General features: G+C 47.1%; 50 protein-coding genes (1 of these 50 only partly in view). 30 read left to right on the top strand and 20 right to left on the bottom strand.

Annotation, left to right across the window (positions count from 1 at the left end; translation table 11 throughout):
* From ACO08K_RS15705 to ACO08K_RS15635, 15 genes are all read left to right on the top strand, one after another.
* Positions 1-403 carry the final stretch of an acetylxylan esterase gene (locus ACO08K_RS15705; RefSeq protein ID WP_421797353.1) on the top strand. The gene continues 875 nt to the left of window position 1, outside the view, so 403 of the gene's 1,278 nt are visible here — the last part of the coding sequence; its start codon lies off the left edge, out of view; its stop codon occupies positions 401-403.
* A gap of 60 nt (positions 404-463) precedes the next feature.
* Positions 464-1,000 (top strand): ArsR family transcriptional regulator, encoded by a 537-nt coding sequence (locus tag ACO08K_RS15700; RefSeq protein WP_421797352.1) that lies wholly within the window; start codon positions 464-466, stop codon positions 998-1,000.
* 13 nt (positions 1,001-1,013) lie between these two features.
* Positions 1,014-2,213 carry an L-2-hydroxyglutarate oxidase gene (lhgO, locus tag ACO08K_RS15695; RefSeq protein ID WP_421797351.1) on the top strand — a complete coding sequence of 400 codons (1,200 nt, stop codon included), beginning with the start codon at positions 1,014-1,016 and terminating at the stop codon, positions 2,211-2,213.
* A gap of 3 nt (positions 2,214-2,216) precedes the next feature.
* Positions 2,217-3,341: a DegT/DnrJ/EryC1/StrS family aminotransferase gene (locus ACO08K_RS15690; RefSeq protein ID WP_421797350.1), complete on the top strand. Its 1,125-nt coding sequence runs from the start codon at positions 2,217-2,219 to the stop codon at positions 3,339-3,341.
* 61 nt (positions 3,342-3,402) lie between these two features.
* Entirely contained in the window at positions 3,403-4,704 is a 1,302-nt protein-coding gene (locus tag ACO08K_RS15685) for a nucleotide sugar dehydrogenase (RefSeq protein ID WP_421797349.1), read from the top strand.
* 53 nt (positions 4,705-4,757) lie between these two features.
* Positions 4,758-5,285, top strand: coding sequence for a UpxY family transcription antiterminator (locus ACO08K_RS15680; protein WP_421797348.1), 528 nt, complete (start codon positions 4,758-4,760; stop codon positions 5,283-5,285).
* Positions 5,286-5,429: 144 nt separating this feature from the next.
* Positions 5,430-6,482: an NAD-dependent epimerase gene (locus ACO08K_RS15675; RefSeq protein WP_421797347.1), complete on the top strand. Its 1,053-nt coding sequence runs from the start codon at positions 5,430-5,432 to the stop codon at positions 6,480-6,482.
* 126 nt (positions 6,483-6,608) lie between these two features.
* Positions 6,609-7,367, top strand: coding sequence for a tyrosine-protein phosphatase (locus ACO08K_RS15670; protein ID WP_421797346.1), 759 nt, complete (start codon positions 6,609-6,611; stop codon positions 7,365-7,367).
* A gap of 5 nt (positions 7,368-7,372) precedes the next feature.
* Positions 7,373-8,491: a non-hydrolyzing UDP-N-acetylglucosamine 2-epimerase gene (gene wecB, locus ACO08K_RS15665; RefSeq protein WP_421797345.1), complete on the top strand. Its 1,119-nt coding sequence runs from the start codon at positions 7,373-7,375 to the stop codon at positions 8,489-8,491.
* A gap of 153 nt (positions 8,492-8,644) precedes the next feature.
* Positions 8,645-9,451, top strand: a complete 807-nt coding sequence (locus ACO08K_RS15660) for a polysaccharide biosynthesis/export family protein (protein WP_421797344.1) — start codon at positions 8,645-8,647, stop codon at positions 9,449-9,451.
* Positions 9,448-10,599 (top strand): UDP-galactopyranose mutase, encoded by a 1,152-nt coding sequence (locus ACO08K_RS15655; protein WP_421797343.1) that lies wholly within the window; start codon positions 9,448-9,450, stop codon positions 10,597-10,599. The genes ACO08K_RS15660 and ACO08K_RS15655 overlap by 4 nt, the downstream gene beginning before the upstream one ends.
* A 3-nt stretch (positions 10,600-10,602) precedes the next feature.
* Positions 10,603-13,029 carry a GumC family protein gene (locus ACO08K_RS15650; protein WP_421797342.1) on the top strand — a complete coding sequence of 809 codons (2,427 nt, stop codon included), beginning with the start codon at positions 10,603-10,605 and terminating at the stop codon, positions 13,027-13,029.
* Positions 13,030-13,149: 120 nt separating this feature from the next.
* On the top strand, positions 13,150-14,601 hold the full coding sequence (locus ACO08K_RS15645; protein ID WP_421797341.1) for a RapZ C-terminal domain-containing protein: 1,452 nt from the start codon (positions 13,150-13,152) through the stop codon (positions 14,599-14,601).
* A gap of 94 nt (positions 14,602-14,695) precedes the next feature.
* On the top strand, positions 14,696-16,198 hold the full coding sequence (locus ACO08K_RS15640; RefSeq protein WP_421797340.1) for an oligosaccharide flippase family protein: 1,503 nt from the start codon (positions 14,696-14,698) through the stop codon (positions 16,196-16,198).
* Positions 16,199-16,216: 18 nt separating this feature from the next.
* Positions 16,217-17,017, top strand: coding sequence for an SDR family NAD(P)-dependent oxidoreductase (locus ACO08K_RS15635; RefSeq protein WP_421797339.1), 801 nt, complete (start codon positions 16,217-16,219; stop codon positions 17,015-17,017).
* Positions 17,018-17,062: 45 nt separating this feature from the next.
* On the opposite strand, the gene ACO08K_RS15630 is transcribed toward ACO08K_RS15635, so the two are convergent.
* The 5 genes from ACO08K_RS15630 to ACO08K_RS15610 form a co-directional block, all read right to left on the bottom strand.
* The gene (locus tag ACO08K_RS15630; protein ID WP_421797338.1) at positions 17,063-18,889 is read right to left on the bottom strand and encodes a M56 family metallopeptidase; all 1,827 of its coding nucleotides are present in this window, start codon (positions 18,887-18,889) and stop codon (positions 17,063-17,065) included.
* A gap of 21 nt (positions 18,890-18,910) precedes the next feature.
* Positions 18,911-20,749, bottom strand: coding sequence for a M56 family metallopeptidase (locus ACO08K_RS15625; protein WP_421797337.1), 1,839 nt, complete (start codon positions 20,747-20,749; stop codon positions 18,911-18,913).
* 44 nt (positions 20,750-20,793) lie between these two features.
* Positions 20,794-21,159, bottom strand: a complete 366-nt coding sequence (locus ACO08K_RS15620; protein ID WP_421797336.1) for a BlaI/MecI/CopY family transcriptional regulator — start codon at positions 21,157-21,159, stop codon at positions 20,794-20,796.
* 127 nt (positions 21,160-21,286) lie between these two features.
* Positions 21,287-22,435: a metallophosphoesterase gene (locus ACO08K_RS15615; RefSeq protein WP_421797335.1), complete on the bottom strand. Its 1,149-nt coding sequence runs from the start codon at positions 22,433-22,435 to the stop codon at positions 21,287-21,289.
* 191 nt (positions 22,436-22,626) lie between these two features.
* Positions 22,627-23,433, bottom strand: coding sequence for a TrmH family RNA methyltransferase (locus ACO08K_RS15610; RefSeq protein WP_421797334.1), 807 nt, complete (start codon positions 23,431-23,433; stop codon positions 22,627-22,629).
* A 98-nt stretch (positions 23,434-23,531) separates the two neighbouring features.
* Between ACO08K_RS15610 and ACO08K_RS15605 the strand changes: the two genes are divergently transcribed.
* From ACO08K_RS15605 to ACO08K_RS15595, 3 genes are all read left to right on the top strand, one after another.
* Positions 23,532-24,422 (top strand): class I SAM-dependent methyltransferase, encoded by an 891-nt coding sequence (locus ACO08K_RS15605; protein WP_421797333.1) that lies wholly within the window; start codon positions 23,532-23,534, stop codon positions 24,420-24,422.
* Between the two features lie 86 nt (positions 24,423-24,508).
* Positions 24,509-25,603 carry a hypothetical protein gene (locus ACO08K_RS15600; RefSeq protein WP_421797332.1) on the top strand — a complete coding sequence of 365 codons (1,095 nt, stop codon included), beginning with the start codon at positions 24,509-24,511 and terminating at the stop codon, positions 25,601-25,603.
* A 12-nt stretch (positions 25,604-25,615) separates the two neighbouring features.
* Entirely contained in the window at positions 25,616-26,074 is a 459-nt protein-coding gene (locus ACO08K_RS15595) for a hypothetical protein (protein ID WP_421797331.1), read from the top strand.
* Between the two features lie 54 nt (positions 26,075-26,128).
* Here the strand turns inward: ACO08K_RS15595 and ACO08K_RS15590 are convergent, their stop codons facing one another.
* The 3 genes from ACO08K_RS15590 to ACO08K_RS15580 are packed head-to-tail and all read right to left on the bottom strand — an operon-like array spanning position 26,129 to position 30,576.
* Entirely contained in the window at positions 26,129-27,433 is a 1,305-nt protein-coding gene (locus ACO08K_RS15590; RefSeq protein WP_421797330.1) for an amidohydrolase family protein, read from the bottom strand.
* Positions 27,434-27,437: 4 nt separating this feature from the next.
* Complete coding sequence (locus ACO08K_RS15585; protein ID WP_421797329.1) at positions 27,438-28,808, bottom strand: amidohydrolase family protein; 1,371 nt, start codon at positions 28,806-28,808, stop codon at positions 27,438-27,440.
* Between the two features lie 22 nt (positions 28,809-28,830).
* Positions 28,831-30,576: an amidohydrolase family protein gene (locus ACO08K_RS15580; protein ID WP_421797328.1), complete on the bottom strand. Its 1,746-nt coding sequence runs from the start codon at positions 30,574-30,576 to the stop codon at positions 28,831-28,833.
* A 498-nt stretch (positions 30,577-31,074) separates the two neighbouring features.
* Here ACO08K_RS15580 and ACO08K_RS15575 point away from each other — a divergent pair, with 498 nt between their 5' ends.
* Positions 31,075-34,050, top strand: a complete 2,976-nt coding sequence (locus ACO08K_RS15575) for a glycoside hydrolase family 3 N-terminal domain-containing protein (protein ID WP_421797327.1) — start codon at positions 31,075-31,077, stop codon at positions 34,048-34,050.
* 153 nt (positions 34,051-34,203) lie between these two features.
* Here the strand turns inward: ACO08K_RS15575 and ACO08K_RS15570 are convergent, their stop codons facing one another.
* From ACO08K_RS15570 to ACO08K_RS15545, 6 genes are all read right to left on the bottom strand, one after another.
* Positions 34,204-34,782, bottom strand: a complete 579-nt coding sequence (locus ACO08K_RS15570; protein WP_421797326.1) for a Crp/Fnr family transcriptional regulator — start codon at positions 34,780-34,782, stop codon at positions 34,204-34,206.
* A gap of 187 nt (positions 34,783-34,969) precedes the next feature.
* A complete protein-coding gene (locus ACO08K_RS15565) occupies positions 34,970-35,488 on the bottom strand; it encodes a YeeE/YedE family protein (protein WP_421797325.1) in 519 nt (172 codons plus the stop codon).
* Between the two features lie 12 nt (positions 35,489-35,500).
* Positions 35,501-36,073 carry a YeeE/YedE family protein gene (locus ACO08K_RS15560; protein ID WP_421797324.1) on the bottom strand — a complete coding sequence of 191 codons (573 nt, stop codon included), beginning with the start codon at positions 36,071-36,073 and terminating at the stop codon, positions 35,501-35,503.
* A gap of 232 nt (positions 36,074-36,305) precedes the next feature.
* Positions 36,306-37,712 carry an MBL fold metallo-hydrolase gene (locus ACO08K_RS15555; RefSeq protein WP_421797323.1) on the bottom strand — a complete coding sequence of 469 codons (1,407 nt, stop codon included), beginning with the start codon at positions 37,710-37,712 and terminating at the stop codon, positions 36,306-36,308.
* A gap of 248 nt (positions 37,713-37,960) precedes the next feature.
* Positions 37,961-38,329 carry a GerW family sporulation protein gene (locus ACO08K_RS15550; RefSeq protein ID WP_421797322.1) on the bottom strand — a complete coding sequence of 123 codons (369 nt, stop codon included), beginning with the start codon at positions 38,327-38,329 and terminating at the stop codon, positions 37,961-37,963.
* 18 nt (positions 38,330-38,347) lie between these two features.
* Complete coding sequence (locus ACO08K_RS15545; RefSeq protein WP_421797321.1) at positions 38,348-38,857, bottom strand: hypothetical protein; 510 nt, start codon at positions 38,855-38,857, stop codon at positions 38,348-38,350.
* Between the two features lie 241 nt (positions 38,858-39,098).
* On the opposite strand from ACO08K_RS15545, the gene ACO08K_RS15540 reads away from it, so the two are divergent.
* From ACO08K_RS15540 to ACO08K_RS15510, 7 genes are all read left to right on the top strand, one after another.
* Positions 39,099-40,829, top strand: coding sequence for a SulP family inorganic anion transporter (locus ACO08K_RS15540; RefSeq protein ID WP_421797320.1), 1,731 nt, complete (start codon positions 39,099-39,101; stop codon positions 40,827-40,829).
* 171 nt (positions 40,830-41,000) lie between these two features.
* Positions 41,001-42,392, top strand: a complete 1,392-nt coding sequence (locus ACO08K_RS15535; protein ID WP_421797319.1) for a cytochrome ubiquinol oxidase subunit I — start codon at positions 41,001-41,003, stop codon at positions 42,390-42,392.
* Positions 42,393-42,396: 4 nt separating this feature from the next.
* On the top strand, positions 42,397-43,431 hold the full coding sequence (gene cydB, locus ACO08K_RS15530; RefSeq protein WP_421797318.1) for a cytochrome d ubiquinol oxidase subunit II: 1,035 nt from the start codon (positions 42,397-42,399) through the stop codon (positions 43,429-43,431).
* A 167-nt stretch (positions 43,432-43,598) separates the two neighbouring features.
* Positions 43,599-44,363 carry a ParA family protein gene (locus ACO08K_RS15525; protein ID WP_421797317.1) on the top strand — a complete coding sequence of 255 codons (765 nt, stop codon included), beginning with the start codon at positions 43,599-43,601 and terminating at the stop codon, positions 44,361-44,363.
* 180 nt (positions 44,364-44,543) lie between these two features.
* Positions 44,544-45,038 (top strand): hypothetical protein, encoded by a 495-nt coding sequence (locus tag ACO08K_RS15520; protein WP_421797316.1) that lies wholly within the window; start codon positions 44,544-44,546, stop codon positions 45,036-45,038.
* Between the two features lie 153 nt (positions 45,039-45,191).
* Entirely contained in the window at positions 45,192-45,626 is a 435-nt protein-coding gene (locus tag ACO08K_RS15515) for a hypothetical protein (protein ID WP_421797315.1), read from the top strand.
* A gap of 8 nt (positions 45,627-45,634) precedes the next feature.
* On the top strand, positions 45,635-46,252 hold the full coding sequence (locus tag ACO08K_RS15510; protein WP_421797314.1) for an SCO family protein: 618 nt from the start codon (positions 45,635-45,637) through the stop codon (positions 46,250-46,252).
* 78 nt (positions 46,253-46,330) lie between these two features.
* On the opposite strand, the gene ACO08K_RS15505 is transcribed toward ACO08K_RS15510, so the two are convergent.
* Both ACO08K_RS15505 and ACO08K_RS15500 read right to left on the bottom strand, forming a co-directional pair.
* Complete coding sequence (locus tag ACO08K_RS15505) at positions 46,331-47,023, bottom strand: porin family protein (RefSeq protein WP_421797313.1); 693 nt, start codon at positions 47,021-47,023, stop codon at positions 46,331-46,333.
* A 153-nt stretch (positions 47,024-47,176) separates the two neighbouring features.
* Entirely contained in the window at positions 47,177-48,160 is a 984-nt protein-coding gene (locus ACO08K_RS15500; protein WP_421797312.1) for a ligase-associated DNA damage response exonuclease, read from the bottom strand.
* A 139-nt stretch (positions 48,161-48,299) separates the two neighbouring features.
* On the opposite strand from ACO08K_RS15500, the gene polA reads away from it, so the two are divergent.
* The 3 genes from polA (at position 48,300) to ACO08K_RS15485 (ending at position 52,089) form a co-directional block, all read left to right on the top strand.
* Complete coding sequence (polA, locus tag ACO08K_RS15495) at positions 48,300-51,107, top strand: DNA polymerase I (RefSeq protein ID WP_421797311.1); 2,808 nt, start codon at positions 48,300-48,302, stop codon at positions 51,105-51,107.
* A 70-nt stretch (positions 51,108-51,177) separates the two neighbouring features.
* Entirely contained in the window at positions 51,178-51,570 is a 393-nt protein-coding gene (locus tag ACO08K_RS15490; RefSeq protein WP_421797310.1) for a DUF3127 domain-containing protein, read from the top strand.
* A gap of 75 nt (positions 51,571-51,645) precedes the next feature.
* Positions 51,646-52,089, top strand: coding sequence for a GNAT family N-acetyltransferase (locus tag ACO08K_RS15485; RefSeq protein ID WP_421797309.1), 444 nt, complete (start codon positions 51,646-51,648; stop codon positions 52,087-52,089).
* 70 nt (positions 52,090-52,159) lie between these two features.
* On the opposite strand, the gene mutY is transcribed toward ACO08K_RS15485, so the two are convergent.
* The 3 genes from mutY to ACO08K_RS15470 all read right to left on the bottom strand — a co-directional run bounded on the left by mutY (position 52,160) and on the right by ACO08K_RS15470 (position 55,403).
* Entirely contained in the window at positions 52,160-53,236 is a 1,077-nt protein-coding gene (mutY, locus tag ACO08K_RS15480; protein WP_421797308.1) for an A/G-specific adenine glycosylase, read from the bottom strand.
* A gap of 195 nt (positions 53,237-53,431) precedes the next feature.
* Positions 53,432-53,965 (bottom strand): RNA polymerase sigma factor, encoded by a 534-nt coding sequence (locus ACO08K_RS15475; RefSeq protein ID WP_421797307.1) that lies wholly within the window; start codon positions 53,963-53,965, stop codon positions 53,432-53,434.
* A 340-nt stretch (positions 53,966-54,305) separates the two neighbouring features.
* Entirely contained in the window at positions 54,306-55,403 is a 1,098-nt protein-coding gene (locus ACO08K_RS15470; protein ID WP_421797306.1) for an LptF/LptG family permease, read from the bottom strand.
* A gap of 234 nt (positions 55,404-55,637) precedes the next feature.
* Between ACO08K_RS15470 and ACO08K_RS15465 the strand changes: the two genes are divergently transcribed.
* A complete protein-coding gene (locus tag ACO08K_RS15465) occupies positions 55,638-56,897 on the top strand; it encodes a DUF58 domain-containing protein (protein WP_421797305.1) in 1,260 nt (419 codons plus the stop codon).
* Positions 56,898-56,966: 69 nt separating this feature from the next.
* On the opposite strand, the gene ACO08K_RS15460 is transcribed toward ACO08K_RS15465, so the two are convergent.
* The gene (locus ACO08K_RS15460; RefSeq protein ID WP_421797304.1) at positions 56,967-57,665 is read right to left on the bottom strand and encodes a hypothetical protein; all 699 of its coding nucleotides are present in this window, start codon (positions 57,663-57,665) and stop codon (positions 56,967-56,969) included.
* Positions 57,666-57,671: the final 6 nt, after the last annotated feature.

The raw sequence follows: 57,671 nt of genomic DNA, 5'->3' as shown, positions 1-57,671 counted from the left end.
TTATGGGGAAAACCTATGGCGCATCACCAGCAGTTTCCCTCACTGGTTTCTAAACACTTATAAGGATTATGCTTACAAGGAAAATGACTTACCTTTTGACCAACACATTTTAATGAGTCTGTTGGCTCCGCGCCCCTTGTATGTGGCTAGCGCGATGGGTGATCAGTGGTCGGACCCACGCGGGGAGTTTTTGGGCGCACAAAATACCGAGGCGGTGTATCAGTTGTATGGGAAAACGGGGCTGGGCACAGTGGCTTTTCCGGGGCTGAACAATCCGGTGGGGCAACAAGTGAGGTACCATATTCGGGAAGGGAAGCATGATATGACGGATTATGATTGGGGGGAGTATTTGAGGTTTGTGGGGGAAGTGGTGAAGCCTGACAAAAATCACCCCCAATATTGAGTAATTTTTCTACTCATTTTTCCTTATCTTTGCGTATCCAAACATTCGAAGTCCACTTCAATGATCGAAGCCCTTATTTCCTCCAAGACCAGAATCAAGCTGCTGTTGAAATTTTTCCTCAACAGCAACACTACCGCCTATTTGCGGGGTTTGGAAAGCGAGTTTGGTGAGTCCACCAATGCCATTCGGCTGGAATTGAACAACCTGGAGCAAGCTGGCATGCTCGTATCGGAACTCAGTGGCAATAAAAAAATCTTCCGCGCCAACACCCAGCATCCCCTTTTTCGGGAAGTCAATACCATTTTGATGAAGTACCTGGGTTTGGATCAAATCATCGAAAATGTAGTTAAACGCCTCGGCGAGGTGGAAAAGGTGTTCCTCACCGGAGATTTTGCCCGGGGTTTGGACAGTGCCATCATTGATTTGATATTCGTGGGCAATATTGATCAGCATTATTTGTTGCAACTGATTGAAAAAGTAGAAACCCTAGTCAAACGCCGCATTCGTTACATCATTTATACCCCCTGCGAATATGCAGGGCTGGTCAAGAGTCAGATAGGGGTAGAACCCCTGCTGCTCTGGTCCGATCTGGATTAAATATAGTAGGCGCATGAATAAAGAAGTACTCATCATCGGAGGCGGAATTGTCGGCCTCGCCACTGCCTGGCGGCTGCTGGAAGCGCGACCAGACCTAAAGGTGACCGTGCTTGAAAAAGAGCAGGAGCTGGCCACACACCAAACCGGGCACAACAGCGGCGTCATCCATTCTGGCATTTATTACCGCCCCGGCACCTTACGTGCGCGCAACTGCATGGAGGGATACGGCGAGTTGTTGCGCTTTGCTGACGAACACAAGATTCCCTACGATATCTGCGGCAAGGTGATTGTCGCCACCCGCCGAGAAGAATTGCCCCAACTGGATCGGATTCTAGGGCATGGCATACAAAACGGCCTTACTGGCATCCGCCGCATCAGTGCTGAAGAAACCCGCGAGCACGAACCCCACGTCAATGTGATTGAATCCCTTTGGGTGCCTCAGGCGGGCATCATCAACTACCGCAAGGTGGCCCATAAATACGCCGAATTGATCCAGGCCAAAGGAGCTACCATCCGCAAAGGATTTAAGGTGGAATCGATCCAACGCAATGATAAGGAGATCATCGTGCGCAGCCAAAATGACGAAGTACGCGGAGAATTATTGATCAGTTGCGCCGGATTGTACGCCGATAAGGTGGCCAAAATGACCGGGCAACAAATCAAAGGAGTACAAATCATTCCCTTCCGTGGTGAATATTACGAGTTGAAGCCAGAAAGGCAATATTTGGTCAACAACTTGATTTATCCGGTACCCAACCCTGAGTTTCCTTTCCTGGGCGTACACTATACCCGCATGATCGAGGGGGGAATTGAAGCTGGGCCTAATGCAGTTCTGGCCTTCCGTAGAGAAGGTTATAGCCGTTGGGACATCAACGTAGGCGAGTTGGCCGAAACCTTGGTTTACCCCGGTTTTTTGCGGCTGGCCGCCAAACACTGGCGTTATGGCCTGGGCGAAATGCAACGCTCCTACTCCAAAGCTGCCTTTGTCAAAGCCTTGCAACACCTGATTCCCGAAGTGGGTTTTGACGACCTGCAACGTGGAGGTTCCGGTGTACGCGCCATGGCCTGCGACCTTGAAGGCAAATTGATTGACGAATTCCTCATTTTTGAGGACCACAATATCATTAATGTATGCAGCGCTCCCTCTCCAGCTGCCACCGCCAGTTTGGCGATTGGTAAGACGATTGCGGGCAAAGCGCTGGCAAAGGTTTAAATTATGCACGCCATCCAAATGGTTGACCTGAAGCGGCAGTACCTGAAGATCAAAGACGAAATTGACCAGGGTATTTTGGAAGTACTCGATACGACCGCTTACATCAATGGCCCAAAGGTGAAAGCTTTCCAGGAAGGATTGCAGCAATACCTGAGCACCGCACACGTGATTCCCTGCGCCAACGGCACCGATGCCTTACAAATCGCGATGATGGCACTCGACTTACAGCCCGGCGACGAGGTGATTGTACCAGCATTCACGTATGTGGCCACCGCCGAAGTCATTGCCTTGCTGCGCCTGAAGCCCGTAATGGTGGATGTGGATTACGACACTTTTAACCTGACGGCGGAAATCGTTGCCAAAGCCATTACCCCTCGCACCAAAGCCATTGTACCAGTCAACCTTTTTGGCCAAAGCTGCGACCTGGAACCAATTATGGCCCTGGCGCAGGAACATGGGCTTTGGGTCATTGAAGACAATGCACAAGCCATCGGAGCGGACTATACCTTTAGTGATGGCAACCGGGCCAAAACGGGTACCATTGGCCACATTGGCTGTACTTCGTTTTACCCATCCAAAAATCTGGGCGCTTACGGCGACGGCGGTGCCATTAGCACCAACCGGGCCGATTTGGCCCAAAAGATGCAGATGGTGGCCAATCACGGTCAGGTGCGGCGTTATTACCACGATGTGGTTGGCGTCAACTCGCGCCTGGATGCCATTCAAGCAGTGGTGCTGGGTGTCAAGCTCAAACGTTTGGATGAATACGCCGCTGCACGTCAGGCCGCAGCCGATTTTTACGATCAGGCTTTGGCTGGTTTGGACTGGATTCAAACCCCAGTACGCCATCCCAAATCCACCCACGTTTTTCACCAATATACGTTGTTGGTTAAAAACGGGCAACGCGATGCCCTGCAAACGTATCTCCAGCAAAAAGGGGTGCCCACGATGATTTATTATCCGGTACCGCTTTACGCACAGGATGCCTTCCGACCTTTTACCGATCTGACACATTTACCCGTCACGGAGCAATTGTGCCAGGAAGTATTGTCCTTACCCATTCACACCGAATTGGATTCAGAACAATTGAACTACATTGTTGAGTCAGTGAAAAGCTTTGGGCGATAAAAAAATAAATGTTCATTTTTTTTTGCCCACTAATTAGGCCACTAACTGGAAAGCAAACGAGATGGGGATTGAAGATTTTGTACAGAAGAAAAAGTTGGTTTCAGTCATAGGATTGGGGTACGTGGGTTTGCCACTGGCCCTGGTTTTGGCCAAAAAATTCCGGGTCATTGGTTTTGACATCAATGCAGCCCGGGTGGCTCAAATGCAGGCGGGCATAGATCCTTCACAGGAACTTACTGCCGTTGCATTCAAAGGAGCAGACATCCAGTTTACCCATGATGTCGAAGATTTGCAGCGGGCACATTTTCACATTGTGGCGGTGCCGACCCCCATTGATGAGCACAACAACCCTGATTTAACCCCCCTGCTCAAAGCCTCCCAAACGGTGGGCAAGCAGTTGAAAAAAGGGGATTATGTAGTGTTTGAATCCACGGTTTATCCGGGTTGTACTGAGGAAGATTGTGTGCCCATTCTGGAAAGGGAATCGGGTTTAAGTTTTGGCCAGGACTTTAAAGTAGGTTATTCGCCAGAACGGATCAATCCCGGCGACAAGGAACATACCGTTGAGAAAATCCTCAAGGTGGTATCGGGTAGCGACGCCGAAGCATGTGCGTTGATTGCTCAGGTGTATGGCAGCGTTATCGAAGCTGGGATATACCAGGCCAGTTCGATCAAAGTGGCCGAAGCTGCCAAAGTGATCGAAAATACCCAGCGCGATCTCAACATCGCGTTTATGAATGAACTATCGGTGATTTTTGACCGCATCGGCATTGATACCCGGGAGGTATTGGAAGCTGCCGGGACCAAGTGGAATTTTTTAAAATTTTATCCTGGTCTCGTAGGTGGACATTGTATTGGCGTGGACCCCTATTACCTTTTGCACAAGTCAAAAGAATTGGGCTATACGCCTCATGTGATCACAAGCGGCCGCAAAATCAACGACGAGATGCCCGCTTACGTGGCTAAGCGACTTGTACAAATGCTCATTCAAAAAGGCAAAAACCCTGGACAATGCCGAGTATTGGTATTAGGGATTACCTTTAAGGAAAATGTGGCCGATATCCGCAACTCTAAAGTGGCGGATTTGGTCCGAGAACTACAGCAATATTCGATTACCACCCATTTGGTAGACCCTTTTGCGGCTGCTGCTGAGGTGGCCCACGAGTACCAACTAAGCATGATTACTGAACCCGAAGACAATTACGATGCTGTCATCATTGCGGTAGCCCATCAACCTTTTGTAGAAATGCCGCTTGAAGAGCTGCGCAAACTGATGAATGGCAAGCCTCTATTGTTAGATCTTAAGGGCATCCACTCGCGTAAAGCTGCGGATGACTTGAATATTGCCTATTGGCGTTTGTGATCTGGTACTAATATTCATTTAGATTAAACACCCACACTGTAAACAACAAAATTATGCTTGACGCTTTAGAACCTCGCTGGTTTGCGGTATGCACCAAATACAAGCGGGAAAAATTGGTGAGCAAGTACTTGTGCGACAAGGGCATCAAGAGTTACCTCCCCTTGCAGAAGGTGACCCGTGTGTATACGCGCAAGATCAAAAAGGTTGAACTCCCACTGATTAATTGCTACGTCTTTGTACAAATCGTCAAGGACCAGTACGTCCCTGTGCTCGAAACCCCCGATGTGACGCATTTTGTCAAAATAGCCAAAGATTTAATTGCCATTCCCGAAGTTGAAATTGACATCATGCGGCGGGTAACTGGTGAGGTCGCCAATGTTGAAGTAGATCGAGGGGTGTTTAAAATTGGCGAAGAAGTAGAGATCATTAGTGGCAGTTTGTTTGGCCTGCGCGGAAGGTTGTTGCAGGGTTTGGGCTCCAAAAACTTTGTGGTGGAATTGGAAAGTCTGGGCTATTCGCTGCGCATGCAAGTGGCTCCGGAAATATTGCGGCCTTTGTCCAACAAACGGGGAGCGGCTTAGGGGCGATAATAAATAAGTATTTTACTTTACCAAAGGATTAGACAAGTAAACGGCTCACTTTAAGTGCCTTACCTAATTCTTTGACTCAGAAAAAATGAACACTTATTTTTGCCCCACTACTTAATGTATTAATTATTGACTGTAATGAAACGTATCTTAGTGACCGGCGCAGCTGGCTTTATTGGATTTCACTTATCTAAAAAACTACTGGAGCGTGGCGACGAAGTGGTAGGTTTGGACTGTTTGAACGACTACTACGATGTTGAGTTGAAATATGCCCGCCTGACCCAATTGGGCATTGAACGCAGCCGGATTCAAGCTGGTCTTTTGTGCAAAAGCGAAAAAAGCTCTTTTTCCTTTATTCAGCTGCAATTGGAAGACCTGGCCGGATTGGAAAAATTGTTTCAAGCTGAAAAATTCGATGTAGTAGTCAATCTCGCAGCTCAGGCTGGGGTACGTTATAGTTTGATCAACCCACATGCTTACATCAACAGCAATATTGTGGGTTTTGTCAATATTCTGGAATGCTGCCGGCACCAACAAGTGCAGCACCTGGTATACGCCAGCAGTTCAAGTGTGTATGGATTGAATAGTGAAATGCCTTTTTCAACGGCCCACAATGTGGACCATCCGGTTTCCTTGTACGCAGCCAGTAAAAAAAGCAATGAACTCATGGCCCATACTTATAGCCATTTGTTTGGGCTGCCCACTACGGGTTTGCGTTTTTTTACGGTTTATGGTCCCTGGGGTAGGCCAGATATGGCGCTATTTTTGTTTACCAAAGCCATTTTAGCTGGAGAGCCCATCAAGGTATTCAATCATGGGCAAATGATTCGGGATTTTACCTATATTGACGATATCGTTGAAGGAATCATTCGGGTGGCTGATCGCCCTCCGGTGGCCAATCCGAACTGGAACCCGGCCATTGTGGATCCGGCCCATTCCAGCGCTCCTTACCACGTGTACAACATTGGCAACAACCAGCCCGTTCAATTGGCGGAATTCATTGAAGCGATTGAAAAATCTCTGGGAAAACAAGCCATCAAAGAATTGCTACCCATGCAACCCGGTGATGTAGCAGCTACCTTTGCCGATGTGCATGATTTGGAAGTGGATACGGGGTACAAACCAGCCACTTCGGTACAAACCGGGATTCAACGTTTCATTGACTGGTACCGCTGGTATTATCAAGCCTAGGGCAATAAAAAATAAGTATTTCATTTTACCAAAGGATTAGATAAGTAAACGCTTCATTTTAAGTTTTTTATCTAACCCTTTTGCCCAGAGAAAATGAAAACTTATGTTTGCCCCATTACTAAACTTATGTTTGGAAAATTATTCTCACGCAGTTCAGGTCAGCATTCTACCCAGCCCAGCGACTTTTCGGTGTTGGGAATGGACATGCATTCGCACCTCATCCCCGGGATTGATGATGGTGTTGAAACCATAGAGGAAAGCCTTGAACTGATCCGAGGGCTCATTCAGTTGGGCTACAGCGGCGCCATTACTACGCCCCATGTGATGGGAGATTATTATCCGAACACAGGGGCTATCATTCAAAATGGTTGGGAAGAATTACGCCGTGCCATTCACCAAGCAGGTTTAACTTTTCGCTTGGAAGCCTCCGCCGAATACAACCTCGACAACTATACCGCTGAATTGTTTGCAAAAGGGGATATTTTGCCCATGCCCGGTAAACGTATTTTGGTAGAATTGTCTTTTTTTGGTGCACCGCCCGATTTGGAAAACCGTATTTTCCAATTGCGGCTCCAGGGGTATTCCCCCATTCTGGCCCACCCGGAACGCTACAGCTATTACATTGGTAACCTTGGAACTTTGGAACGCATTTGTGACCTGGGTTGCGACTTACAAGTCAACATCCTTTCTCTTACCGGGCACTATGGGCCTCAGGTAGCAAAATGGGCCAAGACCCTGCTGGACAAAGACATGGTGAGCTACCTAGGCACCGATATGCACAATATCCGGCATTTGCACGAGCTACAGGCTGCCCTCCGGCAAAAGGAAATTTTGCGGATTTTGCAACGCCATACATTCAAAAACCAGGACCTACTCAATTTATAATCCACATGAAAATCCTCAACATTGTTGGCGCTAGGCCCAATTTTATGAAAGTTGCTCCATTGCACCGTGCTTTTCAAGCCCGGCCAGAACTGGAGTCCAAAATTGTCCACACGGGACAACATTACGACGCCAAAATGAGCGACGTATTTTTCACCCAGCTTGAATTGCCGAATCCCGATTATTTTTTGGGCGTAGGAGGTGGCTCGCATACCCAACAAACGGCCAAAATCATGTTGGCGTTTGAAGAGGTTTTGCAAAAAGAACAACCCGATCTTGTGTTGGTCGTTGGCGACGTCAATTCTACCATTGCTTGTGCCCTGGTAGCCGTAAAAATGAATATCCCGGTAGCGCATGTAGAAGCGGGATTGCGCAGTGGTGATCGGGGTATGCCTGAAGAAATCAACCGGATTTTGACCGATAGTATTTCTGATTACTTGTTTGTTACAGAAATGAGTGGCATGATCAATCTGGCCAAAGAAAATGTACCCGATGAGCGGATCTTTTTTGTTGGCAATTGTATGATTGATTCCCTGGTGCATTACCAGGCGCGGGCACGGCAGTTGAGTTACAGTGCGGTTCTGCCCAATAAACCAGCTATTCAAGACCAGAGTTATGTCCTGATGACCATGCACCGCCCTTCCAATGTTGACTTTGTAGAAGGTTTGACATCTATACTGAGTATCATTGAAGATGCCGTGCAATACCGGCAGGTGGTGTTCCCGGTGCATCCACGCACACTCAAAAATCTGGAGAACTTTGGCTTGCTGGAACGTTTTGAGCGCATTCCGAATCTAATTACTACGGAGCCATTGGGTTACCTGGAATTTTTGCGTTTAATGGAAGGTGCTGCGTTGGTGATCACGGATTCGGGGGGCATTCAGGAGGAAACGACCTTTTTGCAAACACCCTGCCTGACTTTCCGCAGCAGCACTGAACGTCCGGTTACTGTAGACTTAGGAACCAACACCTTACTAGCTGACCTCAACCCGGAAACCGTGCATCAACACATGCTGGAAGCGCTGGAAGGCCGGGGAAAAAAGGGTAGCATTCCGCCCCTTTGGGATGGTAAGGCTGCCGAGCGGATAGCTGATGTATTCATTGATATTTTTGAACGTAAACGATAATTTGGTTGAGAGGAGTTGAGAAGTTGAGATGTTGAGATGTTGAGGCTACCGCCAGCGATTTTGACAATGTCCTTGTCTAAGTCCTTCGCGGTAGCCTCAACTTCTCAACTTCTCAACTCCTCAACCTCTCTTTACCCCTCAAACCATTGATCCATGCGGATTCTGTACTTCTTCTCCCTACTCCTGTTGACCTGCTCCTGTGTGCAACACAAACAACTGGTCAATTTCAACCAAGGGCCACTGCCTTTTAATAAGGTGGAGGCTATTGCTAATTCCATCGACCTGAGCATTCAGCCCGAGGATTTGTTACAAATCAATGTGAGTAGTTTTGAACCGGACGCGATTAGAGCATTTGTCCCTCAGGCGGGTGCAGCAGGCAGTCAACAAAACAACAATTTAATGCAGCAGAGTGCTGGTGGAACGGGGGTCAATTCCTTAGAGCTTTTCACTGGTTATTTTGTTGATCGTGCCGGGTACATCGATTTCCCTGTAGTTGGCAGGATAAAAGTAGGGGGCTTAACCCTGGGGGTAGCACACGACACCATTCTCAACCGCATTTTGCCCCACGTAACAGATGCAGTAGTCAGTCTACGGTTTTTAAACCTCAAAATCACCATGTTGGGTGAGGTTTCACAACCCGGCTTGATTCGCATCTCGAATAAAAGAGTGACATTGCTGGAAGCGTTTGGGATGGCTGGTGATTTGACCCCTTACGCCGATCGCACCGATATTCTGTTGATCCGTGAAAAAGATGGCCAACGCCAGTACGTCCAATTGAATCTCCAGGATCCGGGCATTTTTGCCTCACCCTATTTTTACCTCGAACAAAATGATTTTATCTATGTCAAACCGACCAAAGCCAAGGTGGGAGGGATTACCGACCAAACCAGTCGCTTCTTGACCTTTGGCTCAGCCGGATTGTCATTGATTACCTTGATCATCGCCCTTTTTAGCCGATGAGGGCCAATGTCCATATTATTGGATCTGGTTTAACCGGAGCTACCATTGCACGCTTGTTGCAGGATCAGGGCTTTGCAGTTACGGTATTTGAGCGCCGCAAACACGTCGGAGGCAATGTTCACGACTTTTTGCATCCTTCAGGAATTCGGGTACACAGCTATGGGCCACACTATTTCCGCACCAACTCGGAGATGATTTGGGACTATGTGCAACGCTTTGGAACGTTTTTGCCTTATCGCGCTGTAGTAAAATCGCAAATTGAAGGGCAATATGAAAATTGGCCGATCGCGGCTGCTTACCTGCGACGGATTGGTGCTGAGCAATACCTGAATTCCAGAATTCATACACCGTCTAAACTTCCAGCCACCAATTTTGAAGAGGCAGCTCTGCGCTTGATGCCACAGGAAGTCTATGAAAAGTTTGTCAAGAACTATACATTCAAGCAATGGGGCGTAAACCCCAGGGAACTTAGCCCAGATTTGGTCAAACGTTTTGAGATTCATTACGATGATGATCCGCATTTGACTCCCGGCTACCAATGGCAAGGTATTCCTGCAAATGGATATGCCCAATGGATGGACAAAATGTTGGAGGGAATAGAGCTACATCTTGGGGTAGATTACCTGCAACACCAGAAATCCTTTGAACCTGCTGCTTTTACGGTTTTCACCGGGCCTATTGATGCTTTTTTTGGTTTTGACCTGGGTCGTCTGCACTACCGCGGGCAACAGCGAGAACACCAGTATCTTCCTGACAGGAATTGGTACCAGCCCTGTGCACAGGTCAACAATCCAGCACTGGAAACTGGACCCCATATCCGTACCCTGGAATGGAAACACCTGATGCCCGTGGAGCAACAACAGTTCATTCGGGGCACAATGCTCACTCGTGAAACTCCGTTTAGCCCGCGGGATATTGACCACTATGAATACCCTTTTCCTGACGATACCAATCAGCGACTTTATCAACAATACCGCCAACGGGCCGAACATATTCCCAACCTGCTCATCTGTGGTCGATTGGGCGAATACCGTTACTACGACATGGATCAGGCCATTGGTCGAGCAATGATGTTGGTAAAGAAGCGAATAATCCCAGCTTTATCTGGAATTAGCGATCGAAAATTTTCAAACCTTTCGTACTTTTGAGCAATGGACACTTCACAATCTACACCCTATAGCTACTCAAATCCAACCCCCACGCCCAGCGGAAACAAGGAGTTGGATATCAAATACTTTTTTTTCCTCTTCTTGCGCAATTGGTATTGGTTGGCGCTGGGGCTCATGGTGGGGTACGGCATTGCCTGGCTCAAACTGAGGTATGCGACCAATATTTACCAGGTAGGTGGTAGCATCTTATTGGAGGACAACGCCAGAAGTAGCCTTTCGGAAGAACTAATCACTGAAAAACTGGGCTTGGAACAAGAATCCAATGTAGATGACCAGATTCAGGTGCTCAAGTCGACAACCTTGATGCGCAGAGTGGTAGATTCTTTGGATCTCAACATCACCTATTACACCGTGGGGCGGGTAAAAACCAGTGAAATGTACAGCCCCCATTGCCCAATAGTACTGGTAGGTGCCTTGCCGCAATTGTTGGCCTACGGCACCTCGTTGCGGGTGCGTACCCTGAACGATTATGATTTTATCCTGGTTAAAGGGGAAAACGATACTTTAACTTGTCATTACGATACGCCATTTGTACACAACCAAATTGAATATACCATAAAACGTCGAGCCAGCTCCTTGCCAGGAACCGAGTTTCTGATTCGGCTCAATTACCCGGAGGGTACCGCTGCAGAATACGCCAACAAACTGGGAATCCAGCCCGTACCTGGTTCTAACGTGCTCAATCTGAGCATGCGCGACCCTGTTGCTGAAAAATGTATCGATGTATTTAAAACCCTTGTCAATGAGTTTGATCGCAGCCAAATTGAAATCAAAAATGAGTCTGGCCGAAAAACCCTTGCATTTATTGACGAGCGACTGGGGTATATCACCGAAGAGCTTTACCTTGTAGAAAAAGATGTAGAAGGTTACAAACGCAGCAGAGACCTCCCGGTAGCCATTGAAAGTAAAGCCAGTGAATACCTCAGCAAAGTATCCAGTGCGGATGAACAATTGATGGAACTGGATCTGCGTATGGCCATGCTTGATGCCATCGAAAAAAAGCTCAATGATCCAAATGCCCAAAATGAAGCCCTACCGCTGAGTTCGGAGATTTTGGCGAGTAGTGCAGCTGCAGAAATCATTAAATCCTATAATGAACTCGTTCAAGAGCGCAAAAAATTGGTAGTGACTGCTGGGCCCAACAATCCGGCATTAAAAGCCCTGGATCGAAAAATAGAAGAATTACGTGCACCTCTATCGGACAATTTCACGGTTATTCGCCGGGAGCTCAACGAGCGCCGCGCCCAGGTTAGCAAACGGTTGAAACCCATTGAAAATAAAATTGACGCCATTCCTACTTACGAAAGGGAATTGCTCCAGATTTTGCGTCAGCAGCAAATTAAGGAACAACTCTTTTTGTTTCTCTTGCAAAAAAGGGAAGAAACAGCCTTAAGTGTTGCAGCCCAGGTGTCCAATACCCGCATCCTCAATCCTCCGGTTGGGCAGGGTTTGGTGGCACCTGATCGGCGTAGAACATTTACTTTGTATTTGTTTATGGGCTTTTTATTGCCTGGACTAGTGGTCTTCCTTTTTGATTATTTCAACAACCGGATTTACGACGAAAGCGACATTCGTCGCAATACCAACACTCCATTTTTGGGCGGCATCATGCAATCCAGCGGAGGGAAATCCATTGTCGTCAACCGCAGCAGTCGCTCTGCCATTGCGGAGATGTTCCGTATGTTGCGCACCAATTTGCAATACATGGCAAAGGGGGAACCTAAAAAAGTCATTCTGGTCAGCTCCAGTGTGAGTGGTGAGGGCAAAAGTTTTATCACCATCAACCTGGGTATCAGTATTTCTCTTTCGGGCCAAAAAACCCTGTTGTTGGGTCTGGATATCCGTAAACCCAAATTGAGTCGCTACCTCACCGGACAGCAAGAGGAACGAGGGGTAACCAATTACCTGGTGGGTCAGGCTTCGCTGGATGAGCTCATCAAACCTTTGCCCGACCATCCACTGGTAGATTACCTGGATTGTGGCCCTATTCCACCCAACCCCGCCGAATTATTGATGAGTGATGCAACGCTTCAATTGTTTAAGGAATTGCGGGAGCGTTACCAATACATCATCGTGGATACCGCACCTATCGGGTTGGTTACCGATGCCCTTTTGCTCAATAAACACATCGATCAAGCCATCATTGTTACTCGTTTTGGGATGAGTCGCACCCCATTTTTACGCATGGTGGAGGACATTTACAGCAACAACAAACTGCCTCAAATGGGAGTTGTGCTCAACGGTCTGAAGGCCAGAGTAGGCTATGGCTATGGCTATGGATACGGCGGTTACAGTTCATCTTATGGGTATGGGTATGGTCATGGGTATGGCAGCGAGTACTTCGACCACGAGCCACGCCGCCGCTCTTGGTCCTGGCGAAATTTCCTTAAACGTTTCCGCTTGAAATAATTTCATAGTTTTGCGCCTAAATAGTGGGGCAAACATGAGTTGTCCCGAATTTTTGGGGTAACAAACCGCCGATGCGGTTGAATTTTGAATAGCCCTTAAGTTGAGAAACATCACACTGGAATGACTCCACAAAAAATTGAAGCTGCGCTAGCTGATTTATTTGAGCAGTGGGCGGGTGAAAGTCCTAAATTGATTTTACCACTGGCACCTTCTGGCTCTGAGCGGATTTATTACCGCTTGCAGGGTTCTGAAAAGGCTGCAATAGGTACTTATAGCCCCAATGATCGGGAAAGCAGGGCTTTTTTGGAATACAGCCGTCATTTCCACAGCAAATCTCTTCCGGTACCAGAAATTTATGCAGAAGATTTAAGCACCAAAGTTTATTTGCAGGAGGACTTGGGCTCTACTACTTTGTACAGCTTTTTGCTGCAAAACGACGATTATTTTCCCGACTACCTTGCTCAAATCTACAAACGGGTAGTGGAGCAATTGGCCCGTTTGCAAATTATCGGGGGGAAGGACTTGAGCTACGAGCACAGCTACCCCAAGCAAGCCTTCGACAAGGAGGCCATGTTTTGGGATTTGAACTATTTCAAATACCACTTCCTGATGCTTACCCGGGTGCGTTTTGATGAACAAGCCTTGGAAAAAGACTTTCACGACCTGGCTGATTACCTGCTTACTGCGGACAACCAATACTTCCTGTTTCGCGATTTTCAGTCGCGCAACATCATGATCAAAAGTGGCGAACCCTATTTCATCGATTATCAGGGCGGGCGCCGAGGTGCTCTTCAATACGATTTGGCCTCTTTGTTGTTTCAGGCCAAAGCCAATATTCCGCCGGATATCCGCCAGGAAATTCTACAGCATTACATCAAAGTCGCGGGCGAATTAACGCCGATCAATCCTGACCGTTTCGTCGAACATTACAATGGCTACGTGTTGATCCGCAACATCCAGGTGTTGGGGGCATATGGATTCCGGGGACTGTTTGAGCGCAAAGAGCATTTCCTCAAAAGTATCCCCCATGGCCTGCGCAACATCAAGGGGCTTTTGGAAAACTGGCAATTGCCCATCGAACTACCCCATTTGCGGGAGGCGATGCAGCGCATTTTGGACTCCAAAAAATTTGAACCCTTCAATAAAATCAAAAGCAGCACCAGTTTGCTCACGGTAGGGATCAATAGCTTCTCGTACCATGCTGGTGGCATTCCCGAAGACAGCAGTGGCAACGGTGGCGGATTTGTTTTTGATTGTCGCTTCATCCACAACCCTGGGCGCTACGAGCCTTATAAAAAACTGACTGGCCGCGATGAGTCGGTCATCAATTTTCTCAAGCAACACAGCACCATGGACGAATACCTGCACAATGTATTCCGCATCGTGGATGCTGCGGTGGAAGACTACATTGAGCGCAGTTTCACCAACCTTACCGTCAACTTCGGTTGCACCGGGGGCCAGCACCGCTCCGTATACGCAGCCGATGCCTTGGGCAAACACCTTAAGGAAAAATATGGCGTAAGGGTGGTCTTGCACCATGTGGAGCAGGAGAAGAAAAATTGGGAAAACTAATAATCAGCAATCAGCAATCAGCTATGAGCAATCAGCTTTTCTCTGCCGAGCGCAATCATAGCTGATCGCTGATTGCTCATAGCTGATCGCTTTTATGTCTCTACTCAAAAAACTCGCCGGAGAAACCGCCATTTACGGCATGAGCAGCATTTTGCCACGCTTGCTCAATTTCGTGTTGTTGACTCCTTTTTTGACCCGGGTGTTGAGTAAGGCGGATTATGGCATTTTTAGTGACCTCTATACTTACGTAGCGTTTTTCAATATCCTTTTGACTTTTCGGATGGAGACGGCTTATTTCCGCTACGCTCAAAAACAGGAAGACGTAGAACGTACTTTTTCTACTTCTACTTTGTTTTTGTTGTTGTCTACGCTCGTTTTTACGGGGATCGCGCTTTTTTTGGCGCAGCCCATTGCTGATCTTCAGCAATATCCGAAGCATCCAGAGTTTATTGTAGCCCTGATTTTGATTTTGGGGTTGGATACCCTGACGGCCATACCTTTTGCACGTCTGCGTTTTGAGAATCGCCCCTTGCGCTTCATGGGGATCAAATTGATCAACGTCGTTGTCAATATTCTGCTGGTGTTTTTTTACCTCTATTTTTGTCCAAAACTGGAGCAAAAAGCCGCCTGGCAATGGTTGCAATACCTACATTTTAAGGACAATATGGTGGGGGATGTATTTCTGGCCAATGTGGTGGGCAGTGCCGTGAATTTGTTGCAGGTACTACCTACTTACCTGCGCATGAAATTGCAGATTGATTGGGTATTATTGCGCCAAATGTTGCGCTATTCCTTCCCCCTGGTCCTGGCCGGGGTAGCTGGGGTGATCAATCAGTTGATAGGTACCCCTTTGTTGAAATTCTTAGGTGTTGGGGATTTGAACAACAACCTGGAAGAAGTGGGAGTTTATTCCGCAGCGGTGAAAATTCCCGTGATGATGAACCTTTTCACCCAGGCTTTCAACTACGCTGCAGAACCTTTCTTTTTCCGCAATGCGAATGAAAAAGGCTCGGAAAAAGTGTATGGACAAGTTGCGCAGGCCTTCACTTTGGTGAGCTGTGTGGCCTTTTTGGGGATAATGTTGAATATAGATTGGGTGGGTTTGTTTTTGGGTGAAAATTTCCGCGAAGGTTTGGATACAGTGCCGGTGCTCCTGTTGGCCAATTTGTTTTTGGGCTTGTTTACTACTTTTTCCATTTGGTACAAGTTAATCGATCGCACGGCGGTTGGTGGTTGGGTGGCCCTGGGTGGCGCCCTGATTACCATTGTGTTGAATGTGGTGCTCATCAAGCAAGGGTACGGTTACTATGCCCCGGCTTGGACTGCATTGATTTGTTATGTTTTTATGACCATCGTCAGTTATTGGGCGGGCCAAAAATACCATCCTATTCATTACCCACTCGGGCGGATGGCCTTGTATTTCCTGCTGGCTTTATTCGCTTACGGCCTGAGTGAGGGGCTGCGTTACCTGGCACATGGAGCACTTCCGGTGATTTTGAGCATCAACTTTTTAATTCTTTTGGCTTATTTTGCGGCCATTGCCTGGATCGAAAAACCGCTAATTAAACGTTTACTAGTGCGGAATAAACGGCAATAAAACGCTAAGTTGTTTGTTATGGAAAAGCATTACACTCTCATTACCGGCGCCAGCATGGGCATTGGTCGTGCGTTGGCGGAGGAATGCGCCCAAAGGGGCAGAAATGTATTGATGGTAGCATTGGATGGCCCGGAATTGCATACTGCGGCCAGCGAAATTGCACAAAAATATGGGGTTGCAGCTCAGCCCTTTGGCATCGACCTCACTGCAACTGATGCACCCTTGAAAGTGTATACCTGGTGCCAGGAAAATGGCTACATCGTGGATATCCTGATTAACAATGCCGGGTTTGGTCGCGGTGACATCCTGAATAAAATTCCACTCGGTGTATACCAAACGATGCTGCGGCTCAACAATCAGGTGATGTTTGAAATGACCTATCATTTTTTGCCACAGTTGAAGCAACTAGACAAAGCCTACATCCTCAATACCAGCAGTATGGAAGGGCTGATGCCCATGCCTTTTAAGGCGGCGTACACCTCAACCAAACACTTCGTGACGGCTTTTTCTCTGTCGATGCGCGAAGAGTTGGCCGAAACCGGCGTCAGTGTAAGTGCCTTGTGCCCCGGCCCGGTGGTGACCAACGAGGATGGCCTCAAACGCATTCAACGCAGCGGACGCAAGGCCAAACTGGTCGTGATGTACCCCAATCAGGTGGCACCCATTGCGCTAAATGGTTTGTTCAGGGGCAAACGCATCATTATACCCGGGGTGGTGAACCAGATCATGATCCTGTTGAACAATGTATTGCCATTGGCCTTGCGGATGAGGATGTTGCGGAAAATTGGCGCGGGGGTTATTCCGAAGGAGGAGGGCTGAGGTGCTTTCTTCTGAAGTCCTGAAAACACCTCAAGCAGATTGTCTTTACTCCAAAGTGATTTCTACACGAAGTCCTGATTTTTCGTACTTTTTAACGTTTAATGTTCCTTCGATGTATTCCGTCTTCATTTCATCATAAACGATCATTTTAGCGATTTTGGAAAGCTCAATGCTGGGCAATTCCGATTGATAAGTGTATCCATTGACAATTACCGCATAGGGTTTGCCTTCTGCAACCATAGCCTGAATTTGTTTTTTTACCCGACTCCAGCTATCTTCTTTGACTGGCATACGGTAGGTCGTACTACTATTAGAATTATAGACAATCCAGTTTTTCGATGCTAAGAATTTTAAATGTTCCTCGTCATATAACCTTTTAGCTGCCAGTATTTTGATGCGATAGGCTTCCAACAGAAGCGGATCACTGGGAATGCCATAGGTCATTACTTTCATGGTTTTGGGCCATTGATTTGCGATTAATTTATCCAACACATCAGTGTCAAAAGTGCCTGTTCCACAACTGTTTCTACCGCCGTACAGAACGATGGGTAAATCATCATTCGCCTCATGACTCGTATAGCAATTTCCACCACTTTCGTTCACCATTCTTGCTCCGGTTATTCGGCCTGCACTATTTTTGGTTAGTTCCAGTTTTTTTCCCAAAGGAAATTTTTCGTTGCGTATTTTTTCTTGTTGATCAGCATCCAGGTTCGGGTTTACAATCAGCATGAAGGAAATTTCTTCCTCTTTGGCGGTGTCTTGAGCAATAGGGATGCGCTGCTCAGCCTTATTTTTGACCAGTGCTGTTTCCGAGAACTTGGGAGCTGGAAGATTCACCATTGTAGGCTGTTCGAAAACAGGTTTATTGTCTAGTGCCTGCCAAGCAGATTGGTTGTATGCTTTTACTGTTACCCTTGCCTGGGATGGTTTGTTAAACAGTATAAAAGTAGGCAGCAGCATGCCCATTGCTGCATACCGCAGCAGGTACAGATTGGAGGAAGGTTTCCGATTCATCATCATAATTCTTTCTTTTAGGCGTGAAAAATTATAGGAAGTAGAGAGGTGATTACCAGGATTGATATTGGCCCAAGTGAGTAAGCTCAGTTGGTAATGTTTTTTATTCCATTGCTGTTGCAGCACACTGCGATCAGCTAGGTATTCAAGATTGGTTTCCACCAGCCAGCGATACAGCCATGCCCCAGGGTTGAACCATTGCCAAACGAGCAGCAACTCTGCCGCCAAAATATCCAGGGTATGCCGCTGTCGAATATGTGCCAACTCGTGGGTAAGCACCAATTCTAATTCGGGGCTTCGATACAAAGACGCTGCAATAAAAATGCAGCGGCCAAAAGCAAAAGGAGACAGCTCTCCAGGGTAAATGACCAAGCGATAACCGTCCCTTTGCTCAATGCGTGCTTGGTGATACAATTTCCACAACGATAGTATTTGAAGGACAAAGCGTAAGCCAAAAGCCAAACAGCCCAAGCCATATAGCCAGAGGGTTAGTCTGAACCAGTTGAGCTGAAATTCAGGTGCTGGTTCTGAACCTACCCTTGTATCCGATTGATCTGCTATACTTATCTGAACACGTTCACTAAATTCTTGCTCAAGAAGTGATTGGACACCCTTATCCACTTTCCCTGCTCTACTCGTTAGTGTTTCACTTTGCTTAACCGGCATTTTGTGCCAAATCGTCCAGGTTTCCGGTACTTGGATCAGCGGAACGACTAAGCTAGCTAACAAAAGTCCCCAAAGCAAGCGGCGGTTCCAGTTCAAAAAAGTGCTCTTCAAAAAACACAAATAATACAGCAGCGCTCCGGTGACGAGGATTGCAGCGGTGGTCAAACAGTAGGTTAGGGCAGGGTTAATCATGGCTGATCTTTGTTGGGGTGATCAATTTTCTTCGGTGAAAATATCCACCCTTAGTCCAGAAATTTCTTCTTTGATCAGCTTCGTCGTATTCTCCTGGTAATAATCAGTTTTCCGGTCGCAGGCTTTGATTTGGGTTAGTTTCAAGTTTTCCAGGGCAGGTAAGGTATTTTGTGGTGCTCCTCCATTGATCGTTACGATCAACTCCAGTTTTGCATCTATACATTTCTGTACTTTATTCTTAAGCAGGGTTAGCGCCCTCTCCGAAGAACCATAGGATTGATGTCCATAATCATAAGTATATACCCAATTTACGGCTCTTAGCCGGGCTAATTTTTGAGCCTCTTCCGCTTCAAAAAACGCCAAAGCCCGGGGGCGAAGCGCAGCGATTGCTTGTTTTGTGGTTGGCAAGCCGATACAGTAAATTTTGATTTTACTCCAATCAGCTGCCAGAATTTCATCCAGAATATTTAATCGCAAGTAATTTGAAGAACCACAAGACATTTTTTTGCTATACACAATACTAGGAAGGTCATCTTTCCCCGTGGGTATTGAATTTCCACATGCACCTATTGCCCCTTTTATGGTGTAGCCCACAAGTTTATTGTCTGCACTTCTATTCAGGATTAGTTGTTTACCAAAGGATAAACGAATCTTGCTCAATTTTTCCATTTCTATTTCTGTCGCGTTTGGCCCAACCACGATGAAAAAATCCGAGGAATCGGGCTTTAGCTCGTCTGGTTCGATGTTGGATACGCTTGGAACTTGTTCTGGTATTTTTGCAGTGACATTGATTTGACTAATTTCAATCCTGGGACCTTGAACGGATTCATCCTCTGCCAAACTCAAATCGGGGTTTACTTTTTGCTGATCCAGTGGGCGTTTTAGCTTTGGGTCTGAGTTGATTTCTTGTACCTGCAAAAATACTGGCTGGTTAAAAACCGACAGCATCGGCAGGATCACCAAAACCACTGCATAACCCAACAAATACAATTTTGACACTGGTTTCCGATTCATCATCATAATTCTCTCTTTGAGCAGTGAAAAATTATAAGAAGTAGAGAGGCGATTATTGGTAGTGGCATTTGACCAATTCAGCAAACTCAGCTGGTATTGTTTTTTATTCCACTGTTTTTGCAATACACTGCGATCAGCCAGGTATTCGAGGTTCGTTTCTACCAATCGACGGTACAGCCAGGCACCTGGATTGAACCACTGCCAGATGAGCAGCAACTCTGCCGCCAAAATATCCAGGGTATGTCGCTGTCGAACATGCGCCAACTCGTGGGTTAGGATCAATTCCAGCTCTGCACTTTGTAGCAAGGATACGGGTAAAAAAATGGTACGCCCAAAAGCAAAAGGGGACAATTCCTCCTGGCAAAAAGCCAATCGATAGCCATCCCTTTGCTCAAGGTGGGCTTTTCGGAATAGTTTAAACAAGGAAAACAAGTGTATCAAAAAGCGTATGCCAAAAACAAAACAACCTAGAAAATAGAGAAAAAACAGCAGTGGGGTGATTGATATCTGGGGTTGTTTTGCCGAAAGGTTCTCCGTCACCTGGGCTGGATTTACTTGCTTGGCTGGATTTATTTCATAAAAAAATTGGGGTTCAGGCAAGCTTCCACCTGTTTCCAAATTAGGTTTAGGTGTAGCGATTGCCTCCTTTTTTTGCCAAAATTGAACTGTCCATGCTGCTGGCAAATGCACGAATGGCAGGATCAGCGAAGCGAGCAAGATGCTCCACAACAAAACCCTGTTCCAGCGCAAGAAGGTACTGCGCCAAAACAATAAACAGTACAACAGCGTACCAGTAAGCAGCAATACAGCTGCCTGTAGCAAATGGTAAAGAACCAAACTTTGCATGGGGTATTACACTATTACGAGAGGCTTTCGACGGGCGAGGTCACTTACTCTCCTTTTTCAATGGCTTTTAAGATGTCTTTCAGTTCTTCAGGCGTAATTTTTTTCTCACGGGCAAAAAATGCCACCATGTTCTTGTAGGAGTTGTCGAAATACGCAGTCATGGAATCCCCCAGGAACTGGCGTTGATAGGCTTCCTTGCTGATCTTGGGTAAGTAGCGGTGAGTACCCCCAAAGTCTTCATGCGTTACGAAGCCGTAGGGTTCACTTTCCAATCTACGAATCACCGTTGATACCGTGTTGTAGTGCGGCTTTGGCTCGGGCAGTAGCTCGATGAGGTCCTTGACAAAGGCTCGTTCCAGTTTCCACAGGGCTTGCATCAGCTCTTCTTCTTTGCGCGTAAGTCGCTTCATTGTATTGCTTAATTGTGTAGGACAAACATACAACTAGTTTTATAGTTTATCAACTATTTTTGTAGTTATTTTTAACAAAAAAATGCCAGTAACTTTTTGATGCTACTGGCATTTTCCCTTTCACTGCTTAAAATTTTAATTCCCCTCGCTTGCCCAGTTGATCAATGCGGAAAAATTTCCCCCCTTCATACAGGAATGCAGTTGAATTGGGATCGACATGGCGGGTATCGATAGCGATGACCTTACCCCCATAAAAAGTTTTAACGGCATTGACCAGCGTATGGCCTACTATGATGTGTTTGGCCCCGAATTTCCGCAAGGATTCTGCAATCTCAACATCCTGTGCCTGACCCATCACATAGTTTCGATACCAAAGTGGGCCATTGGCATCAAACATAAACCTCAGGACCTCGTCGTCGATACGGAACACATCTTCGGATATGAAGTAAAATGGGCGCATCATATTGTTGATTTCGGAAAGGGTTTTGTCTATGTAGTTCAAGTCAGGTGCCAATCCACCATGGACAAAGATGAAGTCTCCAATTCTTTCCACCACGTTTTTGGTCTCCAGCCAGCGGCCCAGTTCGGTGGACTTCTTGAACCAGTTGACATAGGGCTCCTGGTACAAATCGGCATTGCGCATGTATTTGGGATGCACATAGCGATGATCATTGGACATGTTCAGAATCTCGTGATTGCCCAAAATGTAATGCACATACCCCCCGGCAGCTTTAGCCTTGTCTTCCAAGTCATAAATGAGCCAAAGTGTTTCAGTGACATTGGTTCCCCGATCAAAAAAATCACCTACACAAACGAGATGCCCTTTGCCGAAGATCCAGTTGTATTGCTCATCGATTACTTTATGTGAAATCAAAAAATTGCGAAAAGATCCAAAGTTGCCCTCAATGTCAGATACCGCCAAGAGTTTTTCAACTTTAGGGTATTCTGTATTTTCAATCTTCAGCTTTGATTTCAGTTTGGTGCTGAAATTCCACTCTGGGTTTTTAGTGAAACGGCATTCAATTTTTATAGCATCCTTCTGTTTGGCCTCAATGGAATCTAGGGTCGCTATGGCGGTGGTGTCCTGCATCTGGATTTTCCGAATGTACACCTTGTTTTTACGGTAAAAAAGATGGGGTCCATCTGTGTCTGCCTTACCTGCTTGAGGAGGTAAAGGAGTGCTGTGGTCTTCCTGTGCCACCAGTACATTGCTGATTAAAGCAAAGAAAAATACCAAAACTATAGAGTTGAAAATCGCTGATTTGTCCGTGTTCATAATCTGTCGCTTGTGATCAATAGAAATAGGGTTAAGTGTTTTGTTTTTTGATTTGTCGTCAAAATAAAAAACTTGTGAAGCCTTTTATAACAAATTTACCCTAAGTCATTTACTTTATGACGAAATAAAAGCAAATAGCCACAGTTTTCCGCAAAAATCTAATGATCACTCAACCTTATTGGCCTTATTGCCTATTTTCTTTGCCGCAAAGCCTCGAACAACAAAATAGCCGTTGAAACGGAAACATTCATTGAATCGACCAGGCCATGCATTGGAATAATCACCCGCTGGTAGGCGTTTTGAATCCAAAATGTAGAAATCCCATCTGCTTCCGTTCCCATCACCAAGGCGGTGGGGCCTTGTAAATCACAATCGTAATAGGGGTAGCTCGCTTCCAGGTGGGTTGCAAAAATCCGAATCTGGTGTTTTTGCAACCATTCCAATGCGTCTGCAGCGGTTATGCTAAACGTGGGTACGGTGAACACTGCGCCCAAACTGGCTCGAATTACGTTGGGGTTATACCAATCCGTCTGGGGGTCGCACAACAACACCGCATCTACTCCAGCGGCATCAGCAGTGCGCAGAATGGCCCCCAGGTTGCCAGGTTTTTCCACCGTTTCGAGGAGCAAGATTAAGGGATTTTCTTTAACCTTAAATTCGTTTAAAGCCGGGGATTTGCTGCGCAATACGGCGACTACATTCGGCACGTTTGCCCGATAAGCAATTTTCTCCATCACCGGCCCATTTACCTGAATCAATTGCTGAGCTCCGGCGGGCTGGTACTTCAAAACTTGTTGAATATTTTCTTCAGAAGTAATGTCGGGATTGTACAAAAGATGTTCTACCTCATAACCTGCGCGCAAGGCCATCCCTACTTCGATCAATCCCTCCGCCACCAACAAACCCTGTTTGCGCCGTTCTCTGGCCTTCTCCAGTAAACTGCCAATGTTTTTAATCAATGGATTTTGCAGACTGCTGATTATCTTTGCGCTTGACATATCTTTACTACTTCACCTTAATAAAATAGAGTGCTAAAACTGCACAAATTCGTGCACTTTACCTACTCTGAAGCTTTTATTTTGGTGTATTCGCAACTATGCAGGCATTACCCTTACCTCCTTTTGAAGATTACGAGCTCATCGATAGCGGCAATTTTAAAAAATTGGAACGCTTTGGGCCATACGTCCTTTCCCGCCCGGAGCCACAAGCCATCTGGTCGCCAGCACTGAGCGAAGCAGAGTGGAATAAAAAAGCCCAGGCTACTTTTAACCGCAAATCTGGAGCTGCCGCCAGCGCCGAGGACGGCAACTGGGAACTCAAACCCGGCATGCCCGAACAATGGCACGTCCGCTACCACCATGAGGGCATGCACCTGACTTTCCGTCTGGGGCTTACTGCCTTTAAACACGTTGGTATCTTCCCGGAGCAGGCCGAAAACTGGAACTACATCTACCGAGGTCTACAGCAAATGGACGTCAATCAACCCGTGGTGCTCAATCTTTTTGCCTATACGGGCGGCGCCTCCTTAGCGGCCAAAGCTGCGGGTGCCGATGTGGTGCACGTCGATTCGGTTAAACCCGTAGTGAGCTGGGCCCGCCAAAACATGGAAGCCAGCCAACTGAGCAATATTCGCTGGACGGTGGAGGATGCCCTGAAATTTGTGCGCAAAGAAGCCAAAAGAGGCCGCAAGTACCAGTCGATCATCCTCGATCCACCTGCGTACGGCCGTGGCCCCGAGGGTGAAAAATGGTTGTTGGAAAAACATTTGCCTGAACTCCTGGAACATTGTGGGCAAATTCTGGACCCAGAACATCATTTGTTGATCCTTAATTTGTACTCGATGGGCTTCTCGGCCCTGATTGCCGAAAACCTGGTTAAACAATATTTTCCATTTGCACAAGAGGTAGAAAATGGGGAGTTGTACATTCAGGATCAGGCGAGGCGGAATTTGCCGTTGGGGGTTTTTGCACGGTTTAATAAAAAATAAGTGTTTATAAAAAATAAATAAAACTTTTTTTGGTAAAAAATCAAAACATGCTATTTTTGGGTTTAATGGTCACCTAAACCCAAAATATGGCGAAACCTATTGACTACGACGCGCTGCTCAAAGATTTCATTACTGATTTCTTCCCTGATCTCATTGCTTTTGCTAACCCGCTTTTGTACGCGGCTATCGACTGGGATCGAGGCTATACTTTTCTAGAGCAAGAATTGATTAATGCGTTACGTGGAAAATTTAAAGTACGAGGCAAACGAAGACAAACCGATAAACTGGTCAAAGTGTACCTGAAAAATGGATTGGAGCACTTTGTTTTTGTGCATGTAGAATTTCAGCATAAAAAAGAGAAAGGCTTTGGGCGACGTATGTTTGTCTATCGGGCATTAATTGGATTGCGCTATGGATTGGATAATATCACCGCGATGGCCATTTTTACTGGCGCGCCTCCTCCTGCGGAAGAACGCAGTTACTATAGCGATACTTTTGGTACAAGTATCGAGTATAAATTTGGCACAGTCATCGCCGCAGAATTAGAGGAAGAACATTTGCTTAAAGTTTCAAACAATCCTTTTGCATTGGCTATGCTTGCCGCTTTATACGCTTACCAAAGTCGAAACAAACCTAAAGTCCGATTGGGGCTAAAAAACCAGTTATTTGCCTTGGTTAAGTCTCAAGATATCGGCATTGACAAGATTGTAAAGATGCTTATCTTTGTAAGGGATTATGTAAATTTGCCTCAAAAACTGGAGAACGAATTTCAAGAAACTCAATTTTCCTTAGTTTTTCCAAATGCAGAAGCCATGACTATTTCTAAAGGAACAAAAGAATTTGCGGTAGGGCTATACGAACATGTATTTGGCTACGATCCCGAGACGCTCCTCAAAGAGGAAAAGAAAAAAGCTCAGGAGTTATTGGACAAAGAGCGGCAGGCCGTAATTGAAGCAATAGGTCGCGAGGAGGAAGAGCGTCAAAAAGCAGAGGAAGAGCGCCAAAAAGCAGAGGAAGAGCGCCAAAAAGCAGAAGAGGAACGTCTTCGCCTGGACAATACTATTCGCTATTTGCATGAAATTGTAAAAATGAGTGCCGCCGAAATTGCCATAATAGTCGATAAGGAGATCGTTTACATTGAAGAATTATTGGCTTCTGCCAATGAAAACGATCAAGATTAGCCCTTAGCTCACATGGAACAGCTCCTCAAAAAACTCAACTACAAGGATCAATCTCCCGTGCTTTTGCTCAATCTGCCCGTGGAATTGAGCGACTTTGCCCGTTATGTCCAAAGTGTAACCGAACTGGTCGATAGCCTGGATAAAGTAGAAAAGCCTCAATTTGCACTGTTCTTCGTGACCCAATTGTCCGAGATAGAGGCCATTGCCCACACCCTTGAAAGCCGCCTGGAAGGTGACACCATCCTTTGGTTTGTATATCCAAAAGGTACTTCCAAACGCTACAAGTGCAACTTTAATCGGGATACCGGTTGGGCAGCTTTGGGCAAGCTCAACCTGGAACCAGTAAGAATGGTGGCCGTCAACGAAGATTGGAGCGCACTGCGCTTCAGAAGGGTGGAATACATCAAAACTTTGACACGGAACGATGGGATGATGCTATCAGAGGAAGGGAAAAAAAGGAAGGATAAGTAATAAGGATGGGGTTGTAGAGACGTTGCATGCAACGTCTCTACAACCCCATCCTTATTACTTATCCAGTCCCGGTGAGCGCTTCAAAAACTCATGGTACAACTGAATATGCCGGCTATCCAGGGGCACCTGCCAGCCGTCGATAAACAAGTATTTGATTTGTGACTTGGTTTCCAGGGCATCGCCCGTGGTGGCGAACAAGGTCGCACTTTTGCCCACTTCCAGCGAACCAAGGTTTTTATCCACGCCAAAAATCTCGGCAGGAATGATGGTGATCGCTTTTAGTGCCTGCTCTTTGCCTAGCCCGTAAGCCGCTGCAAAGCCCGCATTAAAGGGAAGATTCCGCACGTTTTCCACTTCAAAAGTCCGCAATGCTACTTTGACACCTGCTTTGTGCATCAAACCGGCATTGGCATAAGCTTTATCATAACGATCGGAAGAACGAGTAGGCAGGGCAATTACCGGGCCAGTGATGACCGGAATTTTTGCCTTGGCCAGTTTATCGGCTACCCGCCAGCCTTCAGCTACTCCGGTGAAAACCACCTTGGTGATTTTTTTGCTTTCTACCCATTTGATCGCACCTTCAATGTCTTCCGCGCGATTCACTTCGATCATCAGCAACATCTGACCACGAACTACCGGTGCCAAAGCTGCCATTTCTGGATTGTATGGTACTTTTACACTCGCGTCTTTTTGCGCAGCTGAATCTACTTTGGCATAAAATTTTGCACCTTCCCAAATCTCATTGAGCTTAGACAAGGCTTTTTCCTGCTCTTTTTTCAATTCTTCCTCAGTACGCTGGGGACCAAAGAAACCTCCTGAACGGCCCATGCTAGGGAAATTCATGATCATACCTTTGAATCCGGCAAACATCTGATCTGGCGTATAGCCCACCAGATTGATCAGGGATGCTGTGCCTGGAAAGCGACCACCAGTAGGTGCAACCAAGGCCGTAGTCACTCCATTTACACGGGTAACCGGAATGGCTGTTGCGTTGGGGTTGACCGCAGTAAGGGCCTCTACCTGCGGGGTGAGGTCGCCCAACTCGTCATCGTCATTGGTCACGTCGACGGATTCTACTTCCACCAAGCCCAATTGAGTGCCCCCGTCAATCAACCCGGGATACAAGGTCAAACCTTTACAGTCGATGACTTGTGCGCCAGTTGGCACAGCAGCGTTGGCACCCAGGGCAGTAATTTTTCCATCCTGGATTACTAGGGTGCCTTGCACCAAACCCTTGGTTACGGTTTGAATGCTGGCATTGGTCAAAGCATAGGTACCCTTGCTGGGTTTAGCCACCTGGCCAAACAGTGCTACGCCCCCCAAAACCAGAAAAAATATGCTTAGAAATCTCATTTTCATCTGATTAATTTTTCAATTGAAACAATTGCTCCATCGTCTCCGCTACGCCTTGCATACAACGGTCGTGATCGTGGCCATAACCCATTTGGAAAGTAGTAGTAGCCCGGATAGGGTCAATGTCCAAACGCATGTCGTCAGGATCATTGGCACGGTCGAACCGCACTACGCCATCAACGATGGTGATCACAGGTACTGCATACACAGACAAGGGATGTCCATCAAAAATGGCCACGTCCGCATCCTTGCCTACCTCCAACGAACCGACCCGATTCTCCACACCCAACTGTTTGGCTGGGTTGATGGTGATCAAAGCCAGGGCTTCTTCGTCGGTCAAGCCACCATAATACTGCGTCTTGGCTGCTTCGTGATACAGGTGACGGATGTAATCGCCAGAGTCAGAGTTGATGGAAGTGACCACGCCGTTTTTGGTCAAAATGCTGGCATTGTAGGCCGTAGAGTAGTACACCTCAAACTTGTAAGCCCACCAATCGGCGAACACCGAAGCTGAAGCACCAAAGGCAGCCAATTCAGGCGCTACTTTGAATCCTTCGTTCACGTGTTGGAAGGTGATTTTTTTGATGCCAAAATCCTTACACACATTCATCAGCATCAGGATTTCGTCAGCGCGGTAGGAGTGGCAGTGAATCAGGATCTCGCCACTCAATACCGCGGCCAAAGTCTCCAATCGGCGATCGTATTTGGGAGGCAATGCCGTTGGTTTGCTGGCTTTTTCGGCATTGTATTTTTTCCAGGCTTCGCTGTATGCTTTGGCTTCGGAAAAAGACTTGCGGATCACAAACTCTACCCCCATCCGGGTACGTGGTACGATCCCCCGGCCAATCCCATGTACGCGGGTAGGGTTTTCACCCAGGGCAAATTTGATGGTGCGTGGAGCGCCTTCCATCGGGTACTCGTTCGGATTGAGGGTGCCGTAGCGGTGCTTGATGGTTTGGCATTGCCCACCAATGGCATTGGCAGAACCATGCATGGCGTGAGAAGAGGTACATCCACCCGCCAAAGCTTGGTAAATGGAAATGTCAAATGGATCGATGGCGTCACCTACCGCTACTTCGGCAGTAACTGGGTTGGTCGCTTCGTTTACCGCATCAATGGCGATGTGCGAATGAGCGTCAATGATGCCGGGCATCACGTATTTACCAGTGGCATCTACTGTTTTGACTCCGGCAGGAGCTGTCAGCCCTTTGCCAATTTTGGTGATTTTGCCATTTTCGATCAGTACGTCGGAGCCTTCCAGTGTACCTTTGGTCACAGTCAATACTGTGCCGTTTTTGATGAGCATACTGCCTTTGCTGGCTTGGGCATTAAGTCCCAGGGCAATCAGCAGGCAGCAACTTATGATGGTGAATTGCTTCATTGTTGAGTTTTTTACCGTTTCATTAATCACGTGGCTCTTTGGAACCTTCGATGGGGAATGCGCCGTAATCACCAACTTTTACCTTGCCGGAAAACTTGGTACCGTCGAAGGTGATCGCAAAATCGAGAGGCAATTCCTGGCCCATGTTAACCGTAGAGCTAAAGGTCAACTCGTTGCCTTTCAGTGCTGGGCTGGTCAAAGATTTGCTTTGGCCGTCCGCACCCGTCCAGCTACCACCAATTTTACCGCCGTCATCGACCAGGCTCAGAGTGCCTTTGTATACGGTTCCCTGAGCATCAATTTCGTAGTTCCATTTGCCGAGGAATTTGCTCAGGTCGCTAGGTGCAGCCGCGCCACCACGTGCACCTGCGGGACCACCGCTTGCGCCAGGACGAGCAGGAGCTTCCGCTTCAAATTCATAAATGGTACCATCCACGAATACGTAACGGATCTGGGATTTTTCATCGAAATAAGGTTTCTTCGATACCACCAGGTTGGCAATTTTACCTTTTTCCACCGTGCCCAAACTTTGCGCTACGCCAAACATGGCCGCAGGAGTGGTGGTCAAAGCAGCCAGGGCCTGGTCTTCTTTCAAACCCGCTTTAACCATACGGCGCAGTGCCTCCCGGATGTCGGCAGTTTTCGCATTCATGGTGGAAAAGCCAAAGTTGATGCTTTTCCCGGCGAAGGCAGCCGCCTGGGATTCGTAAAGCTTCATCTCGTCGGCGCGGCGTTTTTCAAGCCGCTCCAATTCGGGATCTTTTGCAGTAGTATCCTTTTTTGCTGGCTCCTTTTTCTCCATTTTGGGTAAATCCAGGGAGAGGATCAGCGGAATATTCTGGGCTTTGAGTTGGTCTGCCAATGGCCAGGCCTGACGCAGGCCACCCAGAATGAGTGGAAATTTCAGCTCTTGTTGCAGCGCCAAAACCCGGTAAACCGACTTGAGGTCGGGCGCCACAAAACAAATTGGGCGTTGCTTGTCGATGACTGGGTAAAATGCTTGCAAAGAACGATCCACCTCGGGGCGGGACATACCCGCAGGATTGGCCGCGTACATTTTTTCGTGCGCCTTGGCTTGTTCTGCTTGTTTGTACAGCTCCCGGAATTTGGACATTACTGCAATTACGGTGTTAGGGTACAGCCCCTGGGCACCAACCAACTGGCTGATCATGGCATAATTGTCTTTCAAGACCATGTTGTCGGTAGCCGTTCCGCCCAGTGAAATCAGCGCACTACTCCCTGGCAACATCCGGCCCATCGGGGCAACGTGGGCATTGGTAAAGCCCAGTTTGCGCAAATCTTCGATGGATTTTTCGGTAGGTTTAATGAGGTTGCGCGCCTGCAACTCGGGTTGAATGCCCGCCAGGTCGTTGGGTGGGCTGCCCGGGTTAACTCCCTGTGGGCGTTGGCCTTGGCCGCCACCGCCACCGCCTGGTCCACCGCCAGCAGTGGGGCGCACTTCTGGCCGGGGAATACCCGCATTGGAGAGGGCATCGATGAATCCAGCGTAGACGAACATGGAGTCCGCAGGAATGATTTTAGCGTCGGCAGGAATACTCACATTTTGACCCGCACTGATGATCAGCCCATCTTTAATCACGACCGTGCCATTGGTGATGGTTTGGCCAGGTTTGACAACGATGGTAGCATTTTTGAGTGCATAGGTTCGGGTGATCGGCTTGAGGGCCTCTTCGCTGCTCTGAGCTAAGCCCGTACTCAGACACCATACGCTTAGTAGGGTGGTAAGGGTTAGCGATAGTCCTTTCATACTCAGGTTTTACAAGGTTGAGAATAAATATTGGCGTTATTTTAGGTAGAAAAAAAATCCCATTTTTCTATAAGCGACCAATGACGCTAAAAATACCGCAAAAGGCATAAAATGGTAGTAGTTGTGGGGCAAAAATAAGTGATTCATTTTTTTTGAGTCAAAGGATCGGATAAGGCACTTAAAATGAACTGTTTACTTATCCGATCTTTTGACAAAATGAATCACTTATTTTTTTTTCGCCCTGAAGAAAAGTTTAGTTTTTAAAAAATTATAAAATGTTAAATTTTCACAAAATCGGGAAAAGAGAGTTGTAAATCCGCAGGAAGCCTTATATTTAAGCCATTGAGGTTATCAAAAAATGAAAAATTCTTAACCCTAGCACCTGAAATAGAGCTTTTTAACACCGGAAAAACTATTTATTACTGATCAGCTCATCCCATCGACGTATCAGCATGCTCTAATTGATTACAGCGTTATTCGCCAAACACGTACTTAGCCATGAAACCAGTAGCAGCCATTCTACTCACGCTAACGCTTTGTGTCTTATTTTTTGCTCAGACTGCGGCTCAAAAAGTGTACAGTATCACCCCTGCTTCACCCACTGAAAAACATTGGGTTGATTCGGTATTCAACTCCATGAGTGGGGATGAACGGATCGGTCAATTGATCATGATTCGGGCGCATTCCGACAAAGGAGATGCCTATGCTGAATCCGTGGCGGAAATTGTCAAAAAATACAAGGTAGGCGCCCTTTGCTTTTTTCAGGGCACTCCCGAAAAACAATTGGAATACACCAATAAATACCAGACCCTTTCCCGTATTCCGCTCATGGTGGCTATCGATGGTGAGTGGGGTTTGGGTATGCGCATGAAAGAAAGCGCCATCAGTTTTCCCAAACAATTGACCCTTGGTGCCATTCAAAACAATGACCTGCTCTATAAAATGGGCCAGGAAATTGCCCGCCAAAGCAAACGTATTGGCCTCAACGTCAATTTTGCTCCCGTTGCCGACATCAACAGCAATGCCCGCAATCCAGTGATTGGTTACCGCTCCTTTGGAGAAGACCGTTACAATGTGACAGTCAAATCCTACCACTATATGAAAGGTATGCAGGACAATGGAATCATGGCCTGTGCCAAACACTTCCCTGGTCATGGCGATACAGATGCGGATTCTCACTACGACCTCCCGGTGGTCAATCACCAAATGAACCGCCTGGATAGCGTGGAGTTTTACCCTTTTCGCTCTTTGGTCAATTACGGTATCGGCGGCGTGATGGTGGCCCACTTACAAGTACCTGCCCTGGATGATCGGGATGACCGTCCTACTTCTCTGTCCCGCAATACGATCACACATGTATTGCGGCGGGCGATGGGTTTTGAAGGCTTGATTTTCACGGATGGAATGGAGATGCAGGGGGTAACCGAGCATTTTTCGGATGGCATTGCTGAGGCTGAAGCGATTTTGGCAGGGAATGACATGATTTGTGTGCCACCCAGTACCGCCAAAGCCATTGAAGCACTCCAGCGCTATGTGCGGGAAGGTAAAATCAGTCAGGAACAAATTGATGCTAGTGTCAAGCGGATTTTGACTTATAAATTCCGCCTGGGTTTGAGTAAATACCAGCCCAAGGATGTGCTTACTGCTCGCAAAGATGTCAACAGCGCGCAAGCGGAAGCGCTCAAACGCGAGTTGATTAAAAACTCACTCACCATGGTGCGCAACACCCAGCATCTGGTACCTTTTGGCCGGGTGGATACCCTGAGTTTTGCGTCCTTGAGCATTGGTGCCGATGGGCTGACTGCTTTCCAAAAACGCCTGTCTTCCTACGCCAAGATGACCCACCTTTACACTGGCAAAGAACTCAACGACGATCGTCAGGCGGCTTTATTGGCCCAACTGAGCAAATACAAGGTGGTTTTTGTCGGCCTGCACGACATGGCTTCGGCGGCTTCCAAAAACTACGGCATTTCATACAGCAGCATTCAATTTTTGAAAAAACTCAATACCAAAACCAAGGTGGTACTCAGCATTTTTGGCTCACCTTACAGTTTGAAGTTTTTTGATGAATTTGAATCGGTACAAATGGCTTACGAAAGTGAGGCCTTGGTACAAGACTTGAGTGCTCAAGCACTTTTTGGAGCCTTTGGCATGACGGGGCGTTTGCCCATCACCGCCTCCGAGCGCAGCCGCTTCAATGCTGGTGAAGAAACCCAGGCCAACGGCCGGATGGGCTACAGTATTCCAGAGGCGGTGGGAATGTCTTCTGATACCTTGAACCGCATCGAACTCATCGCCAACGAAGCCATAAATGTAGCAGCTACGCCAGGTTGTGTGGTACTGGTCGCCAAAGACGGGCAGATCATTTACGAAAAAGCATTCGGACACCATACTTACCTCAAAGATCATCCGACCCAAACCACGGATGTGTTTGACCTGGCTTCCGTAACCAAAATTGCCGCCACCACCATTTCCATGATGCGTTTTATGGACGATGGGCGCATCGATTTGCGCAAACCCCTGAGCAATTACCTGCCCAGCCTCAATGGCACCAACAAGGCGGCTATGGTCATTCAGGATATCATGGCGCACAATGCAGGTTTGGTAGGCTGGCTGCCTTTTTACAAACGAACCTTGGCGCACACGCCGGATAGTTTGAACAAACCATCATTAAGATATTATCGGAGCACGCCCGAAGGAGAGTTTGTGGTGCCCGTGGCCAGCAATTTGTACCTGAATAAAAATTTCATGGACAGCATTTTTATGCAAATCCGCCAATCAGAATTGCGGCCCAACATCAACTACCGTTACAGTGACCTTGGTTTTTATCTATTGGCACAAATGGTGGAGTACCAAAGCGGAATGGGTTTTGACAAATATGTAGACTCTACCTTCTATGCTCCACTTGGATTACAGTCTGCGACTTTTAACCCCTGGAAAAAATTCCCGATCGAACAAATGCCACCCACCGAGGAGGATCATTACTACCGCCAGCAGCGGGTACAAGGTTATGTACATGACATGGGCTCAGCCATGTTGGGCGGGGTAAGTGGCCACGCTGGTCTCTTTTCCAACGCCAACGATCTGGCGGTGATCATGCAAATGTTGCTGCAACAAGGTTATTATGGTGGGAATCGCTACCTGGAACCTCAAACGGTGCAAAATTTCATCACCCGCCACCCGCGCAGCATTCGCCGGGGGGTAGGTTTTGACATGTATCCTATGGGGGCGAGTTACCCCACCAATATGTCGGCTCAGGCTTCGGAAAGCACTTTTGGGCATACCGGTTTTACAGGTACCTGCACTTGGGTAGACCCTGAGCATAACCTGGTTTACGTGTTCCTATCGAATCGTACTTTTCCTTCCCAGCAAAACAATCGTTTGGAGCGCTTTGATACGCGGCAACGGATTCAAGGGGTGGTGTACAAATCGATTCGGCCGAAGGGGGCTGGAGGGACGAGTTCTGCGCAGTAGGAGCGCTCAGTAATTCCAAAGCGACATAGTTTCACAAAGGACACAAAGGCAGCACAAAGGACACTAAGTTAGACGTTGACGTCGCTTCACTTTGTGCCCTCTGTGCTGCCTTTGTGTCCTTTGTGAAAAAATAGTGTCAATGTAGTCAATACCTCACCTTTCCAACTGCCGCTTCCGGATCCGACTAAACGTCTCCGGTGTCATGCCCAGCATGGAAGCCAGGTATTGCAGTGGCACCTGATTGAACAATTCCGGATTTTGACTGAAAAACAAGTGATAACGCTCCTCGCTTGACAACGAAAGATGAGTAACAATCCTGTCTTCCATCATGGTGAAACAGCGCGCCATAAAGAGTTTTTCCAGGGTAGGCCAACGGGGAACCACCTGATCAATTTTGGCGTAATCCGCTTTCGAAATCACCAACATATCGACCTCACTTAGCGTTTGCATGGTCCAACGGGCGGGTTGATTGAATAAAAAACTGGCCAAATCAACCGAAAAATAGCCAGGTGAGGAAATCCATTTGGTGACTTCACGGCCTTTGTCGTCAATTAAATATTCCCGAATGATGCCACTTTGTACAAAGCCTAAAAAATCGGCGTACTGCCCTTCTTTCAGCAAATAAGTCCCTTTGGGGTAGGTTTTGGGTTTAAAAAATTGAAGGACTTGTTGGAGGCTTTCAGTGGGAAAGCCGAAGTAGGATTGGATGTATTTTTCGAGCTCGTTGGGCATAGGGAATACGATTCTTTTCTAAAAAGCAAACGAATTTTAGCCTTTTATCATTACTTAGGTGATTCCTTAAGTGCCTTCGGTTTCTTAGGTGGTGAAAATAAAAACCTGCGTAGCAGGATGCTCTTTCACCACCTAAGAAACCGAAGGCACTTAAGGAATCACCTAAGCTGAGTAACTCACTTATAGATCAATGCGGCAGCCTATCCCGCAGGTATCCATATACCCAGGTACCCGCCACAGCACTGATGATGGTAGCAATGATCGCCAGGGCACCTGTTCCTACCTGTGCAAACAATGGCCCGGGGCAGGCGCCAGTTATCGCCCAACCAACTCCAAAGAGCACACCACCAATGATCTGGCCTTTGTTGAAGGTCTTGTCCTGGAATTCGATGGACTCACCTTTGATGGTTTTGATTTTGAATTTTTTGATCAGAAAAATAGAAATCGCCCCAACCACCACGGCGGTACCAATCACTCCATACATGTGAAAAGACTGGAGGCGAAACATTTCCTGAATGCGAAACCAGGAAACCACTTCCGATTTTACAAACACAATTCCGAACAGCAAACCGATTACCGCGTATTTGAGGTTGCCCAAAAAACCTTCGTGGTGTTCACTTTCGTTGACACACATGCTGTGCAATGAACGCACCTCGTAGTCGGTGTCCTGCAGGGGTTCGTTGGATTTATTTGGATCTTTTACCATGACTTGCGTTTTTTAGAGGCCCAACAAAAAGGGTACGATCAAATTAGCAGAGATAAAACCTCCTACCATGAAGCAGATGGTGGCGACCAAAGAGGGCCATTGCAAATTGCTCAGCCCGCTGATGGCGTGACCACTGGTGCAGCCCCCTGCGTATCGGGTGCCGAAGCCCACCAAAAAGCCGCCAATTACAAAGAAAAACAATCCTTTGAGTGAGAAGAGAGTTCCCCAGTTGAACAACTGATTGGGTACCATATTGCTCAAATCGGTTATCCCGTATTGTGACAAAGATGCGGCCAGACTTGGGCTGATTTGTACATCGTTGGGATCACTCAGGAATTTGGCAGCGATGAATCCACCAATGACTACCCCGCCGATGAAAAAGAGATTCCAGGCTTCCTTTTTCCAGTCGTACTTAAAAAAAGGAATATTCGCCGGAAGGCAAGCTGCGCAAATGTGGCGCAGGTTGGCGGAAATCCCGAAATTTTTATTGCCCAAAATGAGCAAGGCTGGTACCGTAAGGCCGATCAGCACGCCGGCTACTGACCAATGCCAGGGTTGCCGGATGAATTCGATTAGGTTGGACATATCCAGTCTGTTTTAAAAAAAATCTTATCGTTTGCTATCGCTCAGGACAATAAAAGTACAATTTATTGCACACTGAGGTTGAAAAGTAGGGTAAAGATCGACCAATTTGATAGGCTATTATGTAACATTGATCACAAGAAAATAGATTTTTGAAGCAGAAACTAAAAAAGGAGAGGCGACCCTCGGCCACCTCCCCACAAATCAACAAGATTCTTCAAAAGACATCGACTAGTTACAATTCTGTAGCTTGTTCCACCAATTCACTCAGCGGCAAATTGGTCGTTTGTAATGCTTTGAAGCCTCCTTGAATGTTGATGATATTGGTAAACCCACGCGACTTTAAAATCGAAACGGCGATCATGGAGCGATAGCCGCCAGCACAATGTACGTAGTATAGTTTCTCGCGATCAATGTTGGACATATTGCGGCTGATGAAATCCAGCGGAAAATTGATGGCCCCTTCCACGTGTTGGGTTTCATACTCGCTGATTCTGCGGGCGTCCAGAAGGTTGATGCCGGAGTTGTAGATTTTAGCAAAATCCTCGGCAGCAATTTCATTGATCTGATCCTGGTCTTCGCCGGCTTCCTGCCATGCTTTAAACCCACCTTCAAGATAACCGATGGCATTGTCGTAACCTACCCGGGCCAAACGGGTTACAATTTCGTCTTCGCGGCCTGCATCAGCAACGAACAGAATGGGTTGTTTCAGGTCAGGCACCAGCGCGCCTACCCAGGGAGCAAAAGTATCATCAATGCCAATGAAAATGGAGCCAGGAATAAAACCTTTGGCAAACTCATCCTGAGGGCGGGTATCGATCACGAGCGCATCCTCTTCTGCCCAGGCAGCTTTAAATGCACGCACACTCAGAGCTTGCAGGGCGCGATCACGCACTTCGTCGAAGCTTTCGTAGCCCATTTTATTCATTACCGCGTTTTTGGGGAAGTATTGGGGTGGATCAACCAAACCCGTGGTGACTTCTTTCACAAATTCGGCGCGGGTCATGTCCGCCCGCAGCGCATAATTCACCTGCTTTTGAGCACCCAAGGTACCCCAGGTTTCTTTGCTCATTTTTTTGCCACAAGCTGAACCAGCACCGTGGCCTGGATATACGATGACCTCATCGGCCAGGGGCATAATTTTGTTGCGCAAACTGTCGTAGAGGTGACCGGCCAGGTCTTCACGACTCAAATCCGTTTTTACGGCCAGGTCGGGTCGGCCTACGTCGCCCAGGAATAAGGTATCCCCGGTGAAAAGCGCATAATCCACGCCATTTTCATCGCGCAGCAGGAAGGTGCTCGATTCCATGGTATGGCCAGGGGTGTGCAACACCACGATGCTCACTTTGCCTAATTTGAGTACTTCGCCATCTTTGGCTACATGGGCTTTAAAATTGGGCTGGGCAGTTGGTCCAAAAACGATGCTTGCATTGGTTTTTTTGGCCAGGTCGAGGTGACCGGATACAAAGTCGGCGTGGAAGTGGGTTTCCAGCACGTATTTAATGGTAGCGCCATCGGCTTCGGCGCGTTCGATGTAAGGTTGGGTTTCACGCAAAGGGTCGATGATGGCGGCTTCACCTTCACTTTCAATGTAATAGGCAGCTTCTGCCAAACAACCTGTATAAATTTGTTCTACCTTCATACGCTGTAGATTTTGGTTATGTAACGTATTCGAAATAAGATGCCTTGCATTTATTCGGGTAGTCATTTTAGGGAAGAATACAGCTGTTTTGCTGATGATGTCACAAAACTACAGGACAGTTTGGTGTGATGAAGTGACAAGGATCACATTGGAAGGGAGATTTTAAAAAAAATTGAGGCGAGCCCCTTTTGATCGTTACTCGCCTCTTTCTACACTTTAAAACTCAATACTATTCGCTACTTTAATCACTAGTTTTTAGTCATTTCGGTTTCCCGTAGTTTGAGAAACTTTTCAATCAGGTCAGGTACTTTTTCAAAAGCAGCACTGAGACCTGTGTTGGTTTTAGTGGAAACAAAATTGATTTCGTTGCCACGAGCTACCAAAAAACCGATGGGTTCGATGCCCATGCCGCCACCAACTCCGCCGCCTTCGCCATGTCCCCTTTTGTTGTCTTCACCTTCACCCATACCTGAGCCAAAGCCCATTCCAAGGCGGATAACGGGAATACAATTGAATTCGCCCAAGGTAAAAGGTTCTCCAATCACGGTTTTGGTATCTGCCTCCGTTTTCAAAAAGTCGGTTACTTTTGGCAGCATTTCTTCTACATTCATTTTCATGACATACCAGATTTTTGGTTAAAAAATCAGTGCAATCAATACGTCCACAGCACGGTTGCGCAATTCAAAAGCACATTGATTGTGTCCTCCAAAATTGATCCTCAATTGCCGCGTAGGGGTGCTGAGTGCCCTGCATACCGGATACCAGTAAGCATTGGTCACAAAGTCGTCGCTGTCCAAATCCAGGTAAAAAAATGGCATTCGGAAACTTCGCAAAATCTTCCAAAGGCGATGAAAAGAAAGTGTTCTGGCTTTCTTCCTGCGCTGCACATTTGGTTTTTGAGGTTGGGCTGCTTTTTTTGCACTTGGTTTAGCCAACATTTGCAGCAATGAAAATTCGCGCTTCCAGAACGCAAGTTGGACCATTAACCTTCCATCGTCTTTTTCAGGAATGAATTGAACACGTGCAATTCCCCAACGCAGTTGGTATTGGTTTTGCCGGGTGTTGACCTTAACTATAAATGGGGTGAACAACAAACCCAACAGCAAAATCAGCAATAACCCGATGAGGATAGCTACAATCAGCATGGCCCGTGTCTTAGGGGCGATGAAATTTTCGCCCTGCTATTCATGCCTCAATATGCACCATTTGTCTCGCCTTTTGCCTTGCCAAAAAACAGTTTGGAAGTGTGATCCTCATCATTGCAAGTTTCATTCAAAGAAGATAGTTTGATATAAGTTTTAGCTCAGTGATCCACGTTACAAAAAGCCTGCCCTCAATCCCACAACTTTGCACTTACATCAAGGACTCGAATCAAAATAAAAGCATATGCTCAAACGCTTTTTTCCCATTCTGGACTGGCTCCCCAAATACAGCAAGGATCAATTGTCCGGCGATTTATCGGCAGGGCTCACTGTGGGTGTTATGCTCATCCCCCAAGGTATGGCTTATGCGATGCTGGCAGGTTTGGCGCCTATTCATGGTTTGTATGCAGTAACGGTTCCTCTGATTTTGTATGCAATCATGGGTACTTCCCGCCAATTGGCTGTAGGCCCAGTGGCCATGGTTTCATTGCTGACTGCGGCGGGGATTGGTGCTTTAAATCCAGCTACTCCAGAGCTATATTTGGCATATGCCATCACCGCGGCTTTGATGGTGGGCGTATTGCAACTGGCCATGGGCGTTTTTCGTTTGGGCTTTTTGGTCAATTTTTTATCTCATCCAGTTATCAGTGGCTTTACTTCAGCAGCGGCGATCATCATTGGTTTGAGTCAGTTGAAACATTTGCTGCGCATTGATTTGCCAAAAAGTGAACACATCCAGGAAATGCTGGTGGCTCTGGCCAAAAACATTGCCAATACCCATTTATTGACCATTGGGACGGGAATAGTAGCTATTGTGGTGATCAAGTATGGGAAAAAACTGCACAAAAGTCTGCCTACTTCGCTGATTGCAGTAGTCCTGGGCATTTTAGCCGTGTGGGGATTAAACTTGACGGATTACGGGATCAAAATTGTGGGCGAAGTGCCCAGTGGTTTGCCGGGTATTTCTACTCCTTCCTTTGACCCTGGCGTGTGGAAAAGTTTGATTTCAGTAGCCTTGACCATTTCGCTGGTGGGTTTTATGGAAAGTTTTGCCGTTGCCAAAGCCATCCAGGCCAAGCATAAAAATTATACGGTGGATGCCAATCAGGAATTGGTGGCATTGGGTGTCGCTAACCTTGGCGCAGCTTTTTTCCAGGGCTACCCCATCACAGGTGGTTTTTCGCGTACCGCAGTCAACGATCAAGCTGGGGCAAAAACCGGAATGGCTTCCATTTTTAGTGCTGTGCTGATCATCCTGACTTTGTTGTTCCTTACTCCGCTCTTTTATTATTTGCCCAACGCAGTGCTGGCAGCAGTCGTCATTGTGGCGGTAATTGGGCTGATCGATTTCAAAGAAGCCCTGCATTTGTGGAAAGAAGACCGTTCCGATTTTTGGATGCTGATGGCCACTTTTATCATCACCCTGACCATGGGAATCGAAACCGGGATTGGGGCAGGAGTGGTGCTTTCCCTGGGGATGGTGGTATACCGTTCAACCCGCCCACACATCGCGGTGTTGGCCAAGGTGCCCAACTCCAGTTTTTACCGCAACATCCAACGTTTTGATGGACTGGAGCTGCGGGAGGACGTACTCATCCTGCGCATGGATGGCCCATTGTATTTTGCCAACCTCAATTATTTTAAAGACCAGCTTGGCAAATTAATGATGGAGCGGGGCAATGCCCTTAAAGCCGTTGTCGTCAATGCCGATAGCATCAACCATGTAGACAGCAGTGCTGTGCATGCCCTCAAAGATTGGGTGGCAGAAATTCAAAATCAGGGCATCAAATTGTTTTTTACAGGCCTGATCGGTCCGGTGCGCGATATTTTTGCCAAAACCGGCCTGGTTGAATTGATTGGTGAAAACCACCTGTTCATGAGCAACCAACAAGCAGTAGATGCTTTTGACAACTTGCCTACCGCCAATGGTCAAACCCAAAAATACAAGGACTACGCGCTGCAAAGTAATGTGTAATTTAGTATAGATATAAAGAAGAAGTGCAGGTGTGCTTTTAAGGTTTTTAGGGCGTATATTTGTTAGTGTTGGTTGGATTCGTGCATTAACTCCGATCCGGTCGCTGAGCGAAGCCGAAGCGCGGATCGGAGTTAATGCACGAATCCAACCAACGCCCTAAAATCACCACACATGGATGTCGAAATCCTCGCTCGAATACAATTCGCGTTTACCATCGCGTTCCACTACATTTATCCACCGCTGAGTATTGGTCTGGGCTTATTGATGGTCATTATGGAGGGCTTGTACCTGCGTACTGGCGACAAGAGTTATGAGACGCTGACTCGTTTTTGGACCAAAATTTTTGCCCTCACCTTTGGCATTGGAGTCGCTACAGGCATTGTGATGGAATTTGAGTTTGGCACCAATTGGGCCACTTACTCCCGCTATGTTGGCGATGTATTTGGCAGCGCCTTGGCGGCAGAAGGTATTTTTGCATTCGCTTTGGAAAGTGGCTTCCTAGGCGTTTTGATTTTTGGCTGGAACCGGGTTGGGCCACGGGTTCATTTTCTCGCCACTGTGGGGGTTTGGCTGGGCTCCATGTTTTCAGCAGTGTGGATTGTAGTGGCCAACTCCTGGCAACAAACGCCTGCTGGTTATCACATTGTAGGAGAAGGCATCCACGCCCGCGCTGAGATCACCGATTTTTGGGCCATGGTTTTTAACCCCAGTAGTGTTGACCGCCTTTCGCACGTGTGGATTGGGGCTTTTTTGGCCGGAGCTTTTTTGGTATTGAGTGTACATGCCTGGTATTTGTTACAAGGAAAATTTGTAGAAATTTCTCAAAAGGCATTCAAAATAGCCTTAGCAGTGGCCTGTGTGGCCAGTTTGAGCCAATTGTTCACCGGGCACCGTTCTTCTGAAGGGGTGGCGCACAACCAACCCGCCAAACTGGCCACGATGGAAGGCCATTACGATACCCTTGCACCAGCCGACCTCTATCTTTTCGGTTGGGTGGATCAAAAAAATCAAAAGGTAAGTGGCTTAAAAATACCGGGTGGCTTGAGTTTTATGTTGCACCAAAAATTTGATGCACCCATCAAAGGTTTGAGTGCATTCCAAAAGACGGATCGCCCGCAGGCTGTCAATGCGGTATTTCAGTTTTACCACATCATGATAAGCATTGGGATGGCCTTGATTGGCTTATCCTTGCTGAGTGTGTTTTTATGGTGGCGTGGAGTTTTGTTTCAACAACGCTGGTTGTTGTGGATCTTTGTTTGGGCCGTTTTTTTGCCTCAAATTGGCAATCAGGTGGGCTGGTTCACCGCCGAAATGGGCAGGCAACCCTGGGTGGTTTATGGCCTTTTGCGTACCTCAGATGCACTTTCTGAAGCCGTTACGGCCAATCAGGTCTTGTTTTCCCTGATCATGTTCAGCTTGATTTATCTCCTATTGTTTATCCTGTTCATTTATTTGCTGAATAAAAAAATCAAACACGGGCCAGATGATTTAGACACTGAGCAACATCGCCCTGGACAAGCAGAAATGGTCAATATGCTCAATCCTAAAACCCCAAAACCCTAAAACCATGGCAACATTCCTCTACATCGATTATCCGACCTGGTGGTATCTCGTGGTAGGTGCCTTATTCAGTGGCTACGCCATTCTGGACGGATTTGACCTTGGTGCCGGAGCCTGGCATCTCTTTTTCAAAAAAGAAGAAAGTCGTCGAATCGCACTTAATGCGATAGGCCCAGTTTGGGATGGCAATGAAGTATGGCTGGTGATTGGGGGCGGGGCGCTGTTTGCCGGTTTTCCGGTGGTTTATGCTACTTTGTTTTCCTTTATGTACATCCCTTTTATGCTGTTTTTGGCAGCCTTGATTTTCCGGGCGGTTTCGATCGAGTTCCGCAGCAAAGAACCCATGAAGTGGTGGCGGCAACTGTGGGATGTGTCTTATTCAGTGTCCAGTATTTTGCTGGCCTTTCTGTTGGGGGTGGTGTTGGGAAATGTGCTGCAGGGCATTGCCATTGGCCCTGATTACTCTTTTCAGGGCACCTGGTTGCAGTTTCTGAACCCTTATGCCATTATGGTGGGCGTAAGTACCCTGGCCTTGTGCATGATGCACGGCGCGATCTATCTGACGATGAAAACCGAGGGGCGTTTGTTTGCCAAAATCACCATTTTGCTGCGTAATGCGATCATCTTTTTCATGACCAGTTTTGGCCTGGTCTCTTTGTATACCCTCATTTATTTGCCGCATTTGGTGGAGCGTTTGAAGTCGCACCCTGCGTTTTTTATTTTTCCAGCTCTGGCCTTTTTGAGCATTGCCAATATTCCACGTTTGGTCGCAAGGCGGCATTACCGACGGGCTTTTATCTTTTCTTCGCTCACGGTAAGCTTGCTATTGGCTCTTGTGGCCATTGGCTTGTACCCGACGCTATTGTATTCCACTGTTGATGCTCAATACAACATCGATATTTACAATGGTGCTTCTTCTGAAAAATCTTTGGGCATCATGTTGATTTTTGCTCTGATCGGTACTCCTCTAGTCTTAAGTTACACAGCTTTTGTTTTTTACACCTTCCGCGGCAAGGTCAAGTTGGACGAAACGAGCTATTAATAATTGGGAGCTGGCTAAATTTTTTGATTTAATTGGCGTTCAAGTAAAAAAAATCGGTGTCAAATCGCGAAATTTGCCCTTAATTCGAATTTTTGTGCCTAATTTCGGCCTATTGTGTTTGCAACATTGTAAACACAAAAGCAGACACAGGGCTATAAGTGATCTATATGGGTATCGTTATTTCGTTGCTGAATCATAAAGGTGGTGTAGGCAAAACAACCAGTTCGATTAACATTGCAGCAGGCTTGGTTGAATTGGGTAAAAAAGTATTGCTGATTGACCTCGACCCGCAGGCCAATCTCACCTTGTCTTTAGGTATTCCAAGGCACCCACAGTCCATTTACGAATCGATTCGGGGTGAGGCGCCATTGGTTCCCTACCCCGCCAAAGAGAACCTGGATATTGTCATTTCCACGCTCGATCTTTCGGGCGCTGAGATGGAATTGATCAACGAAGCCGGGCGGGAATACTTGCTCAAGGAACTCATTGAGCCTATCCGTAGTGTATATGATTTCATCATCATTGATTGCCCACCATCGCTGGCCCTGCTGACTTTAAACGCACTGGCTGCCAGCGATACGGTATACATTCCGCTACAAACGGAGTTTTTGGCCATGCAAGGTTTGGCTAAAATCAAACAGGTCATTGATAAAGTGAGACTTCGCCTCAACAAGGGCCTCTACATTGGTGGCGTGATTGCGACAATGTACGATGCCCGCAAGGTTCTGAACCGTGATGTGGTGGAAACCATCAAAAAATACTTCGGAGAAATTGTGTTCAAAACGATGATTCGCGACAACGTAGCCCTGGCCGAGGCGCCTTCTCAACGCAAAGACATCTTTGCCTACAGCCCCAATAGCCCCGGAGCCGAAGACTACCTAAACCTGAGCCGAGAGATCATCGAACGAACCAGTGCAAAGCACAAAGGTTAGTGTGTAACCTTTGCCAACCCACGGATTTATCCGTAAGAAAGGGTGTGGGTGTGAAGTGTGATAGTGTGGGTGTGTTGGTCTTCCATTCCCCAAGAACCTACGCCAACCCACGGATTTATCCGTGGGAGGCCACCATACAAACTCAACCCACGAATTTATTCGTGGGAGAAAAAGAAAACAATGAGCAAAAAACGATTCACCGCCGGTCTTGAAAGCCTGCTCAGCAGCCCCGATGATGCTGCCCTGCAAGGCCATGCCATGCTCTCGGCTGAATCGACCAATACCAAAAGCAGTAATTCCGCCTCCGAAACCCCAAGCCCTGAAACCGGCAAAAAAGCGCAGGGCAAACGTTTTACCGACGACCTGCAAGCCTTTCTGATGGAAGCCTTTGAAGAATCCTTCGAAAGGCAAATGCAGCAAGTTCCAGCTGAAGCCGAAATCAAAAAACGCAGCTCCAAACCTATGGAGGGCTTGGATGCATTAATCCGCTCTACAGTAGAACCTAAGGTGCAATTTGACCAAAACGCTACCCGCCGCCTGACGCTGCAATTTGACGAGCGCAAACTAGAAAAACTCAAAACCATCGCCCGGATGGAAAAAACGCTCTTGCGCGACATCATCGATGGCATTGTGGAGGAGTACATTGCTCGTTGGGAAAAACAAAAACAACCGTAGGGTCGATCCTGTGTGATCGACTGCGGAGGGTGACGACTACATTTTTCCACACGGCGACCACATAGGGTCGCCACTATGGATGCACATCATTTCGCAACATTTCCCAACTCTTTTCCCTACCTTTGCCCCTCTGATTACCAAAATTTTTACACCATGAAAATACGTTTGATGATTGCGTCAATGCTGTTGATGGCCTTGGCGTTTGCTTGTGGCGGTACTGGTGCCGCAAGTACTGGAGAAAAAATTGAAAAGGAAATGATGGCGGAGCACGACCGCATCATGCCCAAAATGGGGGAATTGAACGAACTGTACAAGGAAATGCGTCAGTACCTGTTTCAAGACACTACCATGACCATGGAAACCCGCGAAAACCTGAGCATGGTCACTGTCAACCTCAAAGAAGCTGAAGAATCTATGATGAACTGGATGAACGGCATCAGTGATTTGGAGTTGAACAAAGTATCGATGAAGCCAGAGGAGTTGGAAAAATACCTGACGACTCAAAAGGATGAAATCATCCGGATCGGCCAATTTACCGACGAGACCATTGATAAAGCCAAAAAAGCATTGGCAAACCGTAAACAATAACCTGATTTATGCGCAAATACTTGTTTTGGTTGCTACTGCCCTTGGTGGTAGGCTGCCAATTGGGTGCGCCAGATCAAAACGCTCCGCTACCCATTTTAGGAGAGTTTGATGTGGTGAATGGAGACACCATCTATCATACCATCCGCGATTTTTCCTTTGTGAACCAGGATAGTCAGGTGGTCAACAATCAAACTTTTGAAGGAAAAGCTTATGTGGTAGATTTTTTCTTCATCTCCTGTCCTACCATTTGTCCCAAAGTAAAAAAACAAATGCTCCGCTTGTCTGAGCGGTTCAAGGATGAAGACCGACTTGTACTCTTATCGCATACAATTGATACCAAACACGATACGATTCCTCGTTTGAAAAAGTTTGCGACAGATCTAGGCGTTGGCTTGCCCCAGTGGCAATTTGTCACCGGAGAAAAAGATTCTATCTACAGTATTGCGAATGATTATTTCAGCATCGCGCAGGAAGATCCAAATGCACCGGGTGGTTTTGACCACAGTGGTCGTTTGATTTTGGTGGATACCAAGCGCCGGGTACGCGCCTTTTGTGATGGGACCGACCCCAAGTCGGTGGACCAGTTCATGGAGGATGTGGCCCGTTTGTTGAAAGAAATGCAATAAAAAAGGGTTCCAGAAATACAAAGCCCCGCCCGGTGTTGAAGTACCGGGTGGGGCTTTGTATTTCTGGAACCCTATTGCTTAGTTCAGCGGAAGTGCAAATCCAGCCTGTAGTGCAAACCCTCTGCTGCGAAAGGTTTCTTTAACTACAGGAATATCTGCATTGGCAGTGAAGCCATGTTGGTAGCGGCCATCCAGGAAGAAGCGCCCAATACCAGTGTTGATTTCCATCCCGGCGCCAGCTATACCACCTACTTCCAGGCGATTGTAATTGATGGCATCCAGGTCGATGTCCATGTCAAAAAGTTTGATCTCGATGATACCCGAAGTTCTCGCAGTCAATTTACTACTCATGTTGTAGCCAAGGTATGGGCCCACCTGAGCATAAAAGCGCACTGCATCCAGGCCTGATTTAGCTTTGAACAATACGGGCAGTTCCAGCGTGTTGAAGCGAAAATCTGCGCGGGCACCCAGTGGGATTTCAAAATCGCCAATCTTCACGTCTTCTTTCAGGTCATAACGGAAACCACGTCCGGCGTAACCCAATTCGGCTTGTACGGAAAAGTTGCCACCAAAATCAAGTTCTGCAAAAGCGGCAGTGGTATTGCCATAGGTATATTCTGCTTTAGGCGTCAGTTCACTCAATAGTTCGGATTGTTTGATGGTGCTCATCTGTAAACCGGAGCGTACCCCAACGTGCAAGGTGCTTTGTGCGTTAGTGCCAGAGATAAAAGCCAGGAACAAAGCTGCTGCCAGGAAGAACGTATTTTTCATCTTTCGTTTGGTTTTTTCGTAAATGATGTTTGATGATGCAAAGTTGCAGGCAGAATTTGTTAAATGGCGTTAAGCGCTAGTTAGGATAGTTTTAAAGTTGGCAGGCGTTCCTAAATATTTAGTTAAAACGAATGGGAAAAAATTCGTCACTTGTTATACTTCCCCCTCAAATTCCGTATGCACCGCACTGGCATCATACCCGCGCTCCCGCATCCACTGGCTAAACTGCTCTGTATACCCATGCGTAGCCACAATGCGCTCCGCACCTGTGGCGGCCACCGCCCGATTGAGCTCATCCCAGTCGGCATGATCACTCAAAATGAAACCTCGTGCAGAATTATGCTTACGCATAGCCTCGGGTAGCAACATCCAGCCCGAAGCCATACCTACTGAAGCAGGCAAAAAACGCCGCACCAAAGGTGAATTCAGCGCGTAAGGAGGCGCAATGATGATGGCCCCTTCTACCTGCCCCTTTTTAGTGCTTTGAGTCAATCGGGTGGAAGCTGGGAGTAAAATGCCTTGGGCGCGCAGGATTTCATTGACATTTTCCACCGCACCGTGGGTGAAAATCGGGCCGATTGTGGGGTCAAGACCGTGCATCAGTCGTTGAGCCTTGCCTAGGGCATAGCCAGTGAGTACCGTCACCTTGCCCTCTGCTTTATTTTGTGCCCACCAGGCATTGATGTCGGCAAAAACTTCTTCTTGCCTGGGCCATTGGTAGATGGGTAAGCCAAAAGTGCATTCAGTGATGAAGGTATGGCAGGGGATGGGTTCAAAGGCTTCAGATAAACCATCGTCTACTAGTTTGTAATCGCCCGAAGCGACCCACACCTCACCCTGATGCTCTACCCTAATTTGAGCAGAACCTACAATGTGGCCAGCAGGGTGAAAGGAAAAACGTACGCCGTTGATCAGGCGGCTTTCCCCATAGTCCACGGTTTCGATGTTGATAGGCCCCAAGCGAGAGCGGATGACAGGCTTGGCGCTGCGCGTGCAAAGGTAATAATCCGAGCCCCAGCGGGCATGGTCAGCATGGCCGTGGGTGATGAGGGCGCGTTTGACTGGCTTCCATGGGTCGATGTAGATCTCGGCAGGAGGACAATAAATTCCACGGTCGGTAAATTCCAGCAACGCCATAGAAGGGGATTTAAAAGCAAAGATCAAAAAATAAATATCATTTTCTGAAATTAAAAAACTTTTTATCTTTTAGGCCCTAGTTTCATTTCTACTTTTCCCCAAATCCCCTTATCTTCCGCCTTGGAAACAAAAAGTCACCATGTCAGATAAAAAACTGTTCCTGCTAGATGGACACGCGTTGGTCTACCGCGCACACTTCGCCTTCATCACCCGCCCACTTATCAATTCCAAAGGAGTCAATACCTCCGCCATCAACGGTTTTGTAAATCAGTTGTGGGATTTGATGCGCAACGAAAAACCCACTCATATTGCGGTAGCCTTTGATCCACATGGCCCTACTTTTCGGCATCATATGTACGAGCCTTATAAAGCCAACCGCGAAGAACAGCCTCAAGACATCGGCATTGCCATCCCCTGGATTGAAAAAATTGTGCGGGGCATGAACATCCCCATCGTCATGGTGCAAGGTTACGAAGCGGATGACGTCATTGGTACTTTGGCCAAACAGGCCGAAGCCGAAGGCTACACCGTCTACATGGTCACTCCAGATAAAGACTACGGCCAGTTGGTGTCTGAAAACATCTTCATGTACAAACCCTCCCGGCAGGGCAATGGCATTGAAATCATGGGGGTGAAAGAAGTTTGTGAAAACTGGGGCATCAAACGGGTGGAACAAGTCATCGATATCCTCGGCCTAATGGGCGACAGTGTGGACAACATCCCTGGCATTCCTGGCTTTGGTGAAAAAACCGCCGCTAAACTCCTTGATCGCTTCGACTCTGTTGAAGGGGTGATTGCCAATGTAAATGAACTTAAGGGCAAGGAAAAAGAACGGGTAGAACAATACGCCGAACAGGCCTTGTTGTCCAAAAAACTAGCCATAATTGAGACGCAGGTGCCGATCCAGTTCGATGCCAACCAATACATCATCGATCCGCCCAATCGGGAAGTGTTATCGGAAATTTTTAAAGAATTGGAGTTTCGCTCTATCGCAAAAAGGATCTTAGGCGAAGAGGATGGTGGAACTACCCCCAGCCAACCCGGCCCTGGCCAACAAGGTTCACTGTTTGGCGATATCGAACCCGGACCAGCCCCGCTTAAAGGTTCGAGCTTACCCTCGCACTCGGTTGCTGAAAAAACCATCGACAATACGCCACACCAGTACCACCTGGTCAATACGCCCGAAGCCATCCAAAAACTGGCTGACGATTTGGCGAAACAAACCGAGTTTTGTTTTGACACCGAAACCACCCATGTGGAACCTACCCAGGCTGAATTGGTGGGTATGTCTTTTGCCTATCAATCTGGAGAAGCCTTTTACGTGCCCGTACCTGCCGGTAAGGAAAAAGCACAGGCCCTGGTTGAGGTTTTCCGCCCGGTACTGGAGGATGAAAAAATCACCAAAATCGCCCAAAATCTCAAGTACGACGCCATCGTGTTCAAATGGTATGGCGTAGAAATTAGAGGTGCCTATTTCGATACCATGGTAGCCCATTATTTGTTGGAGCCTGAAATGCGCCACGGCATGGACTACCTGGCGGAAACCTACCTGAGTTATTCCCCCGTTTCCATCGAAACCCTGATTGGTAAAGGCAAAGGGCAACTCAATATGCGGGATGTACCCGTAGAAAAGGTTAGTGACTACGCCGCTGAAGACGCCGACATCACCCTGCAATTAAAACTCTTGTTCGCACCTAAACTCGCTGAAGGCGGGGTGCAGGAGCTTTTTGACACCATCGAATGCCCCCTCATCAAGGTACTCGCCGATCTGGAGTACGAAGGGGTGCGCATTGATAGCAACTACCTGGCGGAATATTCCCGCGAACTGGAGAGCCAAATCTTCAGCCTGGAGCAATCCATTTACGAACAAGCTGGGGTTAAATTCAACATTGGATCGCCCAAACAAGTAGGAGATTTGTTGTTTGAACGCCTAAAAATTCCCTACAAAGGGGCAAAAACCAAAACTGGTCAATATTCCACCGATGAAGATAAGTTGCAAGAACTAGCCCCGGAATTTCCGATCATCCAAACCATCCTGAACTACCGCGGGCTAACCAAACTCAAGTCAACCTATGTGGATGCCTTGCCCAAAATGGTCAACCCCCGCACTGGGCGGATTCACTCTTCTTTCAACCAGGCATTGGCGGCTACCGGGCGTTTGAGCTCCAATAACCCCAACCTGCAAAATATTCCGGTACGCACCCCGGAAGGTGCCAAAGTTCGCCGCGCCTTTATCCCCCGCGACGAAAACCACACGCTCCTGTCTGCGGATTATTCGCAGATCGAATTGCGGCTGATCGCTGAAATCAGCGAGGACGCGGCCATGCTGGAGGCTTTCCAAAATGGCCAGGACATTCACACTGCCACCGCCGCCAAGGTTTTCAATGTGCCCTTTGATCAGGTGACCCGCGAACAGCGCTACCAAGCCAAAACGGTCAACTTCAGTATCGTTTATGGGGCCGGAGCAACCAACCTCTCCCGTCAGCTCAGCATCAAACGGACGGAAGCCAAAGAATTGATCGACGCTTATTTCTCCCAATACAAAGGACTCAAAGTGTACATGGACAGCGTGGTGGAAGATGCCCGCAAGAGTGGCTACGTCACCACCTTGATGGGGCGGCGACGCTACATGCGCGACATCAATTCCAAAAGCTCTCTCGAACGCAGCAACGCTGAACGCATCGCAGTGAACACTCCCGTACAAGGCTCTGCTGCTGATATGATCAAAGTAGCCATGGTCAACATCCACCAGGAATTGCTGGCTCGTGGATTACAAACCAAAATGATTTTACAGGTACACGACGAATTGGTCTTTGATGTTCCCAACGAGGAGCTAGAAATTGTCAAACCAATTATTGTAGAAAAAATGCGCACTGCGCTGCCCAAATTAAAAGTACCGATTGAAGTGGGATTGGGCACGGGTCTGAATTGGTTGGAAGCACATTAGTGAAGTTGAGAACTCCTCAACTTTTTAAAAAGCTTTTTGTATTTTCACGCTTCAAAAAATACCATTCGTCATGTCATTCGAAGTTGAAGGAAAATTGCATAAAGTCTTTCCATCTGAAAATAAATCGGGTAGCTTCCAGGCTCGTGAGTTTGTGATTGAAGTGGAAAGTGGACAGTACCCACAATTCGTCAAGTTTCAATTGGTTCAAGACCGTTGTAGCCTGATCGACGATTATACCGAAGGTGAAAACATCAAGGTTCATTTCGACCTGCGCGGTCGGGAATGGCAAGGGAAATATTTCACCAATTTGAACGCCTGGCGTTTGGATCGGCCATCCAAGGCAGAAAAAAGCAGTGCACCGAATCCTTCAGCTGAAGAGGATGGATTTTTCCCTAGCGCTAGCGATGAGCGGACGACTGGGGGCGGTGGAAACAGTAAAGATATGGATGATCTGCCGTTTTAGGCAGAGGGCTGCTACTTATCTGACTACCAATTAGTCAGGTAAGTAGCAATTGCTCTCGTAATCCCAGTAATACCCATGTTGTCTAAAAACTTCACTGTCCGTGAGGGAACTATTCCAGAAGCAGTTTCTCTCAGTATGCAAATTCCCGAGTTCGTTGCTCCACACCCCGCCGAAGAATACCAAAGGCGCCTGAAAGGATTGCCTAGCCTCATCCTTGTCGCAGAAAATGCTGGAAAAATAATTGGTTTTAAAGTAGGTTACGCCCTGGATGAACAGCTGTTTTATTCCTGGATGGGTGCCGTCCTGCCCGAGTTTCGGCAGTTTGGGGTAGCCAAAGCATTGGCCATTCAGCAGGAAGCGTGGGTGCGAGCACAAGGATTTACCCGCCTCCAATTCAAAACCCGCAATCGTTTGAAGGCCATGTTGCAGTTTGCATTGGGGAATGGTTTTGATATTATTGGGGTGGAGCCGCGGGATACGCTGGCGGAATATCGAATTTTATTGCAAAAAATGCTGTAGGGGCAACCCTATGTGGTTGCTCCTACCTACCGGGCAATCACAACCACATGGCAACCACATAGGGTTGCCCCTACAACAACAACAACGCCCGATCCCCCAAATACCGATCAATCACCTTCGGGAACGCATACTTGTTTAATGCTCCACGCTTGATCCACAACCAATTGGCTGGGATGGATGCAGGCAAATCCTCCAAGTCAATTTCCCAAAAACGCGCATTCACCACCTGGTGGGTAAGCAATTGTTGAAACACCTTTGAGCCACTGCGCAAGGTATGCGATGGCAAGGTAAGCCCGTTGTTTTCCAAAAGCGCTGCCTGCAACAACTCCCAGCTTTGCTCCAAACTTTCATTTTCCAACAAAGGGAATTGGTAGAGTTCCTGCCAAATGTCTTTTTCTTCCCGTTTTTGAATCAAGACCTGGCCTTCAAAATTGAACACGAGGTAATGGAAAAAACGCTCCGTTTTGACAATCTTTTTGCTTTTAACGGGCAGTTCTCCGATGCGTTGTTCCTTTAAGGCCACACAGCCTGATTGTAGTGGGCATGTTTTGCATTGCGGATTACGCGGTAAACAGACGGTCGCCCCGAAATCCATGATGGCCTGGTTGTAACGACCCGCTTGGGTTGCATCAAGCAAGGTTTCGGCCAGTTCCGTGAATTGTTTTTTACCCTCCGTAGTATCCTGTGGCGTACTGATGCCAAAAAAGCGGGCAAGCACCCGAAACACATTGCCATCCACTACGGCATGCGGTAAATTGTAAGCAAAAGAAGCAATCGCAGCGGCGGTATAAGGCCCAACACCTTTGAGCAAGCGGATGCCTTCGTAGCTTGTTGGGAATACCCCACCCAGCTCATGTGCGACATAGCGGGCAGCAGCCAGCAAGTTGCGCGCCCGGGAATAATACCCCAGGCCTTCCCAGAGTTTCATCACCTCATCGTCGGGCGCAGCAGCCAAATCCTGAATGCTGGGGTACGTTTCCACAAAACGCAGGTAATATGCCAAGCCCTGTTCCACGCGGGTTTGTTGCAGAATGATTTCCGAAAGCCAGATGTGGTAGGGGTTTTGAATTCCTTTCCAGGGCAAGGGCCGGTCTTCGGGATGGTACCAGGCCAACAAATTTTCTTGAAAAAAGCGGTGATGTTTCATAAGTCGTGGGGCAAAATGATCACTTATTTTTTTCGCCCATGCAATTATGCACAAAAAAAATTAGGCGATGAAGATAAGTCTCCATCGCCAAAACTAGCTATCTAAAAATAAAAGGCTCAATTGGGTGATTTCAAGGCGGCAGCTAAGCCAGCTTTGAACAAGCTCAACAAGTGTAGTCATTACCAAGTATGGCGATTATTCTACATCATCCAGTACCATATCGGTGTAGCGTTTACCGATCATTTCTTTGAGTTCTTTGCGGGCAAAAAAGATGCGGCTTTTAACCGTTCCCAGAGGCAGATCCAGGTAATCGGCAATTTCCTGGTACTTGTAGCCCTGGTAGTGCATCAGGAAGGGAACCCGAATGCTATCATCGAGTTTTTCGATCAGTTGCACGAGTTCTTTCATCATGATACTGGATTCTGCCCGGTTGTCAATGGTGTTTGCAGTGGAGTTGATGTAGTATAAATTATCCGTAGAGTCAACAATGGTGTTGGCCTTGGCTTTTTTGCGGTAGTTGTTGATGAAGATGTTTTTCATGATTGTGAACAACCATGCCTTGAAATTGGTACCAGGCCGGAATTTGTCCATGTTGGTCATGGCCCGGTATGCTGTTTCCTGGTAAAGGTCTTTGGCATCCTCCGTATTTTTGGTCAGATTAAACGCAAAAGAATGGAGGAGGACAGACATGCTATCTAGTTGGGTATGGAAATCAGATGGGTATGACATGCTTGTTGGTTTTAATGGCTTTGACTGCAGTTAAACACAATCGTTGAATCAAAATTAGACATTAGTTAAACAAAATGCAAGAAATTATACCTTTTTTTCAACAACACCCTAAAACTGTTTAACTTTGATGGTTTTAATTTTTACAATTATAATTGACAATCAAATACTTGCATTATTTTTTCAGAATTTTATTTTTTCAGAAAAAAATGAAAGAAAGAGTCTGAATTTCAGAATTCACGATTTCATACTCTGTTTACCCAAGTATTACTACGACAAAAAGCCAGTCTTGGATTTAAGACTAGCTTTTTGTTTAACTTTTTACTTCAACAAAAATGGCTAATTACTTTTGCGCGGTCTGGATGAGTCGTAGGGCAACAAAAGCAAAAATGATGTTCGGCAGCCATGCACCCAACCATACCGGGATGGTTTGCCCCAGCGCAAATACGTTGGTAAATTTGGATAAAAACACAAAGATGGCTCCAACCCCAATCCCCAATGCCAGGTGAAACCCAAATCCGCCCCGCACTTTGCGCGAGGCAATCGCCATTCCAATAAACGTGAGGATAAAAATGGTGACGGGGTCTGCTGTACGACGGTACAATTCAAATTCGTATTTGCGGGTATTGCTGGCACCTCGAGCGTTTTGTTGGTTGATGTAACGCAGCAGTCGTGGGGTGACCATCATACTTTGTTGGCTGGAGAAATCCACAAAATCTTCGGGATAGAGGCTCAGGGTCGTGTCTTTGGATTCGGACATATGCATGTCCAGTTTTTCCTTCAGGCCGTTAAAATTGTGCGTGCTATAGTCCCACAATCGCCATTTGCGGGTTTCGGGAATGAATTCGGCCCGATCCGCTTTGGTGTAGCTGATCAGTTGTTGATCTTTAAAGTGTTCAATGCGAAAGTCGCGAGCCGTACTATCCCCTTTGCTGTAAAAGCCGATGAACACTTTGGTGCCAGGAGCTACAAAGAGGTGAATATTGGTAGCCTTGCCTTTGTCGTCGTTCTTGTCGATGTATTTATGCGTGATGTCCTGCCGGTATTTTTCGCCAATTGGCATAATGATGTGGGTACAGAGCAAATACAGCAAGGTCAAAAAGGCAGCTCCAAAAAAATACGAACGCATCAGTCGATTAAAACTTACCCCGGCATTGAAAATGGAAATGATTTCTGAACTGTACGCCATCCGCGAAGTAAAAAAAATCACGGAAATGAGGGTACAGACCGACCACAGCTGGCCACCAATCCACAACATAAAACTGGGATAGTACTGCAGCACGATCTCCTTGGTCGTAATGGGCTCTTCGATGAATTTCTCAACCTTTTCACTAAAATCCAGGATGACCGCGATCATCAAAAAGATCAGCACGGTAAAAAAGAAGGTGGACAAAAATTTTTTGATTATGTACCAGTCCAGGATTTTTATATAGTTGTTCATTCCACATAATTGAAGTGCAAAAGTAGCTTTTTTTAAAGGAGTACCCAAGTCCCGGAGATGTGGATCATTTTTTTGCGAAAAAGCAAAAAAAGTTGTAACATCGTTTCTTAGTTATGGGGCAAAATAAATGTTCATTTTTTTATTGCCCTTTCATGTAAACACATCCTAGTGAAATCAACTTTTTTACCATCGCGATTTTTTATTGCCTGTAGTGCACTAATCCTGGTTTTTGCCATGGGTTTTGCCATTCCCATTCTCTTTCCGATTGGGCAGTTTTTACTCTTTATCTTTCTGGCCTTGGTTTTAACCGATTGGATGCTCCTGTTTCAGGCTGGTGTAAATTTGAACGGAGTCCGTCGTTTGCCCCGGATGTTGAGCTTGGGAGACGAAAATCCGGTGTACCTCGATTTGAACAACGACTCCAACCTGACCTTGCGCATCAAGCTCATTGACGAGCTCCCGGAGCAATTGCAAACCCGAAATTTTGTACAAAGCCTGACCTTACAAAGAGGAGAAGTAGCCTCTATCCGCTATGATTTACGCCCAGTAGAGCGCGGAGAATATAGTTTTGGTTCGACCAACTGCTATGCCACTGGCCTATTTGGGCTGGTAGAGCGGCGTTTTCAACTCAATCAAAGCCCCATGAAAGCGGCAGTTTATCCTTCGGTGATTCAAATGAAACAAATGGAAATGCGGGCTTTTGAACGCACCACCACCCGTGAAGGCATCAAACACATTCGCCGGATTGGTCACAGTTACGAGTTTGAACAAATCAAAAACTATGTGGCGGGTGATGATTTTCGCAGCATCAACTGGAAAGCCAGCAGCCGCAAGGAAGGTTTGATGGTCAATCAATTTGAAGACGAACGGGCGCAACAGGTGTATTGCATCATTGACAAAAGTCGGGTGATGCGGATGCCTTTCAAAGGCCTGAGTTTGATGGATTACGCGATCAACGCAACCTTGGCGATTTCCAACATCATCATCAAAAAATACGATAAGGCAGGTTTGATTACTTATTCGGATAAAATTGGCGCAACCATTAAAGCGGACAATCGCCCTACCCAGTTGAATTTTATTCTGAATGCGCTCTACAAAGAAAAAGAACGTCCTTTAGAGGCAAACTATGAACTGCTTTTTCACATCAGCAGCAAATTGATCAATGGCCGGAGTCTTATTTTGCTCTTTACCAATTTTGAAAGCGCATTTGCGCTGGAGAGAGCCTTGCCTATTCTGCGACGCATCAATCGTCGTCACCTCTTAGTTGTGGTCTTTTTTGACAATACCGAAATTCGCGAATTCGCCGAACAGGATGCCAAAGATGTTGAAGGCATTTACCAACAAACCATGGCGCGAAAATACCTCAGCGAAAAAGCCCAAATGGTGCTCACCCTGCGGCAATACGGCATTCAATCAGTCCTTACCCGCCCCGAAGATCTTTCCATCAACACCATTAATAAGTATTTGGAGTTGAAGGCGCGAGGATTAATCTGAGCTATAAATGAAAAGAGCGGAAAGCAAGTAATACCTGCTTCCCGCTCTCCTCTCACTCTCTTTTCGCGATTAATTTCCGCAGCTTTCCTTCAGTGCAGTTAAGGCTTCTTTGCTCGCCACACTTTGAGTAGTTCCGTCCGTCAGTGTTACGCTGATCGGGAATACCAGGCTTGGACGTACCTTCGAAGTTGGGTTGTTCTTCTTCCAGTTGTGCAGAATGGTGTGTAGTGCATCCTTGTCAGCAGCGGTAGCAGTGGTGCTATCGGGCAATTGGACAGTTACAGGGAAGTTCAACTTGAAGCAAGTTTGGCCATTGTCGCCAGGTTTGTGGCCTCTGCCACCACGGCCTTTACCACGACCTTGTGGTGGGCAAGTGGCCAACAGTGTTTTGAATTCATCTTCGCTAGCTACGCTGGTAACTGTTCCGTCTTTTGCCAACACGTCCAATGGGAAAACCAAAGTTGGGCGTTCGGTAGCACTAGGGTTAGCTTCTTTCCAGGTGCGGATGGTTTCGCGCATGTTTTCGTTGGAGGTAACTTTAGCAGTGGTGCCATCGGCAAATTTGATCGTGATGGGGTAAACAAATTCGAAGCAGCTGCCGCGGCCACAGCCACCGTTGTGGTGTAGCGAATCCATCGCGCCAAGGGTAAAATAGTCTTCGGAGGTAACATCCAGGCTGCTTTTGTCGCAAGAAGCCAAACCAATCATCGCCAGAACAAATGCAAAACCGGCAAAAAACTTCAAAGAGATTTTCAATTGTGAGATCATGGAAAA

Source organism: Haliscomenobacter sp. (assembly GCF_965225875.1).
Classification (GTDB): domain Bacteria; phylum Bacteroidota; class Bacteroidia; order Chitinophagales; family Saprospiraceae; genus Haliscomenobacter.
This window is presented reverse-complemented; position numbering and strand designations above follow the sequence as displayed.

Excerpts from the sequence above, each read along its gene's own strand:
- ACO08K_RS15700 (WP_421797352.1), top strand. The coding sequence starts at position 464 with ATGATCGAAGCCCTTATTTCCTCCAAGACCAGAATCAAGCTGCTGTTG.
- lhgO (WP_421797351.1), top strand. The coding sequence starts at position 1,014 with ATGAATAAAGAAGTACTCATCATCGGAGGCGGAATTGTCGGCCTCGCC.
- ACO08K_RS15690 (WP_421797350.1), top strand. The coding sequence starts at position 2,217 with ATGCACGCCATCCAAATGGTTGACCTGAAGCGGCAGTACCTGAAGATC.
- ACO08K_RS15685 (WP_421797349.1), top strand. The coding sequence starts at position 3,403 with ATGGGGATTGAAGATTTTGTACAGAAGAAAAAGTTGGTTTCAGTCATA.
- ACO08K_RS15680 (WP_421797348.1), top strand. The coding sequence starts at position 4,758 with ATGCTTGACGCTTTAGAACCTCGCTGGTTTGCGGTATGCACCAAATAC.
- ACO08K_RS15675 (WP_421797347.1), top strand. The coding sequence starts at position 5,430 with ATGAAACGTATCTTAGTGACCGGCGCAGCTGGCTTTATTGGATTTCAC.
- ACO08K_RS15670 (WP_421797346.1), top strand. The coding sequence starts at position 6,609 with ATGTTTGGAAAATTATTCTCACGCAGTTCAGGTCAGCATTCTACCCAG.
- wecB (WP_421797345.1), top strand. The coding sequence starts at position 7,373 with ATGAAAATCCTCAACATTGTTGGCGCTAGGCCCAATTTTATGAAAGTT.
- ACO08K_RS15660 (WP_421797344.1), top strand. The coding sequence starts at position 8,645 with ATGCGGATTCTGTACTTCTTCTCCCTACTCCTGTTGACCTGCTCCTGT.
- ACO08K_RS15655 (WP_421797343.1), top strand. The coding sequence starts at position 9,448 with ATGAGGGCCAATGTCCATATTATTGGATCTGGTTTAACCGGAGCTACC.
- ACO08K_RS15650 (WP_421797342.1), top strand. The coding sequence starts at position 10,603 with ATGGACACTTCACAATCTACACCCTATAGCTACTCAAATCCAACCCCC.
- ACO08K_RS15645 (WP_421797341.1), top strand. The coding sequence starts at position 13,150 with ATGACTCCACAAAAAATTGAAGCTGCGCTAGCTGATTTATTTGAGCAG.
- ACO08K_RS15640 (WP_421797340.1), top strand. The coding sequence starts at position 14,696 with ATGTCTCTACTCAAAAAACTCGCCGGAGAAACCGCCATTTACGGCATG.
- ACO08K_RS15635 (WP_421797339.1), top strand. The coding sequence starts at position 16,217 with ATGGAAAAGCATTACACTCTCATTACCGGCGCCAGCATGGGCATTGGT.
- ACO08K_RS15630 (WP_421797338.1), bottom strand. The coding sequence starts at position 18,889 with ATGATTAACCCTGCCCTAACCTACTGTTTGACCACCGCTGCAATCCTC.
- ACO08K_RS15625 (WP_421797337.1), bottom strand. The coding sequence starts at position 20,749 with ATGCAAAGTTTGGTTCTTTACCATTTGCTACAGGCAGCTGTATTGCTG.
- ACO08K_RS15620 (WP_421797336.1), bottom strand. The coding sequence starts at position 21,159 with ATGAAGCGACTTACGCGCAAAGAAGAAGAGCTGATGCAAGCCCTGTGG.
- ACO08K_RS15615 (WP_421797335.1), bottom strand. The coding sequence starts at position 22,435 with ATGAACACGGACAAATCAGCGATTTTCAACTCTATAGTTTTGGTATTT.
- ACO08K_RS15610 (WP_421797334.1), bottom strand. The coding sequence starts at position 23,433 with ATGTCAAGCGCAAAGATAATCAGCAGTCTGCAAAATCCATTGATTAAA.
- ACO08K_RS15605 (WP_421797333.1), top strand. The coding sequence starts at position 23,532 with ATGCAGGCATTACCCTTACCTCCTTTTGAAGATTACGAGCTCATCGAT.
- ACO08K_RS15600 (WP_421797332.1), top strand. The coding sequence starts at position 24,509 with ATGGCGAAACCTATTGACTACGACGCGCTGCTCAAAGATTTCATTACT.
- ACO08K_RS15595 (WP_421797331.1), top strand. The coding sequence starts at position 25,616 with ATGGAACAGCTCCTCAAAAAACTCAACTACAAGGATCAATCTCCCGTG.
- ACO08K_RS15590 (WP_421797330.1), bottom strand. The coding sequence starts at position 27,433 with ATGAAAATGAGATTTCTAAGCATATTTTTTCTGGTTTTGGGGGGCGTA.
- ACO08K_RS15585 (WP_421797329.1), bottom strand. The coding sequence starts at position 28,808 with ATGAAGCAATTCACCATCATAAGTTGCTGCCTGCTGATTGCCCTGGGA.
- ACO08K_RS15580 (WP_421797328.1), bottom strand. The coding sequence starts at position 30,576 with ATGAAAGGACTATCGCTAACCCTTACCACCCTACTAAGCGTATGGTGT.
- ACO08K_RS15575 (WP_421797327.1), top strand. The coding sequence starts at position 31,075 with ATGAAACCAGTAGCAGCCATTCTACTCACGCTAACGCTTTGTGTCTTA.
- ACO08K_RS15570 (WP_421797326.1), bottom strand. The coding sequence starts at position 34,782 with ATGCCCAACGAGCTCGAAAAATACATCCAATCCTACTTCGGCTTTCCC.
- ACO08K_RS15565 (WP_421797325.1), bottom strand. The coding sequence starts at position 35,488 with ATGGTAAAAGATCCAAATAAATCCAACGAACCCCTGCAGGACACCGAC.
- ACO08K_RS15560 (WP_421797324.1), bottom strand. The coding sequence starts at position 36,073 with ATGTCCAACCTAATCGAATTCATCCGGCAACCCTGGCATTGGTCAGTA.
- ACO08K_RS15555 (WP_421797323.1), bottom strand. The coding sequence starts at position 37,712 with ATGAAGGTAGAACAAATTTATACAGGTTGTTTGGCAGAAGCTGCCTAT.
- ACO08K_RS15550 (WP_421797322.1), bottom strand. The coding sequence starts at position 38,329 with ATGAAAATGAATGTAGAAGAAATGCTGCCAAAAGTAACCGACTTTTTG.
- ACO08K_RS15545 (WP_421797321.1), bottom strand. The coding sequence starts at position 38,857 with ATGCTGATTGTAGCTATCCTCATCGGGTTATTGCTGATTTTGCTGTTG.
- ACO08K_RS15540 (WP_421797320.1), top strand. The coding sequence starts at position 39,099 with ATGCTCAAACGCTTTTTTCCCATTCTGGACTGGCTCCCCAAATACAGC.
- ACO08K_RS15535 (WP_421797319.1), top strand. The coding sequence starts at position 41,001 with ATGGATGTCGAAATCCTCGCTCGAATACAATTCGCGTTTACCATCGCG.
- cydB (WP_421797318.1), top strand. The coding sequence starts at position 42,397 with ATGGCAACATTCCTCTACATCGATTATCCGACCTGGTGGTATCTCGTG.
- ACO08K_RS15525 (WP_421797317.1), top strand. The coding sequence starts at position 43,599 with ATGGGTATCGTTATTTCGTTGCTGAATCATAAAGGTGGTGTAGGCAAA.
- ACO08K_RS15520 (WP_421797316.1), top strand. The coding sequence starts at position 44,544 with ATGAGCAAAAAACGATTCACCGCCGGTCTTGAAAGCCTGCTCAGCAGC.
- ACO08K_RS15515 (WP_421797315.1), top strand. The coding sequence starts at position 45,192 with ATGAAAATACGTTTGATGATTGCGTCAATGCTGTTGATGGCCTTGGCG.
- ACO08K_RS15510 (WP_421797314.1), top strand. The coding sequence starts at position 45,635 with ATGCGCAAATACTTGTTTTGGTTGCTACTGCCCTTGGTGGTAGGCTGC.
- ACO08K_RS15505 (WP_421797313.1), bottom strand. The coding sequence starts at position 47,023 with ATGAAAAATACGTTCTTCCTGGCAGCAGCTTTGTTCCTGGCTTTTATC.
- ACO08K_RS15500 (WP_421797312.1), bottom strand. The coding sequence starts at position 48,160 with ATGGCGTTGCTGGAATTTACCGACCGTGGAATTTATTGTCCTCCTGCC.
- polA (WP_421797311.1), top strand. The coding sequence starts at position 48,300 with ATGTCAGATAAAAAACTGTTCCTGCTAGATGGACACGCGTTGGTCTAC.
- ACO08K_RS15490 (WP_421797310.1), top strand. The coding sequence starts at position 51,178 with ATGTCATTCGAAGTTGAAGGAAAATTGCATAAAGTCTTTCCATCTGAA.
- ACO08K_RS15485 (WP_421797309.1), top strand. The coding sequence starts at position 51,646 with ATGTTGTCTAAAAACTTCACTGTCCGTGAGGGAACTATTCCAGAAGCA.
- mutY (WP_421797308.1), bottom strand. The coding sequence starts at position 53,236 with ATGAAACATCACCGCTTTTTTCAAGAAAATTTGTTGGCCTGGTACCAT.
- ACO08K_RS15475 (WP_421797307.1), bottom strand. The coding sequence starts at position 53,965 with ATGTCATACCCATCTGATTTCCATACCCAACTAGATAGCATGTCTGTC.
- ACO08K_RS15470 (WP_421797306.1), bottom strand. The coding sequence starts at position 55,403 with ATGAACAACTATATAAAAATCCTGGACTGGTACATAATCAAAAAATTT.
- ACO08K_RS15465 (WP_421797305.1), top strand. The coding sequence starts at position 55,638 with ATGGGTTTTGCCATTCCCATTCTCTTTCCGATTGGGCAGTTTTTACTC.
- ACO08K_RS15460 (WP_421797304.1), bottom strand. The coding sequence starts at position 57,665 with ATGATCTCACAATTGAAAATCTCTTTGAAGTTTTTTGCCGGTTTTGCA.